The organism is Bartonella sp. OC16QHHD (genome assembly GCF_042194035.1).
Lineage (GTDB): Bacteria > Pseudomonadota > Alphaproteobacteria > Rhizobiales > Rhizobiaceae > Bartonella.
In genome coordinates, this window is the sequence record NZ_JBHIMJ010000058.1 from 1 (window position 1) to 41,003 (window position 41,003).

Annotated in this window: 36 protein-coding genes and 2 pseudogenes; 10 read left to right on the plus strand and 28 right to left on the minus strand. The window is 39.3% G+C overall.

Annotated features, from left to right (window positions below; all coding sequences use genetic code 11):
- The first annotated feature begins 400 nt into the window (after positions 1-400).
- Complete coding sequence (locus tag ACFIK1_RS05895) at positions 401-2,389, plus strand: M23 family metallopeptidase (protein ID WP_375662312.1); 1,989 nt, start codon at positions 401-403, stop codon at positions 2,387-2,389.
- Positions 2,390-3,238: 849 nt separating this feature from the next.
- Here the strand turns inward: ACFIK1_RS05895 and ACFIK1_RS05900 are convergent.
- The 3 genes from ACFIK1_RS05900 to ACFIK1_RS05910 all read right to left on the minus strand — a co-directional run bounded on the left by ACFIK1_RS05900 (position 3,239) and on the right by ACFIK1_RS05910 (position 5,659).
- Positions 3,239-4,669: a sensor histidine kinase gene (locus ACFIK1_RS05900; RefSeq protein ID WP_375662313.1), complete on the minus strand. Its 1,431-nt coding sequence runs from the start codon at positions 4,667-4,669 to the stop codon at positions 3,239-3,241.
- 224 nt (positions 4,670-4,893) lie between these two features.
- The gene (locus ACFIK1_RS05905) at positions 4,894-5,448 is read right to left on the minus strand and encodes an RNA polymerase sigma factor (protein WP_273724155.1); all 555 of its coding nucleotides are present in this window, start codon (positions 5,446-5,448) and stop codon (positions 4,894-4,896) included.
- Between the two features lie 7 nt (positions 5,449-5,455).
- Entirely contained in the window at positions 5,456-5,659 is a 204-nt protein-coding gene (locus tag ACFIK1_RS05910; protein WP_375610684.1) for a NepR family anti-sigma factor, read from the minus strand.
- A 168-nt stretch (positions 5,660-5,827) separates the two neighbouring features.
- On the opposite strand from ACFIK1_RS05910, the gene ACFIK1_RS05915 reads away from it, so the two are divergent.
- The 4 genes from ACFIK1_RS05915 (at position 5,828) to ACFIK1_RS05930 (ending at position 9,502) form a co-directional block, all read left to right on the plus strand.
- Complete coding sequence (locus tag ACFIK1_RS05915) at positions 5,828-6,622, plus strand: response regulator (protein WP_273791319.1); 795 nt, start codon at positions 5,828-5,830, stop codon at positions 6,620-6,622.
- 22 nt (positions 6,623-6,644) lie between these two features.
- Positions 6,645-7,658 carry an HWE histidine kinase domain-containing protein gene (locus ACFIK1_RS05920; protein WP_375662314.1) on the plus strand — a complete coding sequence of 338 codons (1,014 nt, stop codon included), beginning with the start codon at positions 6,645-6,647 and terminating at the stop codon, positions 7,656-7,658.
- A gap of 984 nt (positions 7,659-8,642) precedes the next feature.
- The gene (locus ACFIK1_RS05925; protein WP_375662326.1) at positions 8,643-9,008 is read left to right on the plus strand and encodes a hypothetical protein; all 366 of its coding nucleotides are present in this window, start codon (positions 8,643-8,645) and stop codon (positions 9,006-9,008) included.
- 44 nt (positions 9,009-9,052) lie between these two features.
- The gene (locus tag ACFIK1_RS05930) at positions 9,053-9,502 is read left to right on the plus strand and encodes a hypothetical protein (protein ID WP_375662315.1); all 450 of its coding nucleotides are present in this window, start codon (positions 9,053-9,055) and stop codon (positions 9,500-9,502) included.
- 1,321 nt (positions 9,503-10,823) lie between these two features.
- On the opposite strand, the gene ACFIK1_RS05935 is transcribed toward ACFIK1_RS05930, so the two are convergent.
- The 3 genes from ACFIK1_RS05935 to ACFIK1_RS05945 form a co-directional block, all read right to left on the minus strand.
- Positions 10,824-11,597 carry a DUF4167 domain-containing protein gene (locus tag ACFIK1_RS05935; protein ID WP_375655326.1) on the minus strand — a complete coding sequence of 258 codons (774 nt, stop codon included), beginning with the start codon at positions 11,595-11,597 and terminating at the stop codon, positions 10,824-10,826.
- A gap of 1,269 nt (positions 11,598-12,866) precedes the next feature.
- Positions 12,867-13,052: a hypothetical protein gene (locus ACFIK1_RS05940; protein WP_375633299.1), complete on the minus strand. Its 186-nt coding sequence runs from the start codon at positions 13,050-13,052 to the stop codon at positions 12,867-12,869.
- 225 nt (positions 13,053-13,277) lie between these two features.
- A complete protein-coding gene (locus tag ACFIK1_RS05945) occupies positions 13,278-13,721 on the minus strand; it encodes a hypothetical protein (RefSeq protein ID WP_375643265.1) in 444 nt (147 codons plus the stop codon).
- Between the two features lie 1,703 nt (positions 13,722-15,424).
- On the opposite strand from ACFIK1_RS05945, the gene ACFIK1_RS05950 reads away from it, so the two are divergent.
- Entirely contained in the window at positions 15,425-15,595 is a 171-nt protein-coding gene (locus ACFIK1_RS05950) for a hypothetical protein (RefSeq protein WP_375633301.1), read from the plus strand.
- Between the two features lie 242 nt (positions 15,596-15,837).
- Here ACFIK1_RS05950 and ACFIK1_RS05955 read toward each other — a convergent pair whose 3' ends face one another.
- From ACFIK1_RS05955 to ACFIK1_RS06035, 17 genes are all read right to left on the minus strand, one after another.
- Positions 15,838-16,635: a hypothetical protein gene (locus tag ACFIK1_RS05955; RefSeq protein ID WP_375617997.1), complete on the minus strand. Its 798-nt coding sequence runs from the start codon at positions 16,633-16,635 to the stop codon at positions 15,838-15,840.
- 90 nt (positions 16,636-16,725) lie between these two features.
- Entirely contained in the window at positions 16,726-17,052 is a 327-nt protein-coding gene (locus tag ACFIK1_RS05960) for a hypothetical protein (protein ID WP_375633303.1), read from the minus strand.
- Positions 17,053-17,751: 699 nt separating this feature from the next.
- The gene (locus tag ACFIK1_RS05965) at positions 17,752-18,117 is read right to left on the minus strand and encodes a hypothetical protein (RefSeq protein WP_375617995.1); all 366 of its coding nucleotides are present in this window, start codon (positions 18,115-18,117) and stop codon (positions 17,752-17,754) included.
- Between the two features lie 138 nt (positions 18,118-18,255).
- Positions 18,256-18,543 carry a hypothetical protein gene (locus tag ACFIK1_RS05970; protein WP_273791311.1) on the minus strand — a complete coding sequence of 96 codons (288 nt, stop codon included), beginning with the start codon at positions 18,541-18,543 and terminating at the stop codon, positions 18,256-18,258.
- 210 nt (positions 18,544-18,753) lie between these two features.
- On the minus strand, positions 18,754-18,888 hold the full coding sequence (locus ACFIK1_RS05975) for a hypothetical protein (RefSeq protein WP_375634555.1): 135 nt from the start codon (positions 18,886-18,888) through the stop codon (positions 18,754-18,756).
- 39 nt (positions 18,889-18,927) lie between these two features.
- Positions 18,928-19,077 (minus strand): hypothetical protein, encoded by a 150-nt coding sequence (locus ACFIK1_RS05980; protein ID WP_375617994.1) that lies wholly within the window; start codon positions 19,075-19,077, stop codon positions 18,928-18,930.
- Between the two features lie 837 nt (positions 19,078-19,914).
- On the minus strand, positions 19,915-20,919 hold the full coding sequence (locus tag ACFIK1_RS05985) for a phage tail protein (protein WP_375662316.1): 1,005 nt from the start codon (positions 20,917-20,919) through the stop codon (positions 19,915-19,917).
- Positions 20,916-22,055, minus strand: coding sequence for a tail fiber domain-containing protein (locus tag ACFIK1_RS05990; protein WP_375662317.1), 1,140 nt, complete (start codon positions 22,053-22,055; stop codon positions 20,916-20,918). Before ACFIK1_RS05990 ends, ACFIK1_RS05985 begins: the two co-directional genes overlap by 4 nt.
- The gene (locus tag ACFIK1_RS05995) at positions 22,052-22,534 is read right to left on the minus strand and encodes a hypothetical protein (protein ID WP_375662318.1); all 483 of its coding nucleotides are present in this window, start codon (positions 22,532-22,534) and stop codon (positions 22,052-22,054) included. Before ACFIK1_RS05995 ends, ACFIK1_RS05990 begins: the two co-directional genes overlap by 4 nt.
- Positions 22,535-22,815: 281 nt before the next feature.
- Positions 22,816-24,279 carry a hypothetical protein gene (locus ACFIK1_RS06000; protein WP_375633309.1) on the minus strand — a complete coding sequence of 488 codons (1,464 nt, stop codon included), beginning with the start codon at positions 24,277-24,279 and terminating at the stop codon, positions 22,816-22,818.
- 130 nt (positions 24,280-24,409) lie between these two features.
- Positions 24,410-24,553, minus strand: coding sequence for a hypothetical protein (locus tag ACFIK1_RS06005; protein ID WP_375662319.1), 144 nt, complete (start codon positions 24,551-24,553; stop codon positions 24,410-24,412).
- Between the two features lie 22 nt (positions 24,554-24,575).
- The gene (locus ACFIK1_RS06010) at positions 24,576-25,271 is read right to left on the minus strand and encodes a hypothetical protein (protein ID WP_375662320.1); all 696 of its coding nucleotides are present in this window, start codon (positions 25,269-25,271) and stop codon (positions 24,576-24,578) included.
- Positions 25,272-25,354: 83 nt separating this feature from the next.
- Entirely contained in the window at positions 25,355-26,473 is a 1,119-nt protein-coding gene (locus ACFIK1_RS06015; RefSeq protein WP_375643242.1) for a N4-gp56 family major capsid protein, read from the minus strand.
- 241 nt (positions 26,474-26,714) lie between these two features.
- Positions 26,715-27,488, minus strand: a complete 774-nt coding sequence (locus tag ACFIK1_RS06020) for a hypothetical protein (RefSeq protein WP_375662321.1) — start codon at positions 27,486-27,488, stop codon at positions 26,715-26,717.
- A 281-nt stretch (positions 27,489-27,769) separates the two neighbouring features.
- Positions 27,770-29,620 (minus strand): portal protein, encoded by a 1,851-nt coding sequence (locus ACFIK1_RS06025; RefSeq protein ID WP_375643234.1) that lies wholly within the window; start codon positions 29,618-29,620, stop codon positions 27,770-27,772.
- On the minus strand, positions 29,605-30,966 hold the full coding sequence (locus ACFIK1_RS06030) for a PBSX family phage terminase large subunit (protein WP_375662322.1): 1,362 nt from the start codon (positions 30,964-30,966) through the stop codon (positions 29,605-29,607). The genes ACFIK1_RS06025 and ACFIK1_RS06030 overlap by 16 nt, the downstream gene beginning before the upstream one ends.
- 662 nt (positions 30,967-31,628) lie before the next feature.
- Positions 31,629-31,970: a hypothetical protein gene (locus ACFIK1_RS06035; protein ID WP_375662327.1), complete on the minus strand. Its 342-nt coding sequence runs from the start codon at positions 31,968-31,970 to the stop codon at positions 31,629-31,631.
- Positions 31,971-32,761: 791 nt separating this feature from the next.
- Between ACFIK1_RS06035 and ACFIK1_RS06040 the strand changes: the two are divergent.
- Positions 32,762-33,194: pseudogene (locus ACFIK1_RS06040) on the plus strand (helix-turn-helix domain-containing protein).
- 1,413 nt (positions 33,195-34,607) lie between these two features.
- Positions 34,608-34,976, plus strand: a complete 369-nt coding sequence (locus ACFIK1_RS06045) for a helix-turn-helix domain-containing protein (RefSeq protein WP_375662323.1) — start codon at positions 34,608-34,610, stop codon at positions 34,974-34,976.
- 428 nt (positions 34,977-35,404) lie between these two features.
- Here ACFIK1_RS06045 and ACFIK1_RS06050 read toward each other — a convergent pair whose 3' ends face one another.
- Complete coding sequence (locus ACFIK1_RS06050; protein ID WP_375662324.1) at positions 35,405-35,593, minus strand: hypothetical protein; 189 nt, start codon at positions 35,591-35,593, stop codon at positions 35,405-35,407.
- A 751-nt stretch (positions 35,594-36,344) separates the two neighbouring features.
- On the opposite strand from ACFIK1_RS06050, the pseudogene ACFIK1_RS06055 reads away from it, so the two are divergent.
- Positions 36,345-36,524: pseudogene (locus tag ACFIK1_RS06055) on the plus strand (helix-turn-helix domain-containing protein); the annotation flags it as partial.
- An 872-nt stretch (positions 36,525-37,396) separates the two neighbouring features.
- On the opposite strand, the gene ACFIK1_RS06060 reads toward ACFIK1_RS06055, so the two are convergent.
- From ACFIK1_RS06060 to ACFIK1_RS06075, 4 genes are all read right to left on the minus strand, one after another.
- Complete coding sequence (locus ACFIK1_RS06060; protein ID WP_375633316.1) at positions 37,397-37,792, minus strand: hypothetical protein; 396 nt, start codon at positions 37,790-37,792, stop codon at positions 37,397-37,399.
- A 262-nt stretch (positions 37,793-38,054) separates the two neighbouring features.
- Complete coding sequence (locus ACFIK1_RS06065) at positions 38,055-38,201, minus strand: hypothetical protein (protein WP_375662325.1); 147 nt, start codon at positions 38,199-38,201, stop codon at positions 38,055-38,057.
- A gap of 249 nt (positions 38,202-38,450) precedes the next feature.
- A complete protein-coding gene (locus ACFIK1_RS06070; RefSeq protein ID WP_375662328.1) occupies positions 38,451-39,686 on the minus strand; it encodes an MFS transporter in 1,236 nt (411 codons plus the stop codon).
- A gap of 514 nt (positions 39,687-40,200) precedes the next feature.
- The gene (locus ACFIK1_RS06075) at positions 40,201-40,326 is read right to left on the minus strand and encodes a hypothetical protein (RefSeq protein ID WP_375643223.1); all 126 of its coding nucleotides are present in this window, start codon (positions 40,324-40,326) and stop codon (positions 40,201-40,203) included.
- A 608-nt stretch (positions 40,327-40,934) separates the two neighbouring features.
- On the opposite strand from ACFIK1_RS06075, the gene ACFIK1_RS06080 reads away from it, so the two are divergent.
- Positions 40,935-41,003 (plus strand): helix-turn-helix domain-containing protein (locus tag ACFIK1_RS06080; RefSeq protein ID WP_375662329.1); only part of this gene is annotated, 69 nt, incomplete at its 3' end.

Below are 41,003 nucleotides of genomic sequence, written 5' to 3' on the forward strand. Positions count from 1 at the left end.
TTATTTTTTTTAAATAAAATGCCCAAAACAATACCAATAAAATATTGAACAAAAAATCCTATTTCAAGACATTATTGGCAAAATCTGCCTTCATAAAAATAAAACATGAAAACAGCAAGGAGTGTAAAGAGAGCGTGGCGCCTTTAAAGTAAAATATAGCACCCCATTGCAATGCATAAAAATAGGAAGTTGCCTAGGAATGAGTTAATCACAATAACGCTTGTTTTATGCTACTTTAATAGGGAAAATTTTCTGCGCAGATACGATTTATAAAGACATTGCTGTATAAAGAGAATCGCATGATCTGTAATTTGTAAAAAGAATCAAATTCCTGTAGAAGCATGCTAAGCTATCTATCTAGCTTTCTTTATTTAATATTGAAAAGTACTCTTATAAATCTATGTGGGATAACGAACAACAAAAAAACGATCCTGGACAAGACCCTGCTCTTGTCGTCAAGCGCTTGCGGCCTGCGCGCCGACAGGTCTCTGCTCGTTGGCTTACGGGAACCATTCTGACAGGAATCACTTCCTGCATTCTTATGGGGATTGCACTTTTTACGGCTCTTGATGAACAACAGCGATTGGTAACACCGCCACAATGGTTTACGCAAGAAAACCTATCAGAATCACAAGACCCTGAGGCCAATGGCTATAAAGGTGATCGTATTTCTCCCACCCATGCACGGCAAAGCTTTGACAGAAAACGTCAATTTGAACTATCGATTCTACAAAAAAAAGGCGATGAAAAAGTCATTCAAACACAACATTTTGAATGGATTCGTATGGCTTTAGCCGAAAATCGCCCCCAGAAATATAGTTATCCAAAATTTGATTCTTTAAGCATTCTTGCCAGTGATTCTAAAAATCAAAATATCGCACCACAAGAAGATTCTGGGCAGATTTACGGTGCAAAGGTTGAAACAAAACTCACCTTACGCAGCTATGATTTTAAGGTAAATCAATTCGATTTTGATGACAGCGACACATTGACAGATGAAGAGGCACAACAAGAAGTGCAAAAAGCTGGATTTACTTTAGAAAAGAGCTCCGAACTTCTTTCAGTTCTCACATTGATTGATCCTTTAAAATTAGAAGATGTATCCTCCCCTTCCCAAGGCACAGAATCCCCTGAAGTTCGAATCGTTCAAGAAAATGTAACCGTTTCTCCTCAAAGTCACCGTATCGATCTGACGAAAAACTATGTTGAAGATATTATTCCTATTCGTAAAAAACAAACGATAGCCGATGCTTTCAAAAAAACCAGTTATACAAAAAAGCAAATTGACCAGGTTGTAAAAACGCTAGAAAAAATAAGCCTTTCCGATTCCCTTAAAGAGGGAAGCCTTTTACGCATTGGTATCGTGACACAAGCTGGTGAAGAAGATCATCTCGTACGCGCAAGTATCTATCAAGGGATGCATCATATTCTCACCATTGCCCTGAATGATAAAAGCCAATTCATTGAAAGCACAGAGCCTAAAATGTCTAAAGCACTTAAAACGGCTTTTCAAAATGGTATTCCGCATTCTTATATCAATAGTGCGCAATTACCAACGGCTTATGATGCACTCTATAGTGCTTTGCTAAGCCATAATATATCACAATCTCTCTCTCATCGTCTTATTCGTCTGCTAGCCACCAATATTGACATGAAAAGTCTGATAACACCCAATGATCAGATCGAAATATTTTATGCTGTACCACAAAGCGATAAAGAAAACCAAAATGGCAAAAAGAACTTGAAAGCAAAGGAAGCATCCCAAAACACTGATCCAGAAATTCGTTATATTAGCGCAACTTTTGGAAATACAACTTATAAATATTACCGTTATCAATTAAAAGATGGAAGCGTTGATTATTATGATTCTGAAGGGAGGAGTTCAAAGCCTTTCTTGCTGCGCAAACCCACACCAAATGGGATTTTTGGCTCCCCCTTTGGTCCACGCAAACATCCTATTTTAGGCTATGTTCGCATGCATACGGGAGTTGATTGGGTTGCTCCTAAAGGATCACCCATTATTGCTGTAGGAGATGGTATTGTCACAAGAGTAGGTGTAACAGGTGGCTATGGAAATCACACGGAAATTCAACATGCCAATGGATATGTCAGCAGTTATTCACACCAAAGCCGTTATGCACCAGATATCAAACCAGGCGTGAAAGTACGACAAGGACAAATCATTGGGTATGTTGGAACAACAGGAATGGCAACCGGTCCCCATTGTCATTTTGAAATCATTGTCAATGGCGTCAAAGTTGATCCCATGCGCATCCGTATACCGGATAGCAAAGCCTTAACAAATCAAGACCTACAAACATTCCTACAAGAAAAAAACAATATTGATGCCTTGATCAACAGCCCGATAACACCCTCCGAAGAAACTTAAAGCATAAAAGCATCTGCATTTTTACGACTCAAAACATCTAAAAATATGCTTTAGCGCTTATTTTTCTTAAAGAGATTTCCGCACTTTAAATATGTATAAAGAATTTACCGAAATATGCCACCACCCAAGGTCGCATAACAATGATTAAAAATAAAACGCCCTCCCCTTTTCAGGTTTACGCACAATAGAAAAGTGAAAAATATGAAACCCCAAAAGGTTAACTCTTCTTGTTTATTTTATCAAAACGATAGCCCGTCCTTATTTGCCATGCAATAAAATCTCAAATCAAAGAGGTGCCCGCTAAAGGATGAAGATTCTAAAATCCATATCATTCTATAAACAACCCGACTTTTTGTTGAAGAGATTTCACCTGTTGAATGCTTATGCTGTTCATAGCCCTAAAGGACAGTGTTTCATAAACTTTATGAGCAAGTTATCCTTAAGAATATTCGTTACACACTTTTACAAAAACACCACATATTTAAAGTTTTACATGCCTTACAAAAAATAACAAAATTTGAAAAAACAATCTCTTCACAAAGAAATAGAGCTTACTAATATAAGTATTATCGGTTTAAAGGAGCTTTTATTCAAAATAAATTTAAATTTTAACTCAAGTACTTCAAAGCTATAAAGCATACAACAACAGGAGAATTTTGAAAGCCGATAATCGGAGTCAGCAAAGCAAAAAACAAAGAGACCAAAAGATAAAGAAGCAATGTTGCTTCTCTTGAAGACAATTGACAATCTGATATGAATGGTGCTGTGTTCGCGTCATCTAAGTTATATTTTTTCTCATTTTTATTAAAACGAACAAGCAGAGAGTAAAGAATTTATCTCTTAAAAAAATCAGTCAGAGCTTTTTTTTGGACTATTCATGCTAAGTTTTGGCAAAGGAATGATAATCTTTGTGCCTCCTAAAGCAGAAGTTTCAAACAGAGGTTTCTCACCAAATTGCATACAGAGCTGTTCCACGACCACACGACCAAGTCCTGTTTTTTGTTCTAAAGTTTGGCTTTTCATTCCCACGCCATCATCTTCTACAATGAGCATCAATTGTCCATCTTTCTGGGGACCAAAAGAAATATAAATATGACCCGACCGTTGATCAGGAAAGGCATGTTTTAAGGAATTTGTCAGCAGTTCACCAAGGATAATTCCAAGTGTTGTCGCATCTCTTGAAGACAGGCGACAATCTTTAAAGTTTGTGTGAATGGCGATGTTTTCACGCAATTCAAAAGGGACTGCCAATTCGACATCATGCACAACAGAACTGAGAAACTCTGCCAAAAAAGTCGTTTCCATATCATCACTTAAGCGCAAACGACGATGTGCTGTAGAAATTGTCTGAATACGATCACGCGCAGCTCCTAAAACAGAACGTACCTCTTCATTTTTGCTCCGGTTTAACTGGAGCCCCAGCAAAGAAGACACCGTCCCAAGAGAATTGCCAATGCGATGGCTTGCATCCTGCAATAATATTTCAACCCGTTGGCGTTCTTTTTCAGCGTGATTGCGTGCTCTTTCTAATTCTTGTGTTCGTTCTTTCACGCGGGCTTCCAGAGCGATATTTTCGCTATGAAGCAGCAATTGATACAATTTTAAAGAGCGCACATCACGATGAAAACGATTAATAACAAAATAGGCAGAAATAAAAGTACTCACAACGGAAACAATAGCCGCCAATGTCAAAGCAGCCCGCATTAATGCGATACCCTCACGCTGTTTTTGTCGCACCACATCATCCCCATTAATAAAGCTTGTCATCAATTGAGCTAAACGTGCCACAGGAATCTTTGATACTTCAAAAGAGGCAGCATGAGAAGGTTGAGAGGGTTGTTCAGGAATCGCATCAAGAGCATGCATATGGGCATTCATAAAGGCTTTTCGTGCTTCAACCTCTTTTTTAAAAGCCGTAAACCATTCATCCCATTGTGGATGCGCATAAACAATAAGTGCGATATAATCGAGAATATCCCCTAACTCCCGCTCTGCATTTTCAAAACGTATTTTATCTTCCGCCTTGCGCGTTTTTGCATAGCTGCGATCAGCAACAGCCATATCAATCAAGCTAATAAGGACCAAATCAGCCTGTTCACGCAATTCTGAACTTGTATTCAACTGTGCAACTTCTCGATCAACAGCATTTGAAAGCAACATAATAAAAACCGATGCCAAAAGAGCCATAACAAGAGAAACAACAATCGCTACCCACCGCCAGCGTGATATCGTTGCATCAGAAGAAGGCATTTGAGGCATCAAATTTGTTTTTGTTGTCATAGAATGTCCATTGGCGAACTTGAAAGTCGTCATTTTTCAGCACAAAGGAAGGCAACCTTATGGAACATAAAACCTAAAGCCCGTGGGAAAGTTTATACAGGCTTTTCTTGTGTTCCTAAGGATACACGCCAAACACTCTGAATTTCCTCAGATACTGACTTTACTGTAATAGCTATAACGGGAATAAAAAAAACAAGGCTATCGATCATAATTATTATGCTTTTTTAGCCGTTAAATGAACACAATGTACTTCCAGCTGAATAAGAATCAGGACCATAATCAGACTCACCATCTACTTTAAGAAGTTCTTGTAATCGATTACGCGCCCTGCTCACACGGCTTTTAATGGTTCCAACAGCACAACCACAAATAGCTGCAGCATCTTCATAAGAAAATCCCGATGCGCCAATGAGAATAATGGCTTCTCTTTGATCGGCAGAAAGCAAATTTAAGGCTTTTTTGAAATCTTGCAAATCAAGTGATCCATATTGAGCAGGATGAACAGCGACATTTTGAGTAAACACGCCATCGGTATCTTGAACTTCTCTTCCCTTTTTACGCATTTGACTGTAAAATTCATTGCGCAAAATGGTAAAAAGCCAAGCTTTAAGATTGGTTCCCATCTCAAAACTATCTTGCTTAGCCCATGCCTTCATAACAGTATCTTGGACCAAATCTTCGGCTTTATCGTGCTTGCCACTTAAAGAAACAGCAAAAGCTCGTAAAGCCGGCAACACAGAAAGGAGTTCTTGTTTAAAGTTTTTCGCGCACTTTGACATAAAGGATTCAAACCTTTTCCACATTGTTTAAGCCAAATTGCTCTGCGCGCTCCAACTTCTCTAAAAGCTCAAGCAAACACCGTGGCAGTGCTTCTTCTTGAATTTCCATGTAAAATTGACGTAACTTCCGTGCTATTTCGCTATTGACCCCGAGAAGATCATCTCCAACTCTAAATTGTGTGGTGAGATTTTTTTCATCACGGTCGTTCATTTTTCATCCCCCTAATCCATATATTACTAATAGCACCGCGAAGAATTTTTCGCCTTATGGTTGTAAATATAGCTGTCGGTAAAAAGTTCCATACAAATCAAGGAACTTTTTTATCTGTTGAGAATTTCAACCAACAAAATGCTTGAAAGGTCAAAGGAGTTATAAATTATGTCATTATCAACGCGCATTGCCCCGCATCTTCCCTATCTTCGGCGTTTTGCCCGCTCTGTCACCGGTAGCCAATCCTCTGGCGATGCTTATGTTTCAGCGATGTTGGAAGCACTCATTGCCGACATCTCCATTTTTCCCAAAGCATCCACTGACCGAATTGGTACCTATTGGCTTTTTTGCCATCTTTTTGACCAAACCACACCAAACATCCCTGAACCCCTGCCCCAATTTGGTCTTGAACAAAAAACCAGTGCCAAATTATCCTATCTCACGCCCCGTGCACGCCAAGCATTTTTGCTCATTGCCGTTGAAGGATTTCATGAACAAGAAGCCAGCGAAATCATGAATCTGGATACGAAAGAATTCCGTAAGCTGCTCAACCAAGCATCCATTGATATTTCTCAACAAATTGCCACTGAAGTAATGATTATTGAAGATGAACCTCTTATTGCGCTTGATATTGAGCAAATGGTAGAAAGCTTAGGCCATCATGTTGTAGGAATAGCGCGCACGCGTGATGAAGCTGTCATCATGTATCATAAGAAAAAACCACGGTTGATTTTGGCTGATATTCAATTAGCCGATAACAGTTCAGGTATTGACGCAGTCAATGAGATTTTGAAAAATGACCGTATACCGGTGATTTTCATCACGGCTTTTCCCGAAAGGCTACTGACCGGCGAGCGTCCAGAACCAACTTTTTTAGTGACCAAACCTTTTAACCCTGATATGGTGAAAGCGCTTATTTCCCAAGCTTTATTTTTTCAAGAGAATGCTTCTAAAGCGGCTTAGAACAGAGTAACATCTTAAAATTATGATCGTTACGCCTCTTTCAAAGCCTCCCATGGATAGATCTCATATGAGTGCGCTCATGCAAGCGATTCGTGGTGCTGATATTTGTGTTCTCTATCAGGCAACAAATCTGGTTTATTTATGGGCTGAAAACTTGCCACACCATTTGCACCATAAATGGCGGGTTGGGTGTCGTGACAGCGACTTTTTTTCGCTTGACCTTGCAGACAATATGGAAACCATTAAACTGCAAGTTTTAGCCAGTGGCAAAATGCAAACTGTTGAAGCACGTTTTGAAGATACAAATAAACAAGAGATTTGGTACAAATTTTCTATTGATTGCCATCGTAATGATAACGGAGACATTATTGGGATTATCACCACCGGTGTCAATATTTCCGGCTTACGCCGCCGTGAACAAGTGCTTAAAATCCTTCTTCGCGAGGTCAGTCACCGTTCTAAAAACCTTCTAGCGATCATTCAAAGTATTGCCAGCCAAACCGCCCGCTATACTGAATCTCTTCAGGTTTTTTTACGAAAATTTCAAGGTCGTCTTCATTCTCTTTCTCATTCTCAAGATCTGATCACTGATTCCGATTGGCGCGGTGCTCAATTCCGCGAATTGGTCCAAACGCAGGCTTTAGGCTATTTTATGAAAGAAACAGAACGTTTTTCACTTGAAGGCGTCGATCCTTATCTTTTTCCCAATGCCGCTTTGCATATCGGTTTGGCTTTTCATGAACTGATTGTCAATTCTCTTTCTTTTGGAGCTCTTTCCCAAGAAAAAGGGAGCATCTGTGTACGCTGTGAAATCGAAACAAAACTGAATGGCAAAACACAACTTATCATCACTTGGCATGAAAATTTTGAATCCGGCATCCCTCCCACAAACAATAAAAAAGCCTGTTTTGGTAGTGCCGTTCTCGAAAAAATCGTTCCCATTTCCGTGAATGGTTCAGCTTCCCTCAAATTGACACAAGAAGGAATTGTCTATTGCCTCTCTGTTCCTGATACTTATTTTGATATTTTTTCTTAAAAGAGCATTTCAAACAATAAACAAGAGAAGTTTCCCCTTTTCAGCAAAATTTCTCATCTATTTTATTAAGCACAAAGATATTTTCCAGCCTCTTTAAACCAACCACTATGTCCCCTAATAGCTCCCCACAACCTTAACGAAAAACCTTAACAATGAGAACTTAAGTCGCATAAAATCCATTCCCGCTGTCAATCAACTTTCATCCCTTATAGAACCGCATATTTTAAGAGAGAAACCAAAACAATGAAGAGTAAACCGTTTCAGCTTTTATATGCCAAATAAAAGCGAACCTATTACCTATCTCTTTTTGTGTAACTTTCGCAATGCGCATACAATTCCATTTTGGCAGAATATGAAATTTCAAGGAGTAAAGCTAACATCCATCATCACTCTCCAGCTTTACGGGACTAAAGCATCCACGACAACAACAATTAACTGATGAAATTACACATTTTATGCTTTTATTTATCGCATTCTTTAATGGAGATATCCTCTTCAGGTACAATAGGACATCCTAAAACAGAATACACTTGTGTCCCTCCATTCACGCACTTTTTAATATTTCCCAGTGTACCCCCGCTCATTTCAAAACAGTATCTGTAAATAAGATATAATAGCCCCCGTAAAGTGAACCATCAAAACTGCCCCTTGTTACCCCACGTCCTTCTTTACCTTCATACCCCTTTTCACTTCATAAAAGTAGTAGCTGAGCATCATCATACTATTTGTCTCTCATGTTACAACAGCCATTGACCTTTGAGAGCCTCCATAAGAGGCATTTCAGTCTTTTTTCAAATATTACTCACCAACATAAAGCCCACACACAGCCTTTTATGACGTGCAAGCCAATGACATTGATTAATTTACTATAGAATAAAATCTCAAAGGGGAACTAAAAAACTCTAAAACCGTTTAATAGTGAAGAAGCCCCTAGGCTGACAAATTGGAGTCCGCGCTGTCAACCTGTCATTTGGAAAATAATTGATGAATCCCCTTGTTTTTATCCTCTTATTAGTTTCATGTACAGATGATTTTAATAGTTGCTATTCGAACAATACAATGGTTAAAATCTATCCCACGGCTCAAGCTTGTGAACAGGACATGGTCCCGTCCACAAAAAAGTTTGCACTTTATGGACAACAAATCTTTGCTCAATGTATAAACGTACACCCCAATTTACATCAACAAGAAGTAAACTTGATCTGGTCTGTAACAAACCATGGAAATTTCCTGCTTAAAAGCCAAAACGTAAAGGACAAGCTGTCTACAGTCCAGAAAGAAGATATTTTACCAACATTGCTTCCTCTTTTGCATTCTTCTTCCACAAACCTCTTGCACAAAAAACTTTAAAAGCATAAACCCATCAGATCTCAAAAAAATAATCAATGAAAGACATGATGGATAATAAGCGAATGCAACCTTCAAAAGACCATCACACAGAGCAAAATTCTCTGCCTCAAGATCTCCCTTTAGACCCTGCTGTAGAACGAGTAAGAAAAAAACTTATGGGTTTAATGATTATTTCCGTTTTAATAACGCTTTTCCTTATTCTAACCGTACTGTTTTTAATTATTTATAAAGTGATAAAAACCGGATCAGCGCCAAAACAAACAGAGCTATCTTCCTCTCTCAGCAAAAACCCACACGTTATCCATCATACGCTCTCTCTACCGGAAAAAACACAGATTTTGTCGCAAAGCCTCTCAGAACACAATATTGTACTGAAAGTTTTAACCCCTGATGGACAAACAAAATTTATGATTTACAATTATCACACCGGTGCACTTGTCTCCATTCTTTCTGTTGAAACAACAAAAGAGAGAGCGAAGATAATGCCTCATTAAGCAAACTAACATCAATAAGCGCTGACATAGCATCCTTGAAGGTTTAAACATTTTCTGCAAGCCGGCATTATCACACGCTTTGCCAGCGCGTGGGTGTTGCCGATAATCCTTGGCGCTAGAGAGAGTTCATAAGAGCCATTTTTATTCCTTTCTTATACAAATTTATCCACACGGGCTCTCCCCGTTTGCAACGTGCAAGCGAATGGTTTTTGTTGATTCAACATGGAACAAATTTGGAAATGAGAGAATTCTAGGGGTTTAGGGGCTCTCACCTAACATTCAAAACAATGAATTATTATTATAAATCAATGTGATAAGCATTAAATATTCACCACACGGGCGACGGCGCGTTTTTTACTGTATCCCCTCACTTAAATTATCCCCTCACTTAAATCTTGGAAAAGAAGAAACCTTTCTGTCAACGCATTCCCATTTTTAAGAAAACTGACATCACTTGGGAAAAGCTAATAAACGTGCAAGAAATACCTCTTCTTGAGTGTAAAAATTCAACATATTAATTTATAGTGATGATTTATTTTGCATGTCAAACGAGAATCTCAAATACTGTAAGATTCTCTCATCTCAAATCTATTTATGATGAAGCTCATCAAAATCATTTCCTCACATATCCTAGCAAGGAAATCGATGAATAAAATACCTCTTATGAATGATCCGCTATCAAAAGAAGAACTGTTGCAACATTGAAAATTAAAGCAATAACGCCCAGCTTACATCTTTTATTAAGCAAAGATAACCGATGGATTTCACATGATAGAATTCATGAACACCAGCGCGAAATGGGCATGAATACATTGAATATAAGTGTGAATTAAATAAAACAACGACATTGCGTTCTTCATAAAAGAACTGCCTCTTAAAATACACGGATGTGGTTTTCTCTATATCCCCTTACTTAAATCTCAGCAAAGAGGCAATCTTTTCTGTCAACACCCTTTGGTTAAGTCTCAATACAGCCCGTGAAAATCTAAAGAAAGTGCAAGAAGCTTCTTGAGTATATTACAATTTACTATCATGATGCCAATAACATCACCACAAGCGCTTACACAGCACCCTTCAGGTTTAAACATTTTCCTCTACTTCAAGATTGACCACTTGAGCGACGACGCATCTTTCTCTGTATTCCCTTACTTAAATCTCAGCAAAGAGGCAATCTTTTCTGTCAACAGCCTTCGTTAAGTTTCTGATACAGCCCCATGAAAACTCAAGGAAAGCGCAAGAAGCTTCTTGAGCATATTATAATTTATTATCATGATGCCAATAACATCACCACACAAGCGGGCTTACACAGCACCCTTCAGGTTTAAACATTTTCCTCTGCCTCAAGATTGACCACTCGGCGACGGCGTGGTTTTCTCTGTATCCCCTCACCTAATCCAGGCAAAGAAGAATCCTCTTTTGTTGCTGTTTTTGTTGCTGTTGATGCATCTCCATTGCTAGAGTTTTCTGCTGTTGTAAGTGAAAGCTCAAGAGATGATTCATCTTGAGTCCGTACAGTACGTCGACGAGGAGAACGACGTATTTTTTTGACAGGTTCAACATTTTTCTCAGAGAGGCAGTGCTCTTGATCTGTTTTTTCATCCGATAGAGCCTCTAAAGCGTTTTCTCGCGCATCCCCATTTTGCGCTTTATCATATTGGCCATTGCCATTTTTTTGCGACGACATTTGTAATACATCTGTATCACCCTCGACAGCATCCTTTTTTTCACCATCAAGATTTATTTCACCGCATTCTTGCCCATTGTTTTCATCACGATTTTCGTTTTCATCACCACGATTTTCATCACGCCGAACCGATTGAGACATTTGCCCAGTTGCTGCTAAAATAATACGCAAATAGTGCTCGGCATGTTGTAAATAATTTTCCGACATAACACGATCGCCTGCACCTTGTGCATCACGCGCAAGGCTTATGTATTTATCGGCAATTTGCTGAGCATTCCCGCGAATTTTAACATCCGGACCGCTACTTTCATAATTGCGAGACAACGGATTAGGACCGCGACGATTATTATTGTTATTACCATTATTGTTATTATTGCGACCGCGTACCCGTCTATTTTGTTGTGGCCTCATCTTTATCCCTTTTTGGAGTGTTTGTCTTATGTGTGTCTTAATTGACGCTTCCTCATTGCATTATCTTTTGATAATGCTGATCATGTTTAACATACGATTATCAAGCTATCCGCGTTTATTTCACTCAAACGAACCCTACTGATATTGATAAAAGCATATATTTTCTTGAAAATCACAAAACAGCAGGGAAATCGTAAATCAAAAATTCCCTTTTTCTCTGTCAAACAGCAAAAACCTAATGATGTTCACGTAAAATGCCAAGTGTTTTTTTTAAAATAAACCATATTTCACTAAAAAAATAATTATCTTGTGGAAAACAAAAAGGAAAACACACATATAACACACCTGACAAAGAAAAAATTCCTGCCAGAGAATAGTATAAGCTTCCTTTTTTGCTCTAAAACCACCGCTCCTAAAAACGCCGATATCCTCTACCCCCTCGTGCATTTAACTCACAAGCACTTCCATCCCAACGAGTCACTGCGCGAACCTCTTTATTTTATAAATATAGCCTCTCTTCATCGCTAAAGCAACCCCTTGCGAGCGATAATCCACGATCGCCTCACAAAACCTCTTAACTTTTATAGATAGATTAATACGAAGTATTATTCAAGCCCTATAATCACCAAGAGATCAATCTTCTTTCCCAAACAAGTCAATGATACTATCAATTTTTATTTTAACCCATAGAGTTTTTAAGTTAATCACAGTTTTTATTTATAACAAATTGAGCTTAAAAACAAAATATTTAAATACAAAAAAATATCAAATTATGAAAAAAACGACCAATATGTCACACTTTTTTAAAAATCAGCTTCTTCTCAAAAAATACCCTCCTCAAAGCCTATCAATAAGAATGGCCTAACGTATTTCCTTACTTATCTTTTCTGATAAAGAATTTTCTGATAAAGAAAACTAGAATTATAAAACAAGCACATTTTTAAACCCAGCACAGCGCTTTACGCATGAAGAAGCCGTAAATGTTTATAAAAGGAATGTTTTTTTACTCATTTTTGTCATGTCTATTGACTTACACCCTCAAAGAATGAAGGTTCTCAAATCACACTGGTCTGTTAACAATGAAAATACTTATAAAATTCATACACTGAATTGATTTGTAATGATAATTCATATTTTTTGTGTTGAGTAAGAAAATTAATACCGTAGGATTTTTCATCCTCAATCTGTTTGCTATTGAATCAATCTCTTTTTCTTGCATGTTACATGTGGGAAAACCTGCGTGGAGTAAAAACGATAAAAAAGTGCCTCTTATGAACCGTCTCTAAGGCTAAAGGGCTGTCGAGAGGCACCATTGGGAGCAAGCAAAGTGTGAGATAGTACCGGCTTACTCTTTTTTAAACCATAAAGATGAACTTGCTTTATAAATTTTATACATTTCATGAGGGCTTTACCATTATACCATTCACCAGAACCATTACGAAATGGATTTCCCACACTCGTTATTTCCCTTAAAAAAGCGCAACAAATCCTCCTAAAACTCCACCACGCCCCCTTAAACATTTCAAGGAAGCATCCATGCCTTATGTCGCCACACCTTAAATAAGAAGTGCGATATAACAAGATAAATAAAATTTCTATTGGTCTCGAGGCAGATCGTAATTTAAGGGGTTTTTATCTTTTCATCAAAATTCGCATCCTTTTAACTTTCCATATAAAAACTTAAAAGTAATTGCGTCTTTTGCCTTTTTTATTTTCTTTTTCATTGAGAAAACAATCGCGTAAGAGAAAATAATTTCCATCCCCAGGTCGTACCAACGTCAAACATTGTTTTTTTGCAGTATCAGAAAGCTGATCCCACATTTCACGAATAGCAAAATAGGCCTCACTTTCCAAATTAAGACAATGCTGATAAACTTCTCTTTTCATATCGGGCATAACGGAAGCAGAAATTTCCTTGCAATATACACGCATATCAAAAACAGGAATAACCAATTCAACGGGTGCTTGTTGTGTTATTTTTTTATGAGAAGAAAAATAACTGACCACCTTTGCAACAACAAAACACAAAAACACTATACAAAAAAGTATTATGCAAACAAAAGCAATCTTGCGATATAATCTTTTGAAATAAGCCTTTTGTCTTGCTCGGATTCTTTTTTCCATAAAGATTGTACCCTTTAATATCCCAAGAGAAGCTTTTACAGTAAAAAATGATAGCAGTATCTGTGTACACAATACAGGTTATAGCAGCAAACGATCAAGACTCTTATGTTAAAAGACTCTCTTTTTTTATTGTATAATTTTTATCGTATAAAATTTTTGTGAAACAGTTTTCTCACGCCCTTTATGAAAAAATAGGGATTATGATTTTCTTTCACCACCTTAAAAGACGAAGATTCTTCATCCATGCGGCTTTATAAACAATTCGTCTTCTTTAAGATACATCACATTGATTTATAAAGAGTATTTATTGTTTTTTCATATTGAATGAGAGACCCGAATACCACAGGATTCTCTCATCCTAAATTTGTTTTCTGTTGAAACGATCAAAACCATGTCGCTTGCAAGTTACAAGCGGAGCTGGCATGTGGATTAAAAACTGTACAAAAAAGGCATATGCCTCTTATGAATCGTCTCACGAACCAAGGCTTTCGTAACATTGGAAACTGGAAAAATATATGAGAGTACCAACCTGCACTTTTATGAAGCATAAAGATGAGGGAGATACCTTATAAGTTTTATACATTTCATAGGGGCTTTACCCCTATACCATTGACGAGTGTTCTTGTAAAAGGGACTTGGGAGTGGGATATCTCTTTAAAAACAAGTCCATGAATATGCAATAAATGTATATTCGGAGACAAATAATATTTTAATATTTGAGGCATTCTGTTTTTATGTGAGAGGCATGATCCCAAGAAGACACACGATACATAAAAGCATAAGGCATTATCTTCATTATTTAAATAATATTGCTATAGATAGTTTTGAAAATTATAAAGGAAAAAGATGATAGTCCGAAGAGTGATTGATATGCCTTTATATTTTTTCTCAATAAGGTTGTCTTCCTATTTCAGAAATCACTCAAATACAGCCCTCATCTGGCATATATAAAGTCTAGCTTACAAAAGCTGGAATCGCTCAGAGAGTTTTGCCCTTCTGAATCCGTAAGGCTCTCATTCTTCTTTCTCTCAAACATGCTACAGCTTTGAAATTTGATGTTGATTGACAAGCAACAAAAAAAGCTCTGCACTCTCTTAAGAAAACAACGCCTTAAAGTTACACACATAATGGATTGGAAAGATGTCCTAGCTTTTTATCAAACGCGCTGTAAAACAACGAGCGTAACATATTAGCTTTGCTTATCCCAAAAATGTTCATCCCAATCTCTTGTATCCAAATCTCTTATATCTCAATCTCTTGCATCCAATTCCCTAGCCTTCAACTCCCTAGCCTTCAACTCCCTTGCATCCAATTCCCTTGCATCCAATTCCCTTGTGTCCAATGCATAAAAATCAAGTTGAAGAAAATATATGGACACCCCTGAACTCGAAAATATGAAAGGAAGGCGTGACAGAGTTTCGCGTTCCTTTGTCATGCAAAAGCATTAGACATTCTGAAACAAGCACACTTACTGTCTCGTAATGATTCCTTTTTTCTGCTACCGGTCAAATCCCTTTATTTAGAGAATTGGCTATCACAAGTTATGCAACAAATAGCGCTATATGCAACAAACAGAACCTGATTTATATCCGCATGGAATTCGTTCCAGTTTACATGATTGGCTCGCAAAATCCACTTGACTTTCCCCTTTGTCTTTTCCCCTCATGGGATCTCTATCACCATAGAACAAAAAGCGATATTTTATGACGCTTTATGGACAAAATCCCCACCGCCCGAAGAGTTCATCACATGACGAAAAAAACACTCCCCATATTCACCACACACAAACACTTCAATATATAAAACTTACATGCCTTCTATCACCGCACTCTCAAAAAGCAGCACGACAACAAGATAAGAAATTATTGATGTAAAACTCCAAACAAAGAAAAGAACGGATTTTCTAATCGAGGTAAACAAATACTGTTAAATCAACGCTTCCATTTTTGATGATGTCACACCTATGCTTTATAGCACCCCTATCACACTTCATAATACCAAAAAATTTTCTCTGCCCTACGCACTATGCGCATCAGAACCAATCAAATAAAACAGAAATGCGCTATCTTCCTACTTTTTTGTTTTTGATTAAATAGCAAGATATAGCTGTAATTCTTTAAAGAGCTTCATACCATAGATTCATTTTATACATAATATCATCAACAGAATGTTTGTATGTGCTGCAGGAAGAATCCCCAGAACGCTCCATATGACCACTGGATGAAGAGCTGTTACAGGATTCTACAAGAAATGCCAGTGACATTGGAGATAACGCATCCTCGCTATCAGAATAATAAGCTGATAAAAAAGTGTAATCTTGTGAAGGAAGTGTCCCCGAATTTACTTGTGATGGAGCGGCAACAAAAAGAGAATTAAAGGTTCTAGGACCAATGACAATATCACCATTCGCTTGCCGCATAATACTTCTTGCAGAGTATATATGATTTGTATTGATTGCCCCCAGCGAAGCCCATTCATCCTGCCATAAATATGCATAATAAAGATCCATAACTTGTTCATGTTGAACAACGTTGTCAGCAGACATGGCTGTATCAAAGAGTGAGTTAGGAACATAATAAAAATTTATATCTGGAATAATTTCATATAGCCAGTACGTTTCATCAGGATTATTAGCAATCTGTTGCCGCGCCATTCTGTAAACTGCATCCATATTTGCAGTTGTAGACACAAATGCTGAAGTCTGTTGAGCAAGAGAGTGCCCAGTTACATGATGTATGATATCCTGATCATCCCCCCAAGGGGCAAAACCTCCTCCAAAGAATATAACAGATGGAGAGCGATCATCTATACGGAAAACCATATGGGGAGGATCAATAGCATATGACAGATTTACATCTGAAAAGAAAAAAAATAAAACTGTCACTAAAAATACTGAGAATGCTCTTTGAAACATTTTTATACCTTTGATATACACTCCATATTTTATACCTGTAACCTCTTGAAGCGTTACAGATATAAAAAGGGAGAAAAACCCCTATTGATCTTATTTTAAAGTGATGGCTAAAACCCTTTTTGCTGGCACATTACCCGCTTCAAAAATAACCATTACTTTTCTGTTCAAAATGACTGCGGTTTTTGCCAAATCCAAAATACTTTTTCCAACAATGTTATCACAGCCCCAAACACCTTTTTGAATGTCTGAAGTAGGGCTGATACCGTATCTGAGCTCTAGGAGACATTGTGCTCCTGCGCTAACGACTTGAACCGAATTAAGATAACCGTTTTGTTCATAAACTCCAGCATGAGAAACACCTGTTGTTAATGCTATTATCACCAAAACGATGGATATTTTTTTCAAAAAGCTTTTCATAATTTACCTCTTTTAAATTTATTGCAACGGACATGAAATGCATCCCCATGCAATCTAATGGATATTTTTAACCTCCTCGCCTCCTTAAAGACGAGAATTTTAACCAGCTTTAGCCCGTGATAAGACTGCCTCATCTCAGTCTATTCTTACCTCTATCCCCGCTGTTGCACGATTTATTTTACAGGCTCTACAGCAAAGCCTTCCCTTATTGATGCCGCGTGAATGATGACTCATGCACACAACAAAACACCGCATGCACAAGCTCTACCATTGGCGATATCTACCACTGACAATGTCTGCCATTGTTAATGTACGTGCACTCTACGGATTCAAAATGTGTCTATGATTTATTGCCTATCGCAAGCGGCATACTGTCAACAAAGACAATTAAGACACGTATTTACAGCCTCACTAAGCTTAAATCTGTCTAACACCAAACGCTAGAATGAAATTGCCATCTAAGCTCAAACGACGATTGATACAAAATCACTCAGTTTAAAATAGAATCAACTGTAGTTGAATATCTTAAGATAGATCCTCAATACCGATAACTCATGAATTCTGTAAAACATGAACGATTATACTCTGAGTAAAAACTGTAAATCAGAAAACTGCTAGGGTTAAAATAGCCTTAGTGTAGAAGATTGACCATTTTCCAAGCATCGCCTATTTAAGTCACAACGAATACAGATAATACGCTTAATTATCACGCACTCTCAGCCCTCGAATAACATTGATTGAATAGTTACTTCTGTAACAAATATCAACGAATTGCGATGTACTGTAAGCTCTATAGGCCAGCTCAACAATCTCAGGACTTTGAATATGAAATGTTCTTCCTACAATTTTTGACATTTCTGGCTCTTCTGTAGGCCTCGTTTCTAAAACAGAGAGAATATTTACCCCTTGCAAATTTTTATATGGAATGACAGAAATATTATTGATGATTTGTGAGCGAACCATTGTTCCGCCGATATCTGAACAATCATCTGAAATAGTCCACAAACGTGCAGAAGCTGGTCCAGTAAGACACAAAGCTAAAAATATTAAAATCAATTTTTTCATTATAGAATACCTCTTTTTCATTTTTGGTTGATCAAAAAAATAAATGCTCTATGGACAGGCAAATAACTATCCTGTTCACAACTATCTATCTCACTGCTTTAAAGGAGCTAAATCCCATAGAGACACAAATCGAGATGGTTAATCACCCATCGTTTTACTTTTATCCGCTTCTTCAGCGTCTTGTTTGTGTTTCACATCTTCAAGATCTTTGATAATCGTTTTCAATTGTTGTTCTAAAATATCCAAACGCTGTGTAAGTTGGAGAATATTTTGAGTCTGTATTTTATCAAAACATTGGAGATCTTGACGTGTTTGCTTCAACAGAGCATTCAAAGGAGCATGTCCCATTCTTCCGCTAGCATAAAGAACCACACGAATACATTCAGGATCATCAATATCAGCAATAGAAAATGGAAAAAGTGCCATTATATCCCCCTTTTTGATAAGCTAAACGCGTATTAAGCATTTGAATATCTTTTTCCGTTGTACGGCTCTTGCATTCCTCAGACAACTATATGAAAGGCTTTTGAAAAAAAATTTCCTCATCGAAAATTTTTACAAGGTATTTTTTAGATTATATTCTGTTTTTCACCTAAAATGATAATTTTATCACCTGAAACCAAGAAAAATGCATGATCACCTTGATGCTTTGTTGGCTTTCCCCAAAAGGACAAAGCCCGCTCCACCGGTCTTCAAACAATGCCAATCGATAAACAACAATCTGTAAACAATCTGGTTATTATCTAACGGATTTGGCTTGGCTTCCCTCATCAAATGCACCTTGGAATGCATCCCCTGTCTAGAGTTACTCTACAAAAACGCTTCTTTAAGAATACGTACAGACGAAAAACATCCCAATCCATAAAGGTTTAACCGCGCCTCAAACAATAGTATTTTACGACACAACAGGATAAACCATTGTCTTACAGATTTTCTCGTATCACTCTCATTCTGTTTCAAGAAGTTTCCTGACAAGTACAAAATGCATCTAAGAGAGTCAATTACTCACCATGTGTTAAACGCATCGCCAAAAGACTTCGCAAACCCAGCGCCCATTTTGAAAAAAAGAACGCTTTTTGCATACACGCTCTACCCAAAAGAGGGAGAGTACCATTTTGCCTTTTCTCGCTTTAAATAAACATATCCGTTGACCTCTTCCCGCCACCTCAAAAGACAAAGATTTTAGCCCCACATCGGTTTATAAAACAATCCAACTACTCTGAAGGGATTCCGTCTGCTGCTCACTTATATGATTCACTTGCATAAGGCTTAACCAAGCAAGCCTCCACTGAATAGATGTCTCTTCAATACTTAAATGGATCAAGTATTGTATGTCTTATTTTCCTTATATCACCAGCTTCAATAATAGTGTTTTTATGACGGTGTTTGACGGCATAACATAATAGGATAAATTTTACCCATGGGCTTTTTGTCATCGCACAGCAGCGCTTTAAACCCAACGCTTTAATAATGTATCACGATACCACAAGAGAGAAGCATTTTGGATAAAGTCTTTATTCCTCAGCAAAAACTCTATGAATAAAGAAAGGGTTTTTGTTCTCCCCCTACCTTCAATAATCACTGTCTTGATCCTCTAACGAACAATAGGCAAACTTACCTTTAGACATCCAACAAAGGCAGCACAAAAAATAAAAAAATAAAGAGAGTTGAGTTTTTTTCTAAAGCGCCTCAAAACTTTCTACACAATATATTCTATAAGACTTTATATTCAATAAGACTTTTTTTCATAACAAATATTTTGTAAGTATTTTTATCTTTCTCTCAAAGCTTTCATTCTCAGGCTTTGACAGCATAAACCACCGCCATATTGACGGGGCGTGTTTCATCTCCCCCTGTTTTTTGCAACAAGACCTTATGTTCATGCTCTCCCGCAGCCTTCGTTAACCGATCTTTATTGTAGACTTGAGCCAGATGTCTATAATATTCACCGTGATTCATATCCCAAACTACCTCGTCAATCATTGGATAACTATGCTGGTGGTTACCTGTTGAATCTGTTTTTCCTTCATGGGTATGAGATTTAAAAGACTCTTCTTGTCGACTTCCCAAGCGACGTCCTTTATCAATTTCTTTTCCACTATCGAGCCCCCGTAAAAACATTCCACGCAAATCGGGAACATTGAATGTTGTTTGCCCATTTCCTTTTCCCCATGTTTCTCCCAGAACAGCAAAGAGATTGGCATAGTTCCTTCGCGAATATTCTTTACCATCACACAGTAACCATCCAGAGGGTATTTTTTCTGTAGCAAAAGTCCCGATAAATCCAGAAGAAAAAGTTTCAGGCAAAGGAGGAAAGGGCGGAATTTCAGGAAGTTTTATAGTAGGATTGGTTAAAAACCAGCCATCAGCATTTTTTCCGGCAATATCACGCGTATAGACAATTTCATAAAGTCCCCCTTTTTGAATTTCTCCGCCCTTTAAAGGCATAATACCCTCTGGCGTTGCCATATAAGTTGGTCGTGGTAGCAATTGATTTAAAGAAATATTTGTTATTCCTCTGTTGACGCCTTGTGCTTTAAAGCGCACAACAATGCCATCCATATAAGTCTCAAAAAAAGACTTTGTTGCCAAACGAAGTGACGTTCTCTCGTTTTCCACATCGACAGTAAACTGTGTTTCAATCCCGCCTCCATTATCCAACAAATATTCTTTGATGCGTTGCATCATAGCGCGAGCACTATCATTGACTGTGCTTGGTGGTTGCCCTTCTGCCCAGTTTATATTCTCGTCGACATAAGCATTTTCTGATGCAACAATTGACCAATCATAAATCGAACTCATAGAAGATACTCTTTTTTCAAAAAGGGAAAACGAGCAAAAAATGAAGAAAAGAAAGCCGCAATTTTATTTTTAGATGCCGGTATTTTCTCCCCTTTCATTTTTTCCATTTTCAGGCCTATTTTGTCATAATCAACATGCAATAACTTTGTTTTCGCATTGACATAAACAGCTTCAGGGTTCACACGCAACACGTCTTGCGCCATAACGCCCTGATAACGTTGTGGATTTCCCTTATAATTAAAGGTATAAAGTGGATATCCCTTTTTCTGCCCCACAGGGATAATATTTTCTTTTGCTCTCACGTCACAAAGCCCTAAAATTCCTCCGACCAATCCAAGTACTTGCTGCGCATCACGCAATGGATCTTTTGTCACAGAAGGCATTGTCGTGGATTTTCCTGAAGTCGTTCCGTAATTTCCAGCAGCCTGTGTTCCTACCTGTAACAAACTTTGCAATCGGTTCCAATCTTGATTATCTTTTTCTGACCATTTTTGGCGTTCAGCATCTAAGACATTTTGGCGGTTTATATCTTGAATCATACCCCCTTTCAAAGCATTGCTTTGCACGTTACTCTGTCCTTGATAATAGCTATTTGCCGCATTAACTTGATCATTCTGAGAGCGATCAATCATCTGGTTTGCATTCATCATATTGTTAATATCTTGATTATATTGCTGTGCTGCAGCATTTGTTGCCAAGGCGCCTAACTCATCGGCCAGCACACCAGTATGAGCCCCAGAGCCATAACGTCCTGCTCCCGACATCGATTGATTAATTGCATCGGACGTTTTATTCAGAGCATTTTGCAATGCAGTATTAAATTTACTATTGCTTCCAATCCAGCTTCCCTTAGCCATACCGGAAAGATTTGTAGCGCTGTTGGTTGGTGCACTCAACCATTGCGTTACCGTTGGATTGTTATAGAGCCCTGCTGCTTGTTGTAAACCGGTCAGCGCATTTTTTGTCATATTGCTAAGACCAGCGACTCTGTCTCCCTGATAAACGTTTCCGCCAATTCCCTTATTATAAAGTCCAAGTGCATCAGCACTGGCTTGTTTAAGAATATCAGCCGCCCAAGCAGGTGGAGCATTTGTTTGTGTTGTTGTCTGCACTTGAGGTGTGGTTTTTCTACTCATGGGTTCAGAACCTTTCTATATTGAATAAGATTACGAGAATATCCGTGATGAGCGAGCTTTTTCGCCCATCCAGTTCTTCCAAACATGTGCATTTCTTCAGCATTAATTGTTCGCGCCCATTTTTCGACTTCATCAATCAACTTGACCAATTTCAGCCCTCCCTCTCCAGCAAGATCAGAGAGAACGACGCATTTTTTCCCCGTATGGGTTATTTCAACTTTGGTAATTGCAAAAGCACTAAATTGGATTTTATTTTTTAAGACCAGCCACAATTGTGCTTGTCCTGTAGCGATTTCTTCAGCGATTTTTTCCAGACAAACATCATCCGGAAAGCGCTGAGCATATTTCTTCAATGCAGCATTGAGAGCCTCTTGATAGGGAGCTATTTTTTCCCATGGCCACCGCTCTGTCAGATGAGCAGAATATAAATCTTGACTCTCTTGCATCATAATTTTAGCTTTTTTAGCTTTGTCACTCATCTCTCCTCAAATAACATCCCCCTACGCATTTCACGCATTCCATGCCCCCCGCACAATAAAAGAAAAAAGTCTCCATCATCCCTTTGTCACAACAAAGGAGGAACTTTCTTCTTTATAAAAATAAACCATGGTGCAGCCTATTTTTCCTTTATCGCAGAAAAGCATGAAACATAACGCACCACCTTGTTCCTTTGTTTATAAAGGTTTGGGAAGCCTATGGGGCATTTGTTCTTTAATAATAGAGGCTTGAGCCTATCGCATGGTATTACAAAAGGACATGCCTATCGCATGCCGGCCCGCGTCAATTCCACATCAAATCCAGTGACATGAGTCCAATTCACCCCTTCAGGAATACGCAATTTAAAGCGATAAAACCGTGCCCTTGCGCGACAATGAATTTGTCCAGTATTATAAGAAGGCTGTTTTTCTGGTAACCAAACAGTTTCCTCTTCAAGAGATTGTCGAAAGCGCATTCCCACAGACAAATAAAACTTTCCACTATTGACTTGAGGCATAATATTTTTCACCCGTGTTATCATGCCATTTGTCTGCCCCATTTCTTGTGATGTCACAACACAAGCCATAGGACACCCAGAAAACGAACCCAGTCTTCCCTGTTGATCAAATGCCCCCAGAATAGGCGATTCATTTTTCCAAGCTTTACTATCAAGAGAAAAGGATAAATCGTCAATATTCTTAGTCACAAAATCAAGACCTTCCAGGGTTGTTCCGGCTAAGAAAATAGGCAATACCATTTTGATATCGACGAGAGCTTTTGTCCATTTTTGCAACCCCCAATCATAAATGAGCAAGATACGTTTATGAAGATTCTCATCAGAATCAACCATCCAATAAACACGATTATACACCCCATCGATAGCAGCAGATAGAGTGTACAGATTATCCTTCCTTGATTTTGCGGTCATCGTTCGATCGACTTTTTCGAACCCAATGGGTATAATCTGTCCCTCATTTGTTATTTGATAAAACCCGCCCTCATCGGCAAAGAATGCTAAATCGCCTCTACAAACAATTGATTCAGCATTTTTTGCGCCTCGTTTATCGTGGATTTTTTGGAAACTAAAAATAATCTTAGAGCCAGGGATAAAAGAACCGGCATAGATTGCAGAACGCATAAAGATAATTGGATTTGTTGTCTCCGTTGCCCCTTGGACGAATCCGCCATCAGGAAAATCTTGATAATCACAACTTTTTTTCCCCACGGTCCAAAATTCAGCATCATTTAATCCAGACCAATGAACCCTTCTTGGATGCTCGGTTAATTTCATCAAACAAACGAAATCTCCCCAGATTCGAACAATCCCTGCCTGTGGTGGATTTCCTCCTAAATTTCTAAATGTTTTATCATGGTTAATATCAATCACTTGTGGTTTATCATTGGCATTCACCGCAATGATAAAATCACCAAACAAAGCAAAAGACCACGGAGCATCAACATTAGCCAGATAAGATTTTCCTTTTTGGCTAATATCTTTCCAGTTCATTGTTGTATTATCAAGTAAGTAGATTTTATCTCTTGTCCCGACAATAATAGAAACCCCATTTTTTGTTTTAACCGCAAGAGTGCCTAAGATTGGCTCCGGACAAGGCTCTGATAAAGGTTCAAAACTTGGCATAGGGATATAGGAGCCATCCGCCGGGAGCACATTAACAAGTTCATCGGTAAAAATTCCATTGATATCCGCCACATCGGGTCGATAATCAGCGATTGGGAAAAAAGCCATCAAGACCCCCATAAAATCTTTGAAGAGCCCAGTGCCATTCAAAACACCAAGGCTTATTGATAAAAAAACCACAAAAGCCCTTAAAACTCTAAAGGCATAAAATTCAACAAAATAAACAACCTAAAGTTGTTTAACGCACCGAAAAAACGATACCATAAATAATGGCCACCCCAGCGCCATCCACCAGCCCTTCACCATCCACACCCAACGGCGCAATCCAGCCATAAGCGACAAACCAGCCACCAGAGCCAAACCAACCTTCAACGCCAGCCATAAACGATTTGGAAAAAAGTCTTTTAAAAACGCATTGGGCGAATCTTTGAAAAACCTTTTCGGCGCGATGTTTCAATGCGCAAAGCTTGAAGCTGTTCTTGAAAATCTCTGAAAGAAACGGCGGCATATTCAGGATCTTTAAGAATATTTTTATAAAGTTCATATTTTGCCCGTGCTTTAATAAGATCAAAAGCATAAATCAACCAAGGGTTATCATCCTCTTTCAGCTGTTCATCGGCAAAATGAACAGGAGCATAAGAAAGCTGTACAGTTTCCACATGTTCTGGTGTTGGAAAGAGTCCTATTTTTTGATCAAGGCACGTATAAAAGAATGGCGTTCCTAGCGCAGGATGCATACCATATTGTTGATAAAACACTTCCAAGGGCATAAAGAACAACTTTGTTGGTGTTGCATCCTTTGTTACTAAAAAGACGCCCTCCAAACTCTTTTCTGATTCAATAAAAACCCCCTCTTCTTGCCCATACCATGTTTTACCACTTTGTGTTTTAAACGTCCTTTCTCTTTTTTCATTAAAGAAAAAGGGTTCGCGTTCACACAAACGCAAAGCCGTAAAAATTGAATCTTGAATTTGCAGGGAATATTCCGCTGTTGTATCGTCAATTTCATCTTGAATAAGCGCGACCATATAAGCAAAAGTTTTAGAATGATCTGAATGTGTAAGGTTTAGATTTTGGGGATCCGTGGATAAAGTGGTCATAAGCCTGTCCTTGTTTCTGGAAGCATTTTAAATTTTTCCCCCAACAGATCCCTCTTGTTGGGGGAAGAGAGCAAACATTCGCTTTAAGCGGGTGCTCCATAAGTTGGAATGACAATAGTGCCAAAATCCTGAGCCCCTTGCGTACTTCCTGGCAAGGTAAAGCAAGTTTTTTTCATACCAATAATGGTTTTTGCCGCAACCCCGAATTCTCTTTCATAGTCGAAGAGTTCTTCCACCAATTTATAGCGTGTTGCTCCTCGATCTTTACCAAAAGCAATCACAGCACTCTGCGCACCAAGCAGAACAGCACGACGCACATTTGGCACAGCTTTGTTAGCCGTCCCAGATTCAACCCCTTCGGTAATATGTTCAGCTTCGCGCAAAACCACACCATTATACATGCCCAACGATCCATCATAGAGCGGATTTTTGATACGACTTCCACTATAGATTGCCTTGGTAATGTCGAGCCATTGCCCCGCATCTGTATTGGTTCGCAATTGTGTCACTTGGGTTGGATGTAGATAAAGCACATAGACATTTTCCCCATCGAGCCGCACAGGTCTAATTTTAGGATTTGCCAATTTAGCTCGTTCAACTGCTTTATCAATCAAGCTGAGATCAAAAACATCGTCTTCTTTTAAGTCCTCATCTTTTGCTTTATCATTAGGACGTACCACGCGTTTATTGGTTGGTGCCGTTGGCGCATTAAACCCATAATGGACAGGTTTAAGAGTAATCGTACGTCCCTCAAAGTTAATTGTTTTTGCGGTATACCCGCAAACTTGAATGAAGAACATCATACTCAGACGATCTGCATACCAATCAACCAAACCATTTTTTGCCTCGGTGCGCAAATCATGAAGAATTCGTTGTTGATCAATCGTTCCCTCATTTTTGACACGCACAGCATGAACGAGTTCATTAATTGCCAAGCGATCATTGAGAAACTGTAAAGCTTCTTCATTGCCTTCCAATGTCTGCCCTTCGCTCACCCCATCGCCTAGCAACTGCACACGCAAATTAAAGCTAATAGCATCTCCACTTGCTTTCGTAGTTTCATCTTTTAATTGTACGATACTGTTTGAATCATTTCCAATCAACGGTGCAATTGGAAGTGCTTTTGAGACTTCTTGGTTTAGTAATTTAGACCATGTGCGCACTGCCATTGGGTCATTAAGTCCGATATAAGTTACAGTCATTTTGTCCTCTAAAAGTTTTATTGACATAAAAAACCCGGCAAAGCGCCGGTTGTTAAAACACCACATTTCATTTCAAATGGTGAATAGGTTGTTTGTGAGTTTTATCTAATTTCTGTTAGCGTCTGCCTCCCCCTTATAAGAGCTCTCCTCTCCACATCCGTGTTTGAGAAATCCCCTCGCATTCTCCTGCGCTAAAAGCCTCTTAACATTCCCGCAAAAAACACCTGCCACATTCTTGTTTTTAAAATTCTCTTCCCCCCATTAAACGATTAAAAGCGGCTTTATTTTTAGGATCAGCAACCCAAGCGCTAAACTCTGCTTCTGACATTTTATCAAGCATATCCAAAGAAATCGGCCCATTTGGCGTTAAACCGTTATAAGCAGCAAGAGTACGTGCAGAATTGTGTCTTTCCTGTAAATTTTCACCCATGTTATTGGGAACATTTGTGTAGCCAATTTTTTGTGCGATCGTGTAAATCACTTCAGCCGGATTTTGATTTTTTTGCGCACAATCGCGCAAGATCTGCTTCAACTCATCACCAATCAACGCATCAATATTTTTGGGATCGGCCATCTCAGGATAGAGCGAAGCACAAGCTGCCAATTGTTTAGCCCGTGTTTCATAAATAAAATCAGCCGCTTGATCAAAATCATGATGCTTTTGTTTAACACTGGCAACAGACTGCTGAAAAAACGCATGCAACTGTTCTGCTTCGCGAGCCAGAGAAGGCTGTTGTTTTTCATGTGCAAGCCCTTGTTTTTGGAGTGTTTTTCCCAACCATTGCATATAGCCCATAAAGTCTTTTTGCGGATCTGGCGCAGCATCCTCGCCCCCTTGAACCTCTTTTCCAGCCTTTTGCGAAGAGTCCTGTTGTTGAAGCATTTGCCCTTGGAAATTATCTTCAAGAGTTTTTTCTTCTCTTGCAATTTCACCATTTTCTCCCTCTTGTGTTGAGACCAGAAAATCTTGTTTCAATTGGTTTTGTTCTGCCGGCGTTAAGTGTTCTTGATCCATGACATTAGCCTTCTCTTTTTTTTAACAATAAAATAAAATTTTTCAGATAAAACAGCCCCATAAGCACTTATCCCCTCAATGCTCTCTCATCATTTAGCACCAACATTCCCCCAATGCTCTCCACCCCACATGACGGCAAAACTCCCTCTCCACCCTGCTTTTCCCAACAACACTGCCCTACAAAACAGTTCTTTTAAGAAAAGGGAGCCCATGCACTACGAAAATCGATAAGCAATTTATGATATATGGCGTTTATCAGAAGTCACGCATGACAAAGTGTCCTATTGTTGAGCCTTTACTGTCTGCAACATCTGCATTATCTGGTCTGCCCCCACATTATCCCCCATCTGTGCTGAGGCATTTTGCTCTTCTTGAAAAGAGTTTTGCGCCTTTATCGCAATTTTATGAATAAGTGAAGCGGGTAAAGGCGAATAGCGTAAGAGATCGAGCATAATCTCAGGCGTTGCAAAATTTTGCATCAAAGGCAGCAATTGCATGATCAGTGCAAAAGTACGCTCTTTTTCATTAAGACTTGTTGGCGCATCATCCACGACAATATCATATTCCAAACTAGTCACCATTTCGCGTGTCAGCGGCACATACTGGGCATTTTCATCACCGGCAATACGCACCAACCGCCCATCGGACAGATAATTTTGAATAAGATAGAGAATAATTTTTCCCTGTCGTTGCCGATATCGACGCAACCCATCAAAAAAGGAAGCCAAAAGATTAAGTGACGATTGTCGCCGTTGTTGTTCAAGAATGCCAGGCTGATTGACAGCTCGCGTCCCAATAAATTCAGAAGACAACCCCGTCACCTGTTCGAGAGCGCTCTTTGCTTCATTAAACAATTGGAAAAACCCTTGCGGAAATTGTGCCACGGGTTTAGGTTGGATTCTTCCCCCAGACACAGCACCACTTTTCAACCAAGTAATACTATCGGCTCTAGCCCAACTCTCGAGGGCTTGTCGATCATCATCAAAAGCATCGCGTTCTGCCATAATTCCGCCTTTTGATTGGCTATTGAGCAAATGCATCACTTGACTAAAATATTTGTTTGCCCACCGTTGCGGATCTTTTGTTGGCTTAACAATTCCGTAAAATTGCCGGCTTAACTTATCAAAAGTACCGGTAATACACTCCCATCCCAATTGATTGGGTGGAACCAAGGGCTTATCAGGCGCTTCAAGCAGCTTTCTACCTAAAAATGCCCGTTTGACAATTTTTCTGTTCAACCTTGTTGCCTGGACATGAGGAAAGGTTTTGCTTAAATTTTGGAAATCCTGCTCTGAATAATCGACAAACTTTCCACTTAGAGGCTCGAGAACTTTATAAACCACCTCGCGTTCAAACCAGCGACATTCTACCAATGTCACCATTTTAGGACGTTGATAGCCGCTCCCCTCTTCTCCTTGATACCCCCTCTCGGACTGATAACTTTGTGTCATCCCATCGCTGGTTGAATGTAAAAAACTCTGATGTTTAACCCAATCAGCATTAAGATCGCTCCAATGAACATTGGGAAACATTTCCTGCGCCACAGCAAGGGGTTTTTCATCAATATACCATAAGCGTTGTGCATCAATAAGATTAGGCTTGACAGCACTTGCATCCCACACCATTTTCATCGGGTCTAAGCGTGCAATAATTGGTTTTCCTTGTGGATCTTCTTCATAATCAAGGCGTGTATCTGTCCACCCCATTCCGCAAATAATTGCATCTTGAAAAGCATCGGAATCTTCGTATTCCCCGTCAGCTTCATCACGAAACCACTCAGCCGCCCCTGTCAGAATCTGGTTCGCAAAAGCTGCCCCTTCTTGTCGTGGAATAAATTGCACTTGCCTTTTATTATTGCGCTCAGCCCCAATCACGGCATTAATTAAAGGCGCAATACGGTTAAAAGTCATGACCGGTCTGTTTTGTTCGTGCAAGACAGCCAAGTCTTGCTCATTCCATTGCCGTCCATTATAAAAATCGTAATCTTCCTGGGCATTTTTTCGCCATTTTTCGACATGATCAATATCATCCTGATACCAACCCACGAGTTTTTTAAAGAGTGCTTGATTTTCAAGCGTTTCGATTTGATTAAAAGAAGAATCTGTAGACATATTCATTAAAAAGCCATCCATGAAGTTTGAGAATGGTGAAACGAGCGATAAGGTTTTTTTCGCGCTTTAGCATTTGGCTGTTCATAAGCCACACACATCAGTCCAAAGGCATCGGCCCCATGGCTTGCCCAATCATGTTCAGCGCCTAGTCCGATATTGCGCTGTTCGTCGCGCTTTTCATGATACCAAGCAAGCGCTTTTCTGCCCGCACATGTCGTTTCACGATTAAACCATAGTGCAGGAAACAACCGCCTTACGGCTTCGATACGCATTTTCACAGCGCCAGTTCCTTGATTAGGAATTATTTTGGTTTGAAAACCGGCTTGTTGAAGGGCACTTTCAAAACTCACATTATAGACACGATCTTTTGTTGCGCCATCATGAGGCAAAACCATAAGAGCCTTTTCATATCCCCTTTGAAAGACCCAGCCCACATGTTCTGAGAGAGGTTGACCTTGGGCTTCATAATAATCGAGCACTCGGATTTCCCGTCCAACAAACTGCGCCACCCACAATGCGGTAGCATCAGCCTTTGCGCCTGTTCCCCCGATATCCCAAAAGATTCTCACCTGCATCAAAGGATCCCGTGGAACAGTGGTAATCCGCCCTTCCATTTCGGCTTCCAGCAGACATTTCTGATAATAAGCCCCTTGGACAGCTTGGAGATATTCGCCTTCCCAAATATGGTTATACTGCTCTGGTCTTTGCAGCAAATCGTCCATTCGATCACGATTGAGTTTTTCAGGAAATTGCGGATTATCACGCCAATTGATTTCCACCCCTTTGATATGAGGATTATCGACATTTCGGAAACGCTTTTCCACGGCTGCATTTTCATGGCATGGGTTCCATGTCACCCATAATTCTGCATTCCAATCTTTTCCTTCTTCGCGCAAAGTTGGAATAAGGGTTTGCCAAGCAGTTTCGGTCACGGGCTCGGCTTCATCGACCCAACAAAGGAAAACGCGCCCCATTGATTTAATACTTGCGATATTGCGATCAAGCCCAGCAAACACATAGACGATCCGTCCATCTTTTGACTTAATATATTTATCGCCGATTTCATAATAGTCTTGTAAAAAAGGATAAGATTCGATAGCGCGTTTAATTTCCTCCAAAGAACTTTCATTGAGAGAGTTTTGAAATTGCCGTGCACAAAGAATAATACCGCGTTCTCCAGCCATTCCATGGCGATATCCCACCACAGCAGACATCAAAGCAAAAGAACGTGTTTTTCCAGAACCGCGTCCTCCCCAAGCGGCTCGCACATCGGCATTTCCAGTAAAGACAGGAATAAGCTTTGGAATAAGAGCCACTTGAGCCGTTTTCTGCTCAATTTTTTGAGAAATTTTCTGAACAGTTGTCATTATAAATTTTCATACTTTAGCAATAATTGCGCTACACCCTTTTGCTTATCCCAAGTTTAATGATCCCAGAGCAATTGAACGAAAAGAGCAATTGAACGAAAACGCCCTTCTCAAAAGCAGCGCTTTATCTTTTCTTCATCCTAATATTCAATAAATTTCACTTTTTTGCATGAGATCCCCTTGACCCCACCTATGCGCCCCAAGCCCCCAAGGCACAAAAGCCCCACCCCCTCAAACACCGCGCCTGTCATCCCCCAACCACAAGCAAGGTATCCTCCCCAACCAAATCATAGCCTCAGCACATGGCTCTCAGGCATATCCAAAGCCCAACATCCTCCAATATCATGCCTCTCAAGCATCACCAATCCTCACACTTTATCCCCCAAGATACCCCCACCAAAACACATGCATCAGGCAAGCATAACACTTCTCTCAAGTTTCATGCCCCTCACCCATCAAAACACTGTTCCATATCCACCACACAAATACCCTGCACCAAATTCCCTCCAGCACACGGGGCCCTTACGGCATCATTCACCAAAGCCCCTTCCCAGTATCACGAGCGCCTACAAGCACGATAGCCTCCGCTTCAATCCCCTCAAGATAGGCAATCACCAAAGCAGCCCCCTTGCAAGACATCACCCCACATCACCCACCTCAGCCTAACATTTTTCAATATCACAAGCCTCAGTTATCGAGGTATCACACTTCTCCGGTTCACTATTTTTTGCATTCACTGGTACAATCTCAATACGCGAAACTGTTTTAACCTGCCCTTCTCCAGTCCCCTGAAGAGGCAACACTTTTGCCAGCAGCGAAAAAAAAGGAACAGGATTATTCAACGCATGATATTGAAGATAAGACACCAGCCCATCTTCACCATAGTGATATCCAGCCTGCTCCGCCGCTGTCAGAAGAGCTTCATTAAATCGCTTTGTTGTTTTATTTAAAGCCCCTTTTTTCCGCCCTCTTCGACGTAAGGGAAGACAATGTTCATCTACCATCATCATGTTCCTTCCAACTAAAGAGAAACCAAAACCTCAAACACAAAAAATGACATAAAAATCAGCAACAAAATTTGCCAAGCATTCAACAATTAAAAATGGGACACACCCAAAAAGATAAGAGCCCACATAAAGCCCAAATCCTCCGCTTCATTTTACAGATTCACATTTTTACGCTTTTACATCATTACAGAAAAAAGCCAAATGAAACTCAAAAACCGCCATCCCCACGCCCCTCTGTAAACACGGGTCTGTCAACAAGCTGATTTCTCGTCTATCAGATTTCCCTGCTGATTATTTCATATGGCTATCCCACACTTCAAAGAATGGTGTTTCATCAAACACGCCAGATAAGCTCTGATCTACAATTCGACTTCAAAAAGCAAATTTTCCTCTGCTGAATAAAGCTTCCACCCCGCACCGATTTTAAACTATCATTCAACCTTTTACCCAATAAATTCCCCTACTAACATCAGATTACCGCCCCCAAACATCCCTATTTTACAATATAACAGACTAGAAAATCTTTTAATTGTTCTTGCCAATCCCTTGAAATTACTTTATCACTCAAAGGATATTTTGATCGTCCACGCAACGATCAATAAGGGATAGTAAAGCCCTAAGCTCTAGCGTAAGAATGAACCCACTTTGTGGGTGTCCCGGGATTCCGGGAGTTTTTGCTATGTCCAGGTGTGATAAGCACTAAAAGCAAAAATGCTGACTAGAGCTCAGTACTTTACTACTCCCGGAATACCAATGCGAGGGCGCTCGCAACCGGAGGGGGGCTTGAAGTGCAAACTAAAAATTCACATTTCAACGACATTTCAATAGGTAAAAGAATCCGTTATAGACGTATTTCAATGGGTCTTTCTCAAAAAGAGTTAGGAAGCCATTTAGGTGTCAGTTTTCAACAAATCCAAAAATATGAAAAAGGTTTAAATCGTGTAAGCGCGGGGTGTTTGCTCGAAATTGCTAAAAAACTAGAGGTTCCTATGAACTTTTTTTATGCGGACCTTTTAACAGCAGATATTCCCANCTAAAAAACGAGAGGTTCCTATGAACTTTTTTTATGCGGACCTTTTAACAGCAGATATTCCCACAAAAGAAACTCTCTTACACCACGATCAAGACACATACAGCGAAAAAGAACACGCCCTTTTAAAAAACTTTAGAGAGCTCCAGCCGAAAAAACAAAAAGCAATTTTGTGGTTAATTTCTGATTAGACAAAAGCGCATCAATCGACATCCTTTGCCAATATTCCCCTCTGCCTAAAGCCTTGCCGCCTGATATCACCACATCTCAAAAAAACGGTTTACGGCACCGGTTTACGACATCATAGGATAACAAACTTCAAAATAGGATAAAAACACCAAAACCTTGGAAAAACATCCCCACCCCTCTCACAGAATCTTATCAAAAGATCTCTTCTGATTTAAACGCACAATTCCGATTGTATCATTATGATACCTTTTTACATTTACCTTGTCAAGTTTTTATATTTTTCTTTTGATATTTTTGTGTTTTTCTTTAAGGGAGCCACATCCCTCAAAACACCTTTCCTGCAAAATGCCCCTCATACAAAACACAATGTCTAAAACAACAAGAGCTAAAATAGGATTTCCCCACTAAATAGGATTTCCCCTCTAAATAGGCTTTCATTGTATTGCTCATTCACCCACTTATTAAAAAAAACACCTCTCAATGCTTCTCACACCCATTTCACGGATATCCCCATACAAATATAGATGCAACTATAATTGTTAAGCTCCGCATAGAATATAAACGCCCACCACGAGATTTTTCTCTTCACATCTCTTTACACATCAGCTCTGCAATCTGTTCACAGCCATTCCCCACACACTCTTCTCCAGAAAACGCACTTCAACAACACTCTTCATCCCAACTTTCTCCTCCATTCACGAAGACACTTCCCCCAATCCTCGCACCACATTCCATGCCATGATAAAAGCTCTCACAAAGCACAAATCCTCCGCTTCATTTTACAGATTCACATTTCTACGCTTTTACATCATTACAGAAAAAAGCCAAATGAAACTCAAAAACCGCCATCCCCACGCCCCTCTGTAAACACGGGTCTGTCAACAAGCTGATTTCTCGTCTATCAGATTTCCCTGCTGATTATTTCATATGGCTATCCCACACTTCAAAGAATGGTGTTTCATCAAACACGCCAGATAAGCTCTGATCTACAATTCGACTTCAAAAAGCAAATTTTCCTCTGCTGAATAAAGCTTCCACCCCGCACCGATTTTAAACTATCATTCAACCTTTTACCCAATAAATTCCCCTACTAACATCAGATTACCGCCCCCAAACATCCCTATTTTACAATATAACAGACTAGAAAATCTTTTAATTGTTCTTGCCAATCCCTTGAAATTACTTTATCACTCAAAGGATATTTTGATCGTCCACGCAACGATCAATAAGGGATAGTAAAGCCCTAAGCTCTAGCGTAAGAATGAACCCACTTTGTGGGTGTCCCGGGATTCCGGGAGTTTTTGCTATGTCCAGGTGTGATAAGCACTAAAAGCAAAAATGCTGACTAGAGCTCAGTACTTTACTACTCCCGGAATACCAATGCGAGGGCGCTCGCAACCGGAGGGGGGCTTGAAGTGCAAACTAAAAATTCACATTTCAACGACATTTCAATAGGTAAAAGAATCCGTTATAGACGTATTTCAATGGGTCTTTCTCAAAAAGAGTTAGGAAGCCATTTAGGTGTCAGTTTTCAACAAATCCAAAAATATGAAAAAGGTTTAAATCGTGTAAGCGCGGGGTGTTTGCTCGAAATTGCTAAAAAACTAGAGGTTCCTATGAACTTTTTTTATGCGGACCTTTTAACAGCAGATATTCCCACAAAAGAAACTCTCTCACACCACGATCAAGACACATACAGCGAAAAAGAACACGCACTTTTGAAAAACTTTAGAGAGCTCCAGCCGAAAAAACAAAAAGCAATCTTGTGGTTGATTTCTGATTAGACAAAAGCACACCCATCAACATCCCTCGCCAATATATCCAACATCCTTAAAATATAAGCTTCAGATCACGACACTTCAAAGAAGGCAATTTTATCAGACAAGACAGATAAGCCCTGCCCTAAAATATTCCCTCACACACCTTTCTCCAGTCAACGCGATTTATACCCCTCTTCATCCCAGCTTTCCCCGCTCCATTCACAAATGCGTCCCCTAGTTCTCCGACCACATTCCATGCCAAGACAAAAACATACAACGCATAAATCTTTCACTTCACTTTTACGGATTCACATTTTTACGCTTTTCCATCTTTACAAAAGGCAGCAAATGAAACTGTTCTCCCAGCGTCTTATACTGCTCTGTCAAGAATCCAACATCTTGTAGCAGTTTCCTCCTACCAACCACTCAGACAGATCAGCATACCATACCCCTCAAACAACGGATTCAACAAGCAAGGCTTTTCTGAATATTCTTACACCCGTCCCTCTCCAACACAAAGAGCGAAAGCTCCTACAAATACCGATCAATTCCGCTTCGAAGCAAATACTCCACCAAAAAGACAAAGCTTCACACACACACCAAAAAGCTTCTCCCACAGTGCCAATTTTCACATGCTTCATCCCCAGCTTTCCCCGCTCCATTCACAAATGCGTCCCCTAGTTCTCCGACCACATTCCATGCCAAGACAAAAGCATACAATGCATAAATTCTTCACTTCAATTTTACAGATTCGCGTTTTTACGCTTTTCCATCTTTACAGAAAGCAGCCAAACGAAATTTCCAAACCAGCCCACCACTCAATAAACAAGAGTCTGTTAACAATCCCACTTTTTATCGAGCACATTGCATTTGGGCAACCACCTCTCACCACCCCTCAAAGAATGCTGTTTCACCAGACACGGACAGATAACCCCTACCCTCCAATATCCAGACACTCTCACAAAAAGCACCGTATAAATTGATATGCTTGAAGGTCTCTCGACGGCATATCCTTGCCTCTAATGCCCCCATCTCACCCTATCTCAAATGACAATATTTTACAGCATAAGGCATAAGAATATAATGAGATAATTTTTAAGATACAAAAAAATGCTCTCATTTTCCAAATCTTTTAATTGTTCTTGCCAATCCCTTGAAATTACTTTATCACTCAAATGGTGCCTTGATCGTCTACGCAGCGATCAATAGGGAGTTGAAGCCCGAAAACTCAAACGTTAATTTACCCCACGTTGTGGGTATCCCGGAGTTCCGGGAGTTTTTGCTATGTCCAAGTGCCATGAGCACTAAAAGCAAAAAGCTGATTTGAGCTCAGTGCTTTCAACCTCCCGGAATACTCATGCGAGGGCGCTCGCAACTGGAGGGGAGCTTGAAGTGCAAACTAAAAATCCACATTTTAATGACATTTCAATAGGTAAAAAAATCCGTCACAGACGCATTTCAATGGGTCTTTCTCAAAAAGAGTTAGGAAGCTATTTAGGTGTCAGTTTTCAACAAATCCAAAAATATGAAAAAGGTTTAAATCGTGTAAGCGCGGGGTGTTTGCTCGAAATTGCNCTACGCTTCTCCACATTTACAAAACGCAGCCAAGGAACGGTTCACCACCCCGCACCACTCTATAAACAATAGTCTATAAACGAACCCAGCTTTTTGCCTAGTACCCCTTACAAGTCTTCAGACGCCCTCCTCAAACGACAGCACTTCGTCAGGCTTGACAAATCAAGCCCTATCTCCTTAAAAACCGCCATCCTTCACGCATCTCTTTGCACCAACGCCTTACCCACACTCTCCCCCTATCCATGCGCACACTCTCTTCATCCTCCATTCCTCCTTTTTCTCTCCCATCACACACTCACAACTTAACAGCACTCTTCATCCCAGCGTTCCCCGCTCCATTCACAAATACATCCCCCAATCCTTCCCACCACATTCCATGCCATGATAAAAGCTCTCACAAAGCACAAATCCTCCGCTTCATTTTACAGATTCACATTTTTACGCTTTTACATCATTACAGAACGCAGCCAAAGGAAACTCCCAAACCACCACGCGATAATTTGATAAAAACAAAACACCTTTACAACAATCTCAAACAACAGATTTCTGTAAAGAGCTCATATGAATTTGATTGTTTAGATCTGACTATTAGATTGGCATATAGAGCCGTAGAACAGAAAGTAATTTTCTATAAGACAGAAACGATAAAAGCGCTATATAACTGAGACAGAACATGAAGAATTGCAAACAGATAAAACGACATCTTTCTTCGTTACAACACTGAAATTGTAAACGAGACGACGAATAACTATCGTCTGAATATGCAATTTCATATCTGCAAATTTTTATTGATTAATTCAATCCCAACACTTCCCCTGAAACACATTTCTTCATTATCTACTTCTTTGAGACAAACCGGCAAAGGGGTTTCATCTATTATAAGTACGGAAATAATAACGGGTTACTCCAACCTCATCATAAGAAACCATAGACATGATACCTGTCTTTATTGGCGTTATTTGATAAGTCAAGATTACACCATTTTGCTGTTTGTTTGGTTGATCTGTATAGATCACGTTATATCCATTCCGTCGCAAGAGATCAATAAATAGAGGAGTAAAGTTGTCTTCTGTTTTATTTTTTTTCACAATAAGTATTGTTGTAGCGGGCGGTAAAGGTTTTTTAAGATTACGAACAAAATCGTTAGCAATTAATTTTACATCATCTTTCGTAATATTTGGACTGACATAACTTGATGAATAATTACTGATAGATGCACAACCAGCCACCAATACAAGCGGTAACGGAAATAAATATTTTGACATCTTAACTCCCCTATTAATTGCATTCTCTCCTGAAAAGCTCCTACACCAGAAATAAGAGCCTCCTTTCAAAGAATAGCCTTAACAATATACTGCTTTACTATCAAGCATTAGTTAATCACTTTCTCGCTTGTTTAAAAAACGACCACCATCTCTCATAGTACTCAAAGCTTATGTTTAAGACACAAAATATATATGTTAAAAGTACGAAAAAACACATGTAAAGCATATAGTATATGTATACTTACTTTCATGGTGTGTTGCATTACATAAACCAACGCACAGCACCCTTCATTTCCCCTCCATTCACGAAAACACTTCCCCCCAATCCTCGCACCACATTCCACGCCCCCAAAAGCCCAAAGTGACCAAAAACACGCACAATATATAAACCACAAATCCCCCACTTCACTTTTACAGATTCACATTTTTACGCTTCTCCACATTTACAGAACGAAGCCAAGGAAAGGTTCACCGCCCCGTACCACTCTATAAACAACGGTCTGTAAAGAATTCAAATGCTTGCCTAGCAAGTTTCCACCACTGACCACTCATTCGTTTCAGATCACCCCCCTTCAAAAAGCGGTGTTTTTACCTCATGAATAAGATAATGAGCGAACCGTCTTTAGAAAAAAGAAACGGCATGGAGATATCAAATATATCAATGGTCGTCATCGACTGTCGTGTTAAGAGGTGTTAACTCTTTATTTTTCTTAATTTTTACAACGCCAATAATTCCCGTGGAAATAATTAATGCGGACATAGCTAAAAAAGAGCTTAACAATCCCACGAGTGCCAAAAGTCCAGCAATAAAGCCAGACATTGCTTCGGCAGAGTTCGCTAAAGTTGAAAAGGTTCCAAAACTCTTACCAAAATCTTCACGACGAGAATATAATTGAATAGCTGAGACTAAACCAATATCCACAAAGGCACCAATAAATCCTAAAACAAATGCTAACACGAGAAGGAATTTTAAATAAAGTCCAGCAGCTAAAGGCATAACAAACAGGATAACCCCATAAAGAAGCCAAAATATCATGAGCTTCAACGATGTAATATTTAATATAATTTTACTATAGAACAAACCACCAACAATAGTTCCAACAGCCATGAGAGAAAAAATATAACTCACAAGGCTCTCCTCTCCCCCCACAAAAAGAACAAAAGCTGGAATTAAAAATCTTAAAATAGCACCCGTAAAGAGAATAGCAAACGACGATCCAACGAGCGTAATAAATAAATTATTATTTTCTGTAGAAATATATTTAAGATATGAAGCTGTTTCTCGATAAATTTTTATAAAATTGAATGATTTATTCTCGCTTGAATTTAAATTCATGAGATTAAATAACACGATAATAGATATAAAATAGGTAAAAAAATCAAAAATGAGTACTGCCGATTTATTTGCTAAAAAAAGCAGTATGGAACAAACCAAAGGGCCAATGACGGCTGCCGTTTCCATGATAATTTGAGCAATGCTATTGGCCTTTGTAAGATCTTTTATTGAAAACATTCTGGGAATAGCAGCTTGAAAACTTGGTTGGAAAATACTTCTTCCTATCGTTGTACATATTGCTGCAAAAATAAGAACAATGATATGTGCTGTACCTGTTATATAAGTTATAAAAACAAACAATGAAGCTAATAATCTAACAACTTCACTTAAGATCATATTTTTCTTCAAAGAAAAATTATCCGCTAACCAACCTCCTATAGGGCCAAAAAAGAGAAAAGGGATAAATCGAAAAAAATACACAAGACCTGTAAAAAAGGTGTTATCTGTTAATTCTAAGACCAGTAAAATAAAAACAACTTCATAAGCATAATCACCAACTTTGGAAATAAAGAGAGAGCAAAAAAGAGCTAATGGACTCTTTTTTAAAAACAAATTCATATCAACCATCCGATGTTAAACTTTGCTACACTTAAAGTTACACTTCCTTCGCTACAATTGGTGATATGAACTTCAGAAGAGTCTTTTATTCTAATAAATCGCTTAATAAGTTAAGTGAAAATTTTTAAAGAAATACTCCTCTTGATATAAGCATTTACTCTAATATCAAGTAATATCTTTAAAAAAAGAAAGAATGTAAAAATTATGAGATCACAATCTTCCATATTATTACATTGACCTCCACCCCACGTCTCAAAGAATGAAAATTCCCAACCAGCACTAGTCTACAATCCCACAATAAAAAGCAACTTTCCCCACAAAATAAAGCTTACACCCAACCACTTCTCAAACGACAGCACGTCATCAGGCTCGACAAATCAAGCCCTATCTTCTTAAAGCCGCCATCCTTCACGCATCTCTTTGCACCACCGCCTTACCCACACTCTCCCCCTATCCATGCGCACTCTCTTCATCCTCCATTCCCCCTTTTTTCTCCCATCACACACTTAACAACTTAACACCCCTCTTCCCTCCAGCTTCCCCCTCCATTTATGAAAACACTTCCCCCCAATTCTCGCACCACATTCCACGCCCCCAAAAGCCCAAAGTGACCAAAAACACGCACAATATATAAATCCATAAATCCCCCACTTCACTTTTACGGATATACGTTTTTACGCTTTTACATCTTTAAAGAACAAAGCCAACGAAAAGTTCACCACCCCGCACAGCTCTATAAACAATAGTCTATAAACGAATCCAGCTTTTTGCCTAGTACCCCTTACAGTCTTCAGACGCCCCCCTCAAACGACAACACTTCATCAAGCTCAACAAATCAAGCCCTGCCCTCAAATATTCTAGCTCTTCACTCCCCCTAAAAGAGCAGTGTTTTACGGCATAATAGAATAGAAAATTTTTGATTTTTCTTGCCAATCTTCTGAAATTACTTTATCACTTAAAGTGTGATTTTGATCGTCCACGCAACGATCAATAGGGAGTTGAAGACCCGAAACCTAAACATAAATTTATCCCGCTTTGCGGGTATCCCGGGATTCCGGGAGTTTTTGCTATGTCCAAGTGCTTCTCAGCACTAAAAGCAAAAAGCTGATTTAGGTTCAGTATTTTCAACCTCCCGGAATACCAATGCGAGGGCGCTCGCAACCGGAGGGGGGGCTTGAAGTGCCAACTAAAAATCCACATTTTATCGATATTTTGATAGGCAAAAGAATTCGCCACAGACGCATTTCCATGGGGCTTTCCCAAAAAGAATTAGGAAGCCATTTAGGTGTCAGTTTCCAACAAATCCAAAAATACGAA

Excerpts from the sequence above, each read along its gene's own strand:
- ACFIK1_RS05895 (WP_375662312.1), top strand. The coding sequence starts at position 401 with ATGTGGGATAACGAACAACAAAAAAACGATCCTGGACAAGACCCTGCT.
- ACFIK1_RS05900 (WP_375662313.1), bottom strand. The coding sequence starts at position 4,669 with ATGACAACAAAAACAAATTTGATGCCTCAAATGCCTTCTTCTGATGCA.
- ACFIK1_RS05905 (WP_273724155.1), bottom strand. The coding sequence starts at position 5,448 with ATGTCAAAGTGCGCGAAAAACTTTAAACAAGAACTCCTTTCTGTGTTG.
- ACFIK1_RS05910 (WP_375610684.1), bottom strand. The coding sequence starts at position 5,659 with ATGAACGACCGTGATGAAAAAAATCTCACCACACAATTTAGAGTTGGA.
- ACFIK1_RS05915 (WP_273791319.1), top strand. The coding sequence starts at position 5,828 with ATGTCATTATCAACGCGCATTGCCCCGCATCTTCCCTATCTTCGGCGT.
- ACFIK1_RS05920 (WP_375662314.1), top strand. The coding sequence starts at position 6,645 with ATGATCGTTACGCCTCTTTCAAAGCCTCCCATGGATAGATCTCATATG.
- ACFIK1_RS05925 (WP_375662326.1), top strand. The coding sequence starts at position 8,643 with ATGAATCCCCTTGTTTTTATCCTCTTATTAGTTTCATGTACAGATGAT.
- ACFIK1_RS05930 (WP_375662315.1), top strand. The coding sequence starts at position 9,053 with ATGATGGATAATAAGCGAATGCAACCTTCAAAAGACCATCACACAGAG.
- ACFIK1_RS05935 (WP_375655326.1), bottom strand. The coding sequence starts at position 11,597 with ATGAGGCCACAACAAAATAGACGGGTACGCGGTCGCAATAATAACAAT.
- ACFIK1_RS05945 (WP_375643265.1), bottom strand. The coding sequence starts at position 13,721 with ATGGAAAAAAGAATCCGAGCAAGACAAAAGGCTTATTTCAAAAGATTA.
- ACFIK1_RS05950 (WP_375633301.1), top strand. The coding sequence starts at position 15,425 with ATGACGCTTTATGGACAAAATCCCCACCGCCCGAAGAGTTCATCACAT.
- ACFIK1_RS05955 (WP_375617997.1), bottom strand. The coding sequence starts at position 16,635 with ATGTTTCAAAGAGCATTCTCAGTATTTTTAGTGACAGTTTTATTTTTT.
- ACFIK1_RS05960 (WP_375633303.1), bottom strand. The coding sequence starts at position 17,052 with ATGAAAAGCTTTTTGAAAAAAATATCCATCGTTTTGGTGATAATAGCA.
- ACFIK1_RS05965 (WP_375617995.1), bottom strand. The coding sequence starts at position 18,117 with ATGAAAAAATTGATTTTAATATTTTTAGCTTTGTGTCTTACTGGACCA.
- ACFIK1_RS05970 (WP_273791311.1), bottom strand. The coding sequence starts at position 18,543 with ATGGCACTTTTTCCATTTTCTATTGCTGATATTGATGATCCTGAATGT.
- ACFIK1_RS05975 (WP_375634555.1), bottom strand. The coding sequence starts at position 18,888 with ATGAGGGAAGCCAAGCCAAATCCGTTAGATAATAACCAGATTGTTTAC.
- ACFIK1_RS05985 (WP_375662316.1), bottom strand. The coding sequence starts at position 20,919 with ATGAGTTCGATTTATGATTGGTCAATTGTTGCATCAGAAAATGCTTAT.
- ACFIK1_RS05990 (WP_375662317.1), bottom strand. The coding sequence starts at position 22,055 with ATGAGTAGAAAAACCACACCTCAAGTGCAGACAACAACACAAACAAAT.
- ACFIK1_RS05995 (WP_375662318.1), bottom strand. The coding sequence starts at position 22,534 with ATGAGTGACAAAGCTAAAAAAGCTAAAATTATGATGCAAGAGAGTCAA.
- ACFIK1_RS06000 (WP_375633309.1), bottom strand. The coding sequence starts at position 24,279 with ATGGCTTTTTTCCCAATCGCTGATTATCGACCCGATGTGGCGGATATC.
- ACFIK1_RS06005 (WP_375662319.1), bottom strand. The coding sequence starts at position 24,553 with ATGGCTGGCGTTGAAGGTTGGTTTGGCTCTGGTGGCTGGTTTGTCGCT.
- ACFIK1_RS06010 (WP_375662320.1), bottom strand. The coding sequence starts at position 25,271 with ATGACCACTTTATCCACGGATCCCCAAAATCTAAACCTTACACATTCA.
- ACFIK1_RS06015 (WP_375643242.1), bottom strand. The coding sequence starts at position 26,473 with ATGACTGTAACTTATATCGGACTTAATGACCCAATGGCAGTGCGCACA.
- ACFIK1_RS06020 (WP_375662321.1), bottom strand. The coding sequence starts at position 27,488 with ATGGATCAAGAACACTTAACGCCGGCAGAACAAAACCAATTGAAACAA.
- ACFIK1_RS06025 (WP_375643234.1), bottom strand. The coding sequence starts at position 29,620 with ATGGATGGCTTTTTAATGAATATGTCTACAGATTCTTCTTTTAATCAA.
- ACFIK1_RS06030 (WP_375662322.1), bottom strand. The coding sequence starts at position 30,966 with ATGACAACTGTTCAGAAAATTTCTCAAAAAATTGAGCAGAAAACGGCT.
- ACFIK1_RS06035 (WP_375662327.1), bottom strand. The coding sequence starts at position 31,970 with ATGGTAGATGAACATTGTCTTCCCTTACGTCGAAGAGGGCGGAAAAAA.
- ACFIK1_RS06050 (WP_375662324.1), bottom strand. The coding sequence starts at position 35,593 with ATGAAGCATGTGAAAATTGGCACTGTGGGAGAAGCTTTTTGGTGTGTG.
- ACFIK1_RS06060 (WP_375633316.1), bottom strand. The coding sequence starts at position 37,792 with ATGTCAAAATATTTATTTCCGTTACCGCTTGTATTGGTGGCTGGTTGT.
- ACFIK1_RS06070 (WP_375662328.1), bottom strand. The coding sequence starts at position 39,686 with ATGAATTTGTTTTTAAAAAAGAGTCCATTAGCTCTTTTTTGCTCTCTC.
- ACFIK1_RS06075 (WP_375643223.1), bottom strand. The coding sequence starts at position 40,326 with ATGGATTTATATATTGTGCGTGTTTTTGGTCACTTTGGGCTTTTGGGG.